43 protein-coding genes, 3 tRNA genes and 2 pseudogenes (2 of these 48 cut by a window edge) are annotated in these 57,671 nt (G+C 64.7%); 25 read left to right on the plus strand and 23 right to left on the minus strand.

What is annotated here, in order from left to right:
- Positions 1-904, plus strand: the 3' portion of a protein-coding gene (locus ACFOOR_RS13890) for a hypothetical protein (protein WP_343163182.1). Its footprint begins 245 nt before the window's first position; the window shows 904 of its 1,149 coding nt (coding positions 246-1,149); its start codon lies beyond the left edge, outside the window; its stop codon occupies positions 902-904.
- Positions 905-911: 7 nt separating this feature from the next.
- Here the strand turns inward: ACFOOR_RS13890 and ACFOOR_RS13895 are convergent, their stop codons facing one another.
- Entirely contained in the window at positions 912-2,036 is a 1,125-nt protein-coding gene (locus tag ACFOOR_RS13895) for an alpha/beta hydrolase (RefSeq protein WP_343163183.1), read from the minus strand.
- 11 nt (positions 2,037-2,047) lie between these two features.
- Positions 2,048-2,842 (minus strand): FkbM family methyltransferase, encoded by a 795-nt coding sequence (locus ACFOOR_RS13900; RefSeq protein WP_343163184.1) that lies wholly within the window; start codon positions 2,840-2,842, stop codon positions 2,048-2,050.
- Positions 2,843-3,083: 241 nt separating this feature from the next.
- Here ACFOOR_RS13900 and ACFOOR_RS13905 point away from each other — a divergent pair.
- Together ACFOOR_RS13905 and ACFOOR_RS13910 are read left to right on the plus strand one after the other, a co-directional pair.
- Positions 3,084-3,160: transfer RNA gene (locus ACFOOR_RS13905), tRNA-Met, on the plus strand.
- Between the two features lie 270 nt (positions 3,161-3,430).
- Positions 3,431-4,000 carry a TMEM165/GDT1 family protein gene (locus tag ACFOOR_RS13910; protein ID WP_343163185.1) on the plus strand — a complete coding sequence of 190 codons (570 nt, stop codon included), beginning with the start codon at positions 3,431-3,433 and terminating at the stop codon, positions 3,998-4,000.
- Positions 4,001-4,074: 74 nt separating this feature from the next.
- Here the strand turns inward: ACFOOR_RS13910 and ACFOOR_RS13915 are convergent, their stop codons facing one another.
- Together ACFOOR_RS13915 and ACFOOR_RS13920 are read right to left on the minus strand one after the other, a co-directional pair.
- A complete protein-coding gene (locus ACFOOR_RS13915; RefSeq protein ID WP_343163186.1) occupies positions 4,075-5,706 on the minus strand; it encodes a phosphoenolpyruvate carboxykinase in 1,632 nt (543 codons plus the stop codon).
- Positions 5,707-5,877: 171 nt separating this feature from the next.
- Complete coding sequence (locus tag ACFOOR_RS13920) at positions 5,878-6,768, minus strand: pirin family protein (RefSeq protein WP_343163187.1); 891 nt, start codon at positions 6,766-6,768, stop codon at positions 5,878-5,880.
- A 174-nt stretch (positions 6,769-6,942) separates the two neighbouring features.
- On the opposite strand from ACFOOR_RS13920, the gene ACFOOR_RS13925 reads away from it, so the two are divergent.
- From ACFOOR_RS13925 to ACFOOR_RS13940, 4 genes are all read left to right on the plus strand, one after another.
- Positions 6,943-8,454, plus strand: a complete 1,512-nt coding sequence (locus ACFOOR_RS13925) for a M28 family peptidase (protein ID WP_343163189.1) — start codon at positions 6,943-6,945, stop codon at positions 8,452-8,454.
- A 158-nt stretch (positions 8,455-8,612) separates the two neighbouring features.
- Positions 8,613-9,785, plus strand: coding sequence for a non-hydrolyzing UDP-N-acetylglucosamine 2-epimerase (gene wecB / locus ACFOOR_RS13930; protein ID WP_343163191.1), 1,173 nt, complete (start codon positions 8,613-8,615; stop codon positions 9,783-9,785).
- A 9-nt stretch (positions 9,786-9,794) separates the two neighbouring features.
- A complete protein-coding gene (locus tag ACFOOR_RS13935; protein WP_343163192.1) occupies positions 9,795-12,161 on the plus strand; it encodes a glycosyl transferase family protein in 2,367 nt (788 codons plus the stop codon).
- On the plus strand, positions 12,161-13,867 hold the full coding sequence (locus ACFOOR_RS13940) for an NfrA family protein (protein ID WP_343163193.1): 1,707 nt from the start codon (positions 12,161-12,163) through the stop codon (positions 13,865-13,867). Before ACFOOR_RS13935 ends, ACFOOR_RS13940 begins: the two co-directional genes overlap by 1 nt.
- A 12-nt stretch (positions 13,868-13,879) precedes the next feature.
- Here the strand turns inward: ACFOOR_RS13940 and ACFOOR_RS13945 are convergent, their stop codons facing one another.
- The 3 genes from ACFOOR_RS13945 to ACFOOR_RS13955 all read right to left on the minus strand — a co-directional run bounded on the left by ACFOOR_RS13945 (position 13,880) and on the right by ACFOOR_RS13955 (position 16,252).
- The gene (locus ACFOOR_RS13945) at positions 13,880-14,368 is read right to left on the minus strand and encodes a hypothetical protein (protein ID WP_343163194.1); all 489 of its coding nucleotides are present in this window, start codon (positions 14,366-14,368) and stop codon (positions 13,880-13,882) included.
- Positions 14,369-14,458: 90 nt separating this feature from the next.
- Complete coding sequence (locus ACFOOR_RS13950; protein ID WP_343163195.1) at positions 14,459-15,271, minus strand: hypothetical protein; 813 nt, start codon at positions 15,269-15,271, stop codon at positions 14,459-14,461.
- Between the two features lie 51 nt (positions 15,272-15,322).
- Positions 15,323-16,252: a hypothetical protein gene (locus ACFOOR_RS13955; protein ID WP_343163196.1), complete on the minus strand. Its 930-nt coding sequence runs from the start codon at positions 16,250-16,252 to the stop codon at positions 15,323-15,325.
- Positions 16,253-16,456: 204 nt separating this feature from the next.
- Between ACFOOR_RS13955 and ACFOOR_RS13960 the strand changes: the two genes are divergently transcribed.
- The 5 genes from ACFOOR_RS13960 to ACFOOR_RS13980 all read left to right on the plus strand — a co-directional run bounded on the left by ACFOOR_RS13960 (position 16,457) and on the right by ACFOOR_RS13980 (position 23,277).
- Positions 16,457-18,232 (plus strand): amidase, encoded by a 1,776-nt coding sequence (locus tag ACFOOR_RS13960; protein WP_343163197.1) that lies wholly within the window; start codon positions 16,457-16,459, stop codon positions 18,230-18,232.
- Positions 18,229-18,873 (plus strand): glutathione S-transferase family protein, encoded by a 645-nt coding sequence (locus ACFOOR_RS13965; protein ID WP_343163198.1) that lies wholly within the window; start codon positions 18,229-18,231, stop codon positions 18,871-18,873. The genes ACFOOR_RS13960 and ACFOOR_RS13965 overlap by 4 nt, the downstream gene beginning before the upstream one ends.
- 199 nt (positions 18,874-19,072) lie before the next feature.
- Positions 19,073-21,610: a TonB-dependent receptor gene (locus ACFOOR_RS13970; RefSeq protein ID WP_343163199.1), complete on the plus strand. Its 2,538-nt coding sequence runs from the start codon at positions 19,073-19,075 to the stop codon at positions 21,608-21,610.
- Between the two features lie 124 nt (positions 21,611-21,734).
- A complete protein-coding gene (locus ACFOOR_RS13975) occupies positions 21,735-22,802 on the plus strand; it encodes a hypothetical protein (protein WP_343163200.1) in 1,068 nt (355 codons plus the stop codon).
- A 1-nt stretch (position 22,803) separates the two neighbouring features.
- Positions 22,804-23,277, plus strand: a complete 474-nt coding sequence (locus tag ACFOOR_RS13980; protein ID WP_343163202.1) for a hypothetical protein — start codon at positions 22,804-22,806, stop codon at positions 23,275-23,277.
- A gap of 3 nt (positions 23,278-23,280) precedes the next feature.
- Here the strand turns inward: ACFOOR_RS13980 and ACFOOR_RS13985 are convergent, their stop codons facing one another.
- From ACFOOR_RS13985 to ACFOOR_RS14000, 4 genes are all read right to left on the minus strand, one after another.
- Complete coding sequence (locus ACFOOR_RS13985; protein ID WP_343163204.1) at positions 23,281-23,766, minus strand: CC0125/CC1285 family lipoprotein; 486 nt, start codon at positions 23,764-23,766, stop codon at positions 23,281-23,283.
- A 68-nt stretch (positions 23,767-23,834) separates the two neighbouring features.
- The gene (locus ACFOOR_RS13990) at positions 23,835-24,152 is read right to left on the minus strand and encodes a heavy metal-binding domain-containing protein (protein ID WP_343163205.1); all 318 of its coding nucleotides are present in this window, start codon (positions 24,150-24,152) and stop codon (positions 23,835-23,837) included.
- Between the two features lie 69 nt (positions 24,153-24,221).
- Entirely contained in the window at positions 24,222-26,351 is a 2,130-nt protein-coding gene (gene scpA / locus ACFOOR_RS13995; RefSeq protein ID WP_343163207.1) for a methylmalonyl-CoA mutase, read from the minus strand.
- On the minus strand, positions 26,348-28,096 hold the full coding sequence (locus ACFOOR_RS14000; RefSeq protein WP_343163208.1) for a methylmalonyl-CoA mutase family protein: 1,749 nt from the start codon (positions 28,094-28,096) through the stop codon (positions 26,348-26,350). Before ACFOOR_RS14000 ends, scpA begins: the two co-directional genes overlap by 4 nt.
- Before the next feature lie 151 nt (positions 28,097-28,247).
- On the opposite strand from ACFOOR_RS14000, the gene ACFOOR_RS14005 reads away from it, so the two are divergent.
- Entirely contained in the window at positions 28,248-29,894 is a 1,647-nt protein-coding gene (locus ACFOOR_RS14005; protein WP_343163209.1) for a DUF2793 domain-containing protein, read from the plus strand.
- 3 nt (positions 29,895-29,897) lie between these two features.
- Entirely contained in the window at positions 29,898-30,407 is a 510-nt protein-coding gene (locus ACFOOR_RS14010; protein ID WP_343163210.1) for a hypothetical protein, read from the plus strand.
- 250 nt (positions 30,408-30,657) lie between these two features.
- On the opposite strand, the gene ACFOOR_RS14015 is transcribed toward ACFOOR_RS14010, so the two are convergent.
- Together ACFOOR_RS14015 and ACFOOR_RS14020 are read right to left on the minus strand one after the other, a co-directional pair.
- Positions 30,658-31,671: an alpha/beta fold hydrolase gene (locus ACFOOR_RS14015; protein ID WP_343163212.1), complete on the minus strand. Its 1,014-nt coding sequence runs from the start codon at positions 31,669-31,671 to the stop codon at positions 30,658-30,660.
- Between the two features lie 323 nt (positions 31,672-31,994).
- Positions 31,995-32,069 (minus strand) — tRNA-Thr (locus ACFOOR_RS14020).
- 282 nt (positions 32,070-32,351) lie between these two features.
- Here ACFOOR_RS14020 and murA point away from each other — a divergent pair.
- The 8 genes from murA to ACFOOR_RS14060 all read left to right on the plus strand — a co-directional run bounded on the left by murA (position 32,352) and on the right by ACFOOR_RS14060 (position 36,944).
- Complete coding sequence (gene murA / locus ACFOOR_RS14025) at positions 32,352-33,614, plus strand: UDP-N-acetylglucosamine 1-carboxyvinyltransferase (protein WP_343163213.1); 1,263 nt, start codon at positions 32,352-32,354, stop codon at positions 33,612-33,614.
- Between the two features lie 11 nt (positions 33,615-33,625).
- Complete coding sequence (locus ACFOOR_RS14030; RefSeq protein WP_343163214.1) at positions 33,626-34,063, plus strand: DUF2948 family protein; 438 nt, start codon at positions 33,626-33,628, stop codon at positions 34,061-34,063.
- A complete protein-coding gene (locus ACFOOR_RS14035) occupies positions 34,060-34,536 on the plus strand; it encodes a UPF0262 family protein (protein WP_343163215.1) in 477 nt (158 codons plus the stop codon). Before ACFOOR_RS14030 ends, ACFOOR_RS14035 begins: the two co-directional genes overlap by 4 nt.
- Positions 34,537-34,657: 121 nt before the next feature.
- Complete coding sequence (gene infA / locus ACFOOR_RS14040; RefSeq protein ID WP_019961978.1) at positions 34,658-34,876, plus strand: translation initiation factor IF-1; 219 nt, start codon at positions 34,658-34,660, stop codon at positions 34,874-34,876.
- Between the two features lie 30 nt (positions 34,877-34,906).
- On the plus strand, positions 34,907-35,494 hold the full coding sequence (locus ACFOOR_RS14045; RefSeq protein ID WP_343163216.1) for a Maf family protein: 588 nt from the start codon (positions 34,907-34,909) through the stop codon (positions 35,492-35,494).
- Positions 35,491-36,567 carry a ribonuclease E/G gene (locus ACFOOR_RS14050; RefSeq protein WP_343163217.1) on the plus strand — a complete coding sequence of 359 codons (1,077 nt, stop codon included), beginning with the start codon at positions 35,491-35,493 and terminating at the stop codon, positions 36,565-36,567. The genes ACFOOR_RS14045 and ACFOOR_RS14050 overlap by 4 nt, the downstream gene beginning before the upstream one ends.
- Positions 36,567-36,776: a DNA gyrase inhibitor YacG gene (locus tag ACFOOR_RS14055; protein ID WP_343163218.1), complete on the plus strand. Its 210-nt coding sequence runs from the start codon at positions 36,567-36,569 to the stop codon at positions 36,774-36,776. The genes ACFOOR_RS14050 and ACFOOR_RS14055 overlap by 1 nt, the downstream gene beginning before the upstream one ends.
- 92 nt (positions 36,777-36,868) lie before the next feature.
- Positions 36,869-36,944: transfer RNA gene (locus ACFOOR_RS14060), tRNA-Phe, on the plus strand.
- A 563-nt stretch (positions 36,945-37,507) separates the two neighbouring features.
- On the opposite strand, the gene ACFOOR_RS14065 is transcribed toward ACFOOR_RS14060, so the two are convergent.
- Positions 37,508-45,145, minus strand: coding sequence for an Ig-like domain-containing protein (locus ACFOOR_RS14065; protein WP_380214832.1), 7,638 nt, complete (start codon positions 45,143-45,145; stop codon positions 37,508-37,510).
- A 271-nt stretch (positions 45,146-45,416) separates the two neighbouring features.
- Here ACFOOR_RS14065 and ACFOOR_RS14070 point away from each other — a divergent pair, with 271 nt between their 5' ends.
- Positions 45,417-46,664 carry a hypothetical protein gene (locus tag ACFOOR_RS14070; protein ID WP_343163220.1) on the plus strand — a complete coding sequence of 416 codons (1,248 nt, stop codon included), beginning with the start codon at positions 45,417-45,419 and terminating at the stop codon, positions 46,662-46,664.
- Between the two features lie 378 nt (positions 46,665-47,042).
- Positions 47,043-48,503 (plus strand): sensor histidine kinase, encoded by a 1,461-nt coding sequence (locus tag ACFOOR_RS14075; RefSeq protein WP_343163221.1) that lies wholly within the window; start codon positions 47,043-47,045, stop codon positions 48,501-48,503.
- Here the strand turns inward: ACFOOR_RS14075 and ACFOOR_RS14080 are convergent.
- From ACFOOR_RS14080 to ACFOOR_RS14120, 9 genes and pseudogenes are all read right to left on the minus strand, one after another.
- Entirely contained in the window at positions 48,478-49,161 is a 684-nt protein-coding gene (locus tag ACFOOR_RS14080; protein ID WP_343163222.1) for a response regulator transcription factor, read from the minus strand. The two genes, ACFOOR_RS14075 and ACFOOR_RS14080, sit on opposite strands and share 26 nt — an antisense overlap.
- The gene (locus ACFOOR_RS14085; protein WP_343163223.1) at positions 49,158-50,303 is read right to left on the minus strand and encodes a hypothetical protein; all 1,146 of its coding nucleotides are present in this window, start codon (positions 50,301-50,303) and stop codon (positions 49,158-49,160) included. The genes ACFOOR_RS14080 and ACFOOR_RS14085 overlap by 4 nt, the downstream gene beginning before the upstream one ends.
- Positions 50,304-50,370: 67 nt before the next feature.
- Entirely contained in the window at positions 50,371-51,144 is a 774-nt protein-coding gene (locus ACFOOR_RS14090; protein ID WP_343163224.1) for a calcium-binding protein, read from the minus strand.
- A gap of 26 nt (positions 51,145-51,170) precedes the next feature.
- The gene (locus ACFOOR_RS14095; RefSeq protein ID WP_343163225.1) at positions 51,171-51,584 is read right to left on the minus strand and encodes a hypothetical protein; all 414 of its coding nucleotides are present in this window, start codon (positions 51,582-51,584) and stop codon (positions 51,171-51,173) included.
- Positions 51,585-51,741: 157 nt separating this feature from the next.
- The gene (locus ACFOOR_RS14100) at positions 51,742-51,906 is read right to left on the minus strand and encodes a hypothetical protein (protein WP_380214836.1); all 165 of its coding nucleotides are present in this window, start codon (positions 51,904-51,906) and stop codon (positions 51,742-51,744) included.
- 315 nt (positions 51,907-52,221) lie between these two features.
- A pseudogene (locus ACFOOR_RS14105) lies at positions 52,222-53,156 on the minus strand (IS3 family transposase); the annotation flags it as partial.
- Between the two features lie 114 nt (positions 53,157-53,270).
- The gene (locus ACFOOR_RS14110) at positions 53,271-53,888 is read right to left on the minus strand and encodes a TetR/AcrR family transcriptional regulator (protein ID WP_343163227.1); all 618 of its coding nucleotides are present in this window, start codon (positions 53,886-53,888) and stop codon (positions 53,271-53,273) included.
- A gap of 483 nt (positions 53,889-54,371) precedes the next feature.
- A pseudogene (locus ACFOOR_RS14115) lies at positions 54,372-54,703 on the minus strand (integrase core domain-containing protein); the annotation flags it as partial.
- A gap of 5 nt (positions 54,704-54,708) precedes the next feature.
- Positions 54,709-56,289, minus strand: coding sequence for a long-chain-fatty-acid--CoA ligase (locus ACFOOR_RS14120; RefSeq protein ID WP_343163228.1), 1,581 nt, complete (start codon positions 56,287-56,289; stop codon positions 54,709-54,711).
- Between the two features lie 289 nt (positions 56,290-56,578).
- Between ACFOOR_RS14120 and ACFOOR_RS14125 the strand changes: the two genes are divergently transcribed.
- Positions 56,579-57,671, plus strand: partial view of a 3-hydroxyacyl-CoA dehydrogenase NAD-binding domain-containing protein gene (locus ACFOOR_RS14125; protein WP_343163229.1) — the 5' portion only. 995 nt of this gene lie beyond the right edge of the window; only the first 1,093 of its 2,088 coding nucleotides appear in the window; its start codon is at positions 56,579-56,581; the stop codon falls past the right edge of the window.

Genomic DNA, 57,671 nt, shown 5'->3' on the forward strand with positions numbered 1-57,671 from the left:
CAAGGCGATCATCGAGCTGGCCCAGCCGATGGAGCAGCCGTCCGGCGAGGCACGAGGCCGGGGCTTTTCGATCCGCTATTATGACGAGGCCCGCGAACGATGGGTGATGGCCCAGCACTGGCCGAACCCGCAATTCGACGGCGTCGCCTTCCTCGATCAGTTGACAGGCCACGCCGATCACGGGCGGATCATGGTCTATTCCTCGGCGCTTCAGCAGACATCCGATGCCGGACGACCGACGATCCGCCGCTATCAGTTTTCCGACATTACCGGGGACCGCTTCCGGTGGGACGGGGCCAACACGACCGACAATGGTGACAGCTGGACGACCTGGATGGTCGTCGATTTCGACCGCGCCGGCCCGCAACCGGATCTGCCCGCGACGTCGGCGGCCTTTCCGGGTCAGGACGAGGATCTGCTCTGCACCGAGCCGCCGCACGGCGCGCTGGACCGGCTGGAAGGCGTGTGGTCCGGCACAGCCCTGTCTCCTGACGGAACGTCCGAGCCCGCACGCCTGACCGGCACGCGAATGCTTGATGGCTGCGCGGTGCTCGTGGTGTTCGAACGCCCCGAGAGTGGCTATCGCAGCTTCACCTTCTGGAGCTACGCCCCGATCTTTCAGCGCTGGTACGCGCTCTATCTCAACAACCAGCCGGGCGAGGGGCATCGCTACTATGCCGGCGGTGTGGCTGAGGAGGGCGCATGGTTCGGCGCCCTGCCGGGCGCGGCCATCGCCGACGAAACCACGCCCTTCATTCGCAATGCGGCCGGCGACCTGCCCAATGCACCGGCGCGCATCGGCTGGACCACGCTGGACGACGACCACGTCGTCTTCCGGGTCGAGGTGCGAGGCGCGGACGGGGAATATGCCATGCGCCGCGTGTACGACCTGTCGCGCGACTAGCCGCGCTTCACTTCCGTACGAGCGCCCGCACGGGAAGCGACACGATGCTGGCGGCCAGAGAGAAGATCGTATCGGCCGGCCCCCCGTTTTCGCGTGTCGAACGCCCCATCAGGGCGGCTTCCAGCGCGCCGCTGGTGACCATGTTCATCAAAGTCGGGGAACTGGCGAAGGTGGTGTGGTTGAACCCACCGCCGTCGCCGAAACGTGTCAGGTCGATGATCGTCACGCCCAATGCGGTCAATTCCTCAGCGTGATTGCCAAGGCCCACGCGCGGGGCGCGCTCGCCGCGCAGCAGGCTTGAAAGCGCCAGCAGGCGATCACGATGTGAAACGATGACGACCAGGTGCTCGGGCATCGCGGCCAGCGAGCCGACTTGGTCCCGGAACACATCGCTGTCGATGTCGGGCGAGGCGAGAATGACCGCGTCGAGACGTTCGATCACTCCGGTCTCGCCGTGAAGACTCAGTTCGCGCAGCGCTTCCATGGCCAGGAGCGCGCCCATGGAGTGAGCGATCAGGGTGATCGAGTCAGCTTCGCTGCGGGCGAGCAACTCCACGGTCCGGGCCAGCCCGCTTCGGCTGAATTGCGCGCTGTCCCGGTCGTAGAGATAGGACGAGACCTGCCCCGCGGACGGCCAGGCGAAGTGAACGCCAACGGCATCCGACTGGAAGTCGGTCAGGATCTGCGCGTTGAGATACAACCCGTTCGAAAACGGGGTGTTGAAGCCGTGTACGAACAGCACGGCATGCCGGTCGCCTTGCGGCAAGCTCTCAAGCTGTGTGTTCAAGCGATCGAGGAAGGCATCGACGTTTTCAATCGGAGCATAGCCTGTCAGGGCGAACTCCCGTGCCGGGTCGAGTCGCTGGCCCGGATAGTCGATCTCGCCGGGATCGCGCTGGTTCGGAACCCAGACCCCCGTTTCGGCGAAATTCAGCTTCGGAGAGCGGGCATCGGTGAATCGCCGGCCGGGTTCCTCGCTCGGCATGCGCACGCTGGCGACGAGCAGGGTCCGGACCTCGCCCTGTCCGGCTTCGGGCGTGATGACCGGCATGCGGGCAATTGGCGTGGCACACGCCGTCAGAAGGCATGCCAAGAGACAGCCGGTCATGGCTGCACGGAGGGTCGCGAACATGCGCCGCGCGGTCACACTTCCAGCGCCGTGTTGCGCCCGGTGTCCATCACGACGCGGTAGCCGGCGGCTTCCGCCATCGCGACCGGATCGCGGCCGGACAGATGCGGCAGGCGTTCAAGGACGAGGCGTTTCGGCCAGCGCGTCTTGGGTGCCGTAGCGAAGAAGGCTTCCAGAATTTCCGGCTCGGCGCCTTCGACGTCGATCTTGATCGCATCGGCTTGGCCGATACCGGCCGAGTCGAGCAGGTGCACGAGGGTGACGGCCTCGACGCTCAGCCCGCCTTCGCCGATCAGGCCGCTTTCGCCGCGATTGTGCGTGTTTTCGGTGAAGGACAGCATGCCGGCCTGTCCCGCCACTGCGACGGGTCGTACCTCGATCCGGTCGTCAAAACCCGATGCTGAAATGTTGAAGCGCAGCCGCTTCAGCATTTCCGGCTGCGGCTCGATCGCCAGGATGCGGCCGGGCCCGTCGGGCGCAGCCGCCAGCGTCAACGAATAGAGACCGAAATTCGCCCCGATATCGATGAAGCTGCTCTCGGGGCGCAGCGTCTCGATCAGATAGTCGAGTTCGCGCCGTTCCAGCTTGTCCGGCCGCGCAAGTGCGCGTTTCTCGGAGAGATTGTCCCGCGGGTGCAGGCGGGCGCGAAACCCGTTCACCTCGATATCGACCGGACCGGGATTGAGCCAGGCCACAGGCCGCACCGCCAGGCCAAGACCGCCGCGCGACGCCTCGATCAGCGATTTCCGGAAGCCTGTCGGGGCATGCTCGCCCCACACGGAAGGGGTGGTTTCAGCGCTCTGTGTCATGGGGTGGAGACTTAGCCCGGCCTGCCACTGCACGCCAAGCTGTTCCGCACACGGACCCGCCCTTGCATCCTCTGCGCCCATGCTCTAGATACGCCGCTCCCCCGGATCAACGGGGGCGCGCGGCAAGGCCGCATCTGACGCGGGGTGGAGCAGCCCCGTCCGCCCGCAGCGGGTTTCCCGCGAGGACGGACAAATGAGACGGAACCGGGCTGCGGCTCTTTTCCGGATCTGCTCACACTGACGCGGGGTGGAGCAGCCCGGTAGCTCGTCAGGCTCATAACCTGAAGGTCACAGGTTCAAATCCTGTCCCCGCACCCAAAATGAAGGCCCTGCCGCAAGGCGGGGCCTTTTCCTTTTTGCCGCCGCGTCCGGTTTGACACGAGGGTGCGATATGGTACCCACGCCGCGTCACTTGGGGAGTAGCCACCGCCTGCGGGCGGACCCTCGCGTCAACACACTCGGCCGGCAGGCCGTGGCGCGTCGGGAATGGATTTTCCGTTCAGGCAAGACCGAGGACATCGCGTCACCGCATGCCGGGCGGGGGACGGGATGTCTTTGGTTCATTGTCTGCCCGGCTGGAATGCTTCCATGGACGCGCTTTTCACATCCACTCTCGTCGTGGCCCTTGCCGAGATCGGCGACAAGACGATGCTGCTCGCCATCATCCTGGCGGCGCGCTTCAACCGGCCGGTTGCCATCATTCTGGGCATTCTCGCCGCTACGCTGGCCAATCACTTCCTCGCGGCGCTCGTCGGATCGCAGGCGGCGTACTGGCTTGACGGTTTCTGGTTCCGGCTCGCCGTCGCCCTCTCCTTCATCGCGATGGGGCTCTGGACCCTCATTCCCGACAGGTTCGAAGACGACGACAAGCCGGCGGCATCGCGCTTCGGGGCCTTCACCGCGACGCTGGTCGCCTTCTTCCTGGTCGAGATGGGTGACAAGACCCAGGTGACGACGATCGCGCTCGGTGCCCGGTTCGAGAACGCCGTGCTGGTCACGATCGGCACCACGGCCGGCATGATGCTGGCGAATGTTCCCGCAGTTCTGCTCGGCGACCGGATACTTCGCCGAGTGCCGTTGAACGTCGTGCGGTATCTCGCCGCCGGCCTGTTCGTTGTGATCGGGCTGTGGATGCTGCTCGCGTTGCTTGGCGGTTGACACCTTCGCATGCGCTGGCCGCGAAAAAAAGGCGCCCCGCAGGGCGCCTTTTCCAATTTGCGATGAGGGCAGGCCTATTCCGCGGCGAAGCGAGACAGGGCGGCCTGGTTCACCCGCGGCGCGGCCGCGATGACATAAGGCGCGACATGGTCCTCGTACTTGGCGAAATTCTCGATGAACATCGCTGCAAGGCGGGCGGCCTGGACGTCATAGGCGTCGCCATCAGCCCAGGTCGAACGCGGGTTCAGGATCTGGTCGTCGACGCCGGGAACCGAGGTCGGTACCATGAAGCCGAAATTCGGATCTTCGCGGTAGGTCGCATTCTTCAACGAACCGTCGAGGGCCGCGTTCAGAAGCGTGCGCGTCGCCTTGATCGGCATGCGGTGACCGGTGCCATAGGCGCCTGATGTCCAGCCTGTATTGACCAGCCAGCAATCGACATCGTGCTCGGCGATCAGTTCGCGCAGCAACGCGCCGTATTCCGCCGGATGGCGCGGCATGAAGGGGCCGCCGAAACAGGCCGAGAAGGTCGCCGTCGGTTCCTTCACGCCCTTTTCCGTGCCGGCCACCTTGGCGGTATAGCCCGACAGGAAGTGATACATCGCCTGCGCCGGCGTCAGTTTGGCGATCGGCGGCATCACGCCATAGGCGTCGCAGGTCAGCATGACGAGATTGCGCGGCTGACCGCAGCGCCCGGTGGCGCTGGCGTTCGGGATGGCGTGGATCGGATAGGCCCCGCGGCTGTTTTCCGCCAGCGTCGCGTCATCGAGATCGAGCTTGCGCGTGACCGGGTCCATCACGACGTTTTCCAGCACCGTGCCCCACTGTTTCGTGGTGGCGAAGATTTCCGGCTCGGCTTCGGCCGACAGGCGGATCATCTTGGCGTAGCAGCCGCCTTCGAAATTGAAGAGGCCGTTTTCCGACCAGCCATGCTCGTCGTCGCCGACCAGGGTGCGGCTGGCATCGGCCGACAGCGTCGTCTTGCCGGTGCCCGACAGGCCGAAGAAGATCGCAGCATTGTCGTTCTCGGTCGTGTTGACCGAGCAATGCATCGGCATCACGCCCTTCGCGGGCAGGAGGTAATTCAGGATGGTGAAGACCGACTTCTTGGTCTCGCCAGCATAGGACGTGCCGCCGATCAGCACCATGCGGCGGTTGAAGTCGACCGCGATGATCGTCTCGCTGCGGCAGCCATGGCGGGCCGGATCGGCCTTGAAGCTCGGCAGGTTCACGATCGTGAACTGGGCTTCGAAATCATTGAGTTCGTGTGCTTCCGGGCGGCGCAGCAAATGGCGGATGAAGAGATTGTGCCAGGCCAGTTCGTTGACGATGGTCACCGGCAGGCGATGGTCGAGATCGGCGCCGCCGAACAGGTCCTGCACGAAGAGCTCCTTGCCCTTCATGTGGGTCTTGAAGTCTTCCCAGAGCGCCGCGAACTGGCCGGGCGTCATGGAGGCGTTCTTTTCCCACCACACCGTGTCTTCGGTGGTCTCGTCGCGAACCGTGAACTTGTCGTTGGCGGAGCGGCCGGTATGCAGGCCGGTCTTCACGACCAGCGGGCCGCCTTCGGCGATCTCGCCTTCACCGCGCTTGACGGCTTCCTCGTAGAGCGCGGCCTCGTTGAGATTGCGGTAAACTGCGGCGGCACCTTCGATACCCAGATGCTCCAGACCCGTCGCTTGGCCGTTCGTTGCCACTGAAGACATGTCGTCCCCCGTCTCAGCAGGTCGCGCGCCTGTTGCCGGCCCGCCTTACCCGATCCACTTCACCTTACCCCGAGCGAACGCCGGAATCACCCCCGTCTGGGTCGTTCCGGGACGCCGCGTGCGGGCCGCTATAAAGGAAGAGCAAGCCGCCTGCCAGTCTGTCCGTTGTGGCTAGCTGTCATCAGGTAACGGAATATGTTCGGATTCTCCCGGAGGCAGTCTGAACACGCTGTCCCTGAAACCGGCTTCCGCCGAGGCTGCCCAGTCGCGTTTGGCTTGTTCTATGCGCTCCGGGCGGCTGGAAACGAGATTCCAGAAAATGCTGCGCTTCCCGGCCAGCGGTGCGCCGCCGCACACAAAGACATGCCCCTCGGTGAGGGCGCGGATCTCCGGTTCATGCCCCGGCTCGAGCACGGCCATCCTTCCCACCGGCAAGACTTCGCCATCAATCGTGATGTCGCCGGTCGCGGCATAGACCGCCCGGTCCTCGTGTTCGGCAGGCACGCTGAAGGCGCTGCCTTCCGGCATCCGCGCATGGATGTAGAGGGTGGGCGAGAACACTTCGACCGGCGAAACCCGGCCGTGCGACGTGCCCAGGATCAGGCGCAGCGTCGCCCCGCCTTCATCCCATTCGGGCAGGCTCGCCGCCGGATGATGGTGGAAGGAGGGTTCGATTTCCTCCAGGTCTCCGGGCAGGGCGATCCAGGTCTGGATCCCGCTCATCGTGAAGCCGCGCTCTCGCGCTTCCGCCCCAGTCCGCTCGGAATGGACGATGCCGCGTCCGGCCGTCATCCAGTTCACGTCGCCGGGGCGGATCGTCTGGAAACACCCCAGGCTGTCATTGTGATCCATCTCGCCTTCGATCAGATAGGTGACGGTCGCCAGGCCGATATGCGGGTGAGGGCGCACATCAATCCCCTTGCCGGGCGCGAAGGTCGCCGGTCCGATCTGGTCGAAGAAGATGAAGGGGCCGACGGTGCGGCGGCCGGCGGCCGGCAGGACGCGGCGAACGGAAAACCCGCCGATATCGCGTTCGCGGCCCTCGATCATGCGCTCGATCATGATGCATCTCCTGCTGGTTCACTGCGCAATCTAACCTCGCACGGTCCGACTTGAACCCGCCGCTCCGCGCAAACGTCATTCCGGTTTGGAACAGATACGCGCAGTCCCCGGCGTTGAGCCGCCGCACGGCCTCGGCTAGCGTCGCTGCGGATTTCAATTCGGGGAGTGGGTAGCATGCGATTGAACATGCCGATGACTGCCATCGTGGCGGCCGCCTTGCTGGCGGCACCGTCCTTTGCACAGGACGGATACGAGATTCCGTCCGATCTTGCCGAAACGGCGACCGGTCTGGCCGAGGCCGGGCTGGAAAGCGATCTCGCCTGGCAGGTCCTCGAAAGCCTGACGACCGAGATCGGTCCGCGCCTGGGCGGCAGCGAGGCCGAGGCCCGCGCCCGCGACTGGGGTGTGCGGACGCTTACCGAGCTGGGTTTCGAGAATGTCCGCATCGAGGAATTCGAGATGCCCTACTGGGAGCGCGGCGAGATCGAGACGACGCTGGTCAGCCCCTTCCCGCAGGCCGTCTTTGCGACCGAACTGGGCGGGTCTGCTGCCTCGCCGGAGGGCGGGGTAACGGCGGAGATCGTCTTCTTTGAATCCTTCGAGGAGCTTCAGGCTGCGCCGGCCGGGTCGCTCGAAGGCCGCATCGCCTACGTCAATGATCGTATGGTTCGCGCCATGAACGGGTCGGGCTATGGGCCGGCGAACCGCAAGCGCAGCCTTGGCTGGATCGAGGCGCAGGCGCGCGGTGCGGTCGCACTCGTGATCCGTTCAGTCGGCACGGACAGCCACCGTTTCCCGCATACCGGCATGATGTCGCGCCCGAACCAGCGCACCATCGATCAGGGCGGGCTGTCCCAGGTGGCTGCGGACTACCTTGTTGCAACCTATCCCGACATTGCCGAACAGGCCGCGCGGGCGCAGATCCCGGCGGTGGCGGTCTCGGGGCCGGATGCCGACCAGATCGAGCGCACCCACCGCATGGGCGAGACGATAGAGATGCATGTCGCCACCTCCGGCGGCTGGCAGGAGATGACCACGTCCGGCAATGTGATCGGCGAGATCGTCGGTCGCGAGAATCCGGACGAGATCGTCGTGATTGGCGGCCACCTCGACAGCTGGGACGAAGGCACGGGCGCGATCGATGACGGTGCCGGCATCGCGATCACGGTTGCAGCGGCCCGCCTGATCGCCGAACTGCCGGAAAATCCGCGCCGCACGATCCGCGTCGTGATGTTCGGGGCAGAGGAAGTCGGCCTGCTCGGCGGCTTCGCCTATGCCCAGCTTTATGCCGACAGCCTCGGCGATCACGTGGTCGCGTCGGAGTCCGACTTCGGCGCCGGCCGGGTCTGGCGCTTCTCGTCGAATGTCAGCGAGGCGGGCACCGGGGCGATGGATGCGGTCGGGCGGATCCTCGAGCCCTATGGCGTCATCCGCGGTGAACGCAACGGCGGCGGCGGCGGTCCCGACATCACCCCGATGGTGATGGCCGGCGGCGTGCCGACCTTCCGCCTCGAACAGGACGGCACCGACTATTTCGATCTGCACCACACGCCGGACGACACGCTCGACAAGGTCGACCCCGACGCCCTGGCCCAGAATGTTGCCGTATGGGCCGCCACGACCTTCCTCGCCGCGGAGCTCGATGTCGAATTCCGAACGGCAGATGAACAGGATGGCCCCAACTAGGCCGGATTCGAGCGGCTTTGAGGCAGGCCCGCCCCGATTGGGGCGGGCTTGTCCATATTAATCTTTCATTTGCCATGCCGCGGCGTCATTGCCTCCACATCGGCTGACGACAACTGACCCCGTCAACGGTCCCGAGGGACCAACTGCTGGGGGCAGTTATGAAGATCGTTCTCGTCGCGGGCACCCGCCCGGAAGTTATCAAGCTCGCGCCGGTTCGCGCCGCCGCGCTCTCCCATCCCAATGTCTGCGTCGAGTGGATCGCCACCGGTCAGCACACCACGCTGGCCGACCAGGCGATGGAGATGTTCACGCTGCGGCCCGACCGGCGCCTGGCGCTCGACTGGGACGGGTCCAGCCTGACCAGCCTGACCGGCGCACTGGTCAGTGAACTGGGGGCCGCGCTCGCCGACGCGAAACCCGACATGGTTGTAGTGCAGGGCGATACCGCGTCGGCCTTCTCCGGCGCCGCGGCTGCGCACCTGAACCGCATTCCCGTGGCCCATGTCGAGGCCGGTCTCAGAAGCGGAGACTTCGCCAATCCCTTCCCCGAGGAAGGCTTCCGCCGCCTGATCACGCCGATCGCGGATCTCAACTTCGCGCCGACGCGCGACGCGGCGAAGAATCTGCGCAATGAGGGCATTGCCCGCGGCAAGGTTTTCGTTACCGGCAATACGGTGATCGACGCCGTACTGGAGATCGCCAAGCAGGACCGGGTTCCCGAGGTTCTGAGCCGCGCGAAGCCCGGAGAACGCCTGGTCCTGGTGACGACGCACCGCCGCGAGAACTGGGGCGAGGGCGTGTCGAACATCTGCTCGGCGATCCGCGCCCTGCGCAGCGCCTATAACGATATCCGCTTCATCCTGCCGGCCCATCTCAATCCGCGCGTGCGTGACACCGTGGCCGCCGAGCTGGCGGGCGAGGACCGGATCGAGGTGATCGAACCGCTCGCCTATCCCGATTTCATCGCGGTTCTGAAGAACTGCACCCTGGTCCTGTCGGACTCGGGCGGCGTTCAGGAAGAAGCGCCCAGCTTTCGGATTCCCGTCCTCGTTCTTCGTGAAAGGACCGAACGTATGGAAGCCGTGAAGGCCGGAACCGCGAAACTCGTCGGCACCGACCGCGAGACCATTGTCCGGGAAGCCTCGCGCCTGCTGGGTGACGAGACGCGCCGCCGCGCCATGATGCGGTCCGGCAACCCGTTCGGTGACGGGAAATCGTCCGAGCGCATCGTCCGCGAAATCGCGAAATTCTGCCGTGTGACGCTGGCCGAGCCGGCAAACGCAGCGGGTGCGATCAACCCCGTTGGCGCTGCGGCGTCGGCGCGTGCATGAGGCCGCGCCATGACCGCCCAGCTCATATCCGCGGCGGCCCCCGTCCTCGCTGAACTCGGTCAGCTTGGCGACTGGCTTGGCTCCGACGATTTCCGCAACGATGCGGGGGCGGCCGTGCGCCTGTACTGGGCCATCCTGTCGGGCCTGACGGCCTATTCCGCTATCGCGATCTTCCTGTCCTCGATCGATGACGCCTTCATCGACCTCTACTACTGGATCTACCGTGCCCAGCGCCTGATCACGCGCCCCTTCCGCAAGGTGCCCAGCCTGAAGAAGCTGCACGCCCTGCCGCAGAAGCGTTTCGCCGTGATGGTGCCCGCCTGGCAGGAAAGCGACGTCATCGCGCGCATGCTCGTCCACACGCTAAAGACGATGGACTATGCGCAATACGACATCTTCGTCGGCACCTATCCCAATGATCCGGACACGATCGCGGAGGTCGACCGCGTCGCGCGTCAATATCCCCAGGTGATCCGCGCCAGCGTCGGTCATGCCGGCCCGACGTCGAAGGCGGACTGCCTCAACTGGGTGATCGCCAACATCACCAAGGTCGAGGAAGAGCGCGGCCAGAAATACGACGCCATCCTGATGCAGGACAGCGAGGACGTGATCCATCCGCTCTCCTTCAAACTGGTCAACGCCTATCTCGACCGCGCCGACATGCTGCAGCTGCCGGTCCTGTCCATGCCGCGCAAATGGACCGCGCTGGTGGCCTGCCACTACATGGACGAGTTCGCCGAATGGCACACCAAGGACCTGCCCGTGCGCGCCAGCATGACCGGCCAGGTGCCGTCCGCGGGCGTGGCGAGCGCCTTCTCGCGCCGTGCGATCCAGCTTCTGTGCGACGAGCGCGACAACCAGCCCTTCAACACGGACTCGCTGACCGAGGACTATGACATCGGCCAGCGCCTCTACGAGGCCGGCTTCAAGTCCGAATTCGTGCGCTACCGCGCCAGGACGGCGGTCGCCGAGCGCAAGGCGCGCCTTCGCCCCGGCATGGTCACGACCTACAAGCGCCAGCTTGTCTGTACGCGGGAATTCTTCCCCGACAAGGCCAAGTTCTCGATCCGCCAGAAGTCGCGCTGGATGCTCGGCATCTCCTTCATGGGCTGGAAGCAACTCGGCTGGGTTGGTCCCGCCGCCCACCGCTATTTCCTCTACCGCGACCGCAAGGCGATCTGGACCGCGCCGACCGGCATGCTGGCCTATGCCATCGTTTTCCAGTGGGTGATGTATGCCGCGCTGGTCTCGCTGGTGCCGTCCACGGGCGGACTGCCGCCGCTGATCGACCCGAATTCCTGGCTGTGGACCATCGTCCAGATCAACTTCATCTTCCTGGTGAACCGCGTCCTGCACCGGGTCATCTTCACCGGCGCGGCGCACGGCGTGAAATACGCCATCCTCGCGCCCGTCCGGATGGTGATCGCCAACTATATCGGCTTCATGGCGTGCTGGCGGGCCGGCCGCCGCTGGGCCTGGCACCTGATGTCCGGCACGCGCCTGACCTGGGACAAGACCGCCCACGCCTATCCCTCGATGGAGGAGCTTCAGGCCGCCGGCGCGGCGAATGCTGCCAAGGCCCGCCGCCTGGGCGACATCCTCCTCTCCTGGGGCATGGTCGGTGATGCGGAACTGGAAGCCGTCGTGGCCGAGCAGCGCCGCCAGTATCGCCCGCTGGGCCTCGCCCTGCTCGACAATGCCCTCGTCACCGAGGACGAGTTGGCGACCGCCTTCTCCGACCTGACCGGCCTGCCGCGCATCGATCTCGACCCGCTGAAGACCGAGCCGGCGCTCCTCAAGCGCATCCCGCAGGCGCTCGCCGCGCGGCTGACGGCCTATCCCTATGGCCGCGAGAATGGCTCCATTCATGTCGCCATCGCCGAGCCGATCACCGAGGACCAGCGCGCCATGCTGGAAAAGGCCGCCGGCAAGCCGGTGAAGCTGGCCTTCGCGCCGCTGAGCGACGTCGCCTTCGGCATCCGCTTCGGCTGGAACCGCGCCGAGCTCGACACCGATCTGCGTGCCGACCGCGTGCTGACGCAGATGACCATGCTGGCGGGCGAGGAAAGCGCCAATGTGTGGAAGCACATCCGCCGCCAGTGGACGCGCGCGGGCGATCTCCTCGTCCGGCGCGGCGCGCTCAGCCACGACCAGCTGATGGCGGCACTCGACCGAATCTACACGACCGGCGAACGCCTCGGCGACCATCTGCGGGCAAACCGCATCGTCCGCCCGGTCGATATCGCCGCGCTCGACGCCGCCCAACCGAAAACACCCTTCGGCTTTGTTCATGTCGCCACACGTCTCGGCTATCTTAAGGATGCCGATCTCGCCGAAGTGGCGGCGAAGCAGCCGGAAATCCTGGAGAACGCGTGATGTCCAAGACGCCGAAAACCCGCCGTCATCGCCGCCTGCTTCTGGCCACCTCCGCGCTGATCTTCGGCCTCGCCGCCTGGCCAGCCGGGGCGGAGCTTGACCCGGCGGAGCTGGAAGCCCTGCGCATCCGCGCCGTGGAACTGGCCAATTCGAACCAGTGCGCCGAAGCGCTACCGCTGATCGAGGCGGTGGCCGCGTCGAGCCATCAGGCGATTGACTGGATGGTCGCGGCGGAATGCGCCGTGCGAGATGGCCAGCCCGAACGCGCCGCCGATGCCTACTGGCAGGCGGTGACCTACCGCGACCAGTTGCCCGAGGCGCAGGCGCTCAATGCGCTGCGCGGGCTCGGCTACCAGGCTGAAGCCGCCGGGCAGGCGACCCGGTCCCTCATTGGCTGGGAAGCGGCCTCGCGCCTCTCCAGCCTCGCCTCCGACCGGTTGATGGCCGCCCGCGCCGCGCGAATGGATAACCGTCCGGGGCAGGCGATGGCCCGCCTCAACGCGATCGACCCGGGTGAACTTCACGGCCCTTCGCTCGCCCTGTTCTACGAGGAAAAGGCCCGCTCCATGGCCGATGCCCAGCCCGACGCGGCGGCGGCCTATTACGAGCGTGCCGTCGCGGTCGAGGATGCGCCCTACCGCCAGTATGAGCTGGGCCTGCTCTATGACCGGCTGGACCGCCCGGTCGAGGCGCGCCGCGCCTTCGATGCCGCGCTGGCCGGCGATCCGGACAATGTCACCATCGTGCTCTCCGCCGCCTATGCCGCGCGCCGGGGCGGGCAGGATGCCCGCGCCGCGGAGCTCTTCCGCCGCGCCCTGCGGCTCGACCCGAGCCGCAACGAGGTGCGCGAGGATCTCGGCTATGCGCTGATCGCCGCGGGCGATCGCCAGGGCGCTGCAGGGGCCTTCCGCGCGGCGCTCGACAATGGCGTGGCGGGCGAGGGCGAGGAGGCCGAACTTCACCGCTACCGCCTGCGCCGCGAGATCGAGCAACTCGAGCGCTCGACCTATGGCTATGCCTTTGCCGGCTACCGCTCCGAAGCCGCCATCCCGAACCCGCTGCAGCAGGGCGCGTCGGAAACGCAGGTCGGCGCGGAGGCCGGCTGGCGGCCGGACGCGCTGCGCGATGTCGGCGGCGGCGTCACGATTTACGGGCGGGGTTATGTCTCGACCCAGCCCGGCGACTTCGATCTCAACGAGGACACGCTGCAATTCGGCGCCGGCGCGCGCTGGCGGCCCTTCCGCGATCACGACTTCAATCTCAGCGCCGAACGCCTGATCGCTGGCGGCGATCTCGCCCGCGATGCCTGGCTCTTGCGCGCCTCATACGGCTGGACGGACGGCTATGACTGGAACCCGGTGCGGGACAACTGGAACTACACCGCGCTCTACGCCGATGTCAGCTACATCCCCGACGACCCGCAATTCCTCTCCGCCTATGCCTCGGTGCGCCAGGGCCGCCGCTTCCGCGTCGCCGACCGCTGGGCGGTCACGCCCTATGTCGTCGCGGTGGCGCAGACGACCGATGACAGCTTCACCACGCGCGAGCGGTTCGAGGCCGGGCCGGGCGTGTCCCTCAGCTACTGGTTCGACGAGGACCGCTACACCGCCCCGCGCCAGCGTGTCGATTTCGAGCTGGAATACCGCGAGAGTCTCGCCGGCGACGGCGACGACGCGGTCATCGGCCGCGTGGTGTGGAGTTTTTAGGGTGGCTTCAGCCTAAAGCGAAATATAGTCCTTTAAGGCGTTGACCGACGCTAGACCGAGCCAAGCGAAAATCACCGTGCCCACGAGCAGAGCGACCGGTTGATCGCTGGCACCCACGGTCAGCCAGCCGCCACCCATGGTCAGCCAGAACGCAAGCGGAGGGACGAGACCGAAGATCCAAGAAAATAATCGAGGCACGACGATGACAAGAATTGCAACGGCAATAAGGAATCCCAAGAGCATACCCAAGGAAACTGGGTGCGCCTCGGCGAAAAATTGCTGCCACATCCCAAAAATGATCTCAGGGGGCCCGGCGGACACATACAGGATTTCACTGTCGGGGAGCAGATCGGCAAAAACTGTATCGAGTCCGATGCTTCGAGAGCCGAGGCCCAGCGTCATGATCCCGGTCGTTCCCCACAAAAATGCTGCCAAGATCAAACCAAACAGAACGCTGATCGGACTCGAGCTGCCACCAAAGGACACGATATAATAACGCATATTCCTGCTCCCCTATTCCCTGCTCGAAAATAGGGTTCAGGACTGCCCTGATATCAAGTCGAATCTCTCGGTGGGTGTCGATAGAAATGACTAACCCACCGCCCCACTCCCCCCCGGCAGCTCGCTCCAGTAGGCCCGGACGCCGAGCTGGCGGAAGACAAGGTCCCAGTAGTCGCGAAGCGGGCCGGCCTGGTCTTCCTCCCACCCCGCGCGGGGGATGAGGCGGATTTCGAGCGTCACGCCCATCAGCCCGTCACCATGCTGCGCCTCGAGCGCGCGGGCGACCTCGACCGGGTCGGGCAGGCGGTCCTCGATCGAACCGCGGCCGCGGCCATAGACGGTGAAGATCTCCGAGTTCTGCAGCATGTCCGAGACGAGGACGATGTGACGCCCCGGCACGGAGCGGTCGAAGCTGTCCTCGTGCGTCAGACCCGCGAGCGCTTCGAGGATCGGGCTTTGCGGCGCGTCCTTCGGCGTGACGAGGTCGGCCAGCGCGGTCTGCAGCGGCCCGGCGAACAGCGCCTCGTAGCGCGCCTGGATGCGTTCCGGATTGCGGTAGAGCGGGTTCACCTGTTCGCCGCTACCCGGATTGCACAGCGAAAAATTATTGGTGTCGGAGAGATTGCCGTTCTCGTTCAGCTCGAACAGGGACAGGCGTTCACTCACGCCGAGCCGGTCGCGCTCATTGAGGATCACGCCGGCAATCGCCTCGGCCTGTTCCATGGAATAGAGGTCGGTCTTGTCGATGATCACCACACGGTGGGGCGGGGTGACGCCCACGACGCACAGCGTGTCGCGGTCGTATTCTTCCGGCTGCAGCGTGATGGCGAGATAGCTGATCCCGGCGAGCACGCCCGCGACGACGATCAGGTTGAAGATACCGAGTGCGTCACGCCCCGACATGGCAGTCCCCCCTGTGAAGCGGCATCAGCCTAGACGGTCGGAGGGGCCGCGTCAGCGGCCGATCCGTTCCCGCTCGCTGAGGTCGCTGGCCATCTCCATCAGGAGGTGTTCGGCCTCGGCGACCTGTTCCGGCGCCGCCAGGCGGCCCGACGCGGCCTTCTTCAGCGTGCGGTTCAGCTCGCGCGCCGACTTCTCGGCATTGCGCTGGACCACGCCGTAGCCCGGCAGGGCGTCGTCGAAGGTGCGGCCCTTGAAGGCGGCGATCGCCGCGAAGGTCAGGCCGAGCGTGAGCAGGAGATAGGCTTCCAGCGTCTGCAGGCCGAACGGGTTTTCGAACATGTGCGGCAGCGGGGCCAGGATCGCGCCCGTCACGTCCGCGCCGCCCATCGCCAGCGATGCGGCATTCAGTTCGAGCAGGTCGCGGTAGTGCGCCGCGGCAAGGTTCAGCACCACGATGAAGGCAATGGCAATCGGCAGGCCGATCGCGGCCGGCACGAAGAACCACAGCTTCTTCGGGTTCATCAGGTGGCGAAGGCACAGGAAGCCGATCAGGAAGAAGCTGGCGATGACATTGGTGAAGGACACCGTGATCGCCTGCAGCCAGCCACCAAGCAGGCCGAGATCGGAACCCGTCGAGAAGAAGTAGGCATTCGCCAGACCTTCGAACAGGACCAGGCCCGCGAGGATGGAGAAGTGCAGCATGTGGCTTTCGGGATAGATCGCCGCGCGCTCGATGCCCTTCGGCGATTTCGCCGGGTCGGCGCTCGCCGCCGGGGCGTCATAAGCCCAGCCGTGCGTGGTACGGAAAAGCTTCAGATTGGCGAAGGCGCGGTTGGCGCGTGCGATCGCGAACTGCAGATCATAGTCGCGCTGTTGGGCGCTGGTGCCGCGGGAAATGGAAAAACGCGAACGCTGTTCCTGCTGCGGCTCTCCTTCACGGAGATATTGCCGGCTCCCGAAATCTTCGATGTTTGCAGCCATTTCGCCCCTCGCTTTTCAAAAGGTCAGTCAGCCCCGCCGCTTTCGCGACCTGTCATGGTTAAGAAGCAAATGTGGCGAATTGGGGCGGTCCGTGAGTCCATTTCTGGATCATCCCGGACCATTTCGGGATGAAGATTGACAGGAAGCATTCATGTTTCATCTCCTGCAGCACGCCTGAACGGCACCAGAACGGGGAGGGGAGACATGTCCGATCGCCACACGACGCGGCGCCGAATGCTGCAGGGGCTGGCTGTGGGGGCGGCGGGGCTCGCCGCCGGTCGCGCCGGCGCGCAGGAACAGAATGCGCCGCAATCCGTCCCCGGAGCGCTCGGCGCCGAATCGCCGGCCGCCGAGGCCGCCGCGATCACGCCGGATACGATCGCCCACGCCGAACGCGTCTTCGGTGTCACCTACACCGATGCGGAACGGGAAATGCTGGTCGAGGAGATCGACCAGTGGATCGACCGCATGGTCCGCCTGCGCCAGGTCGACAAGCCGAACACGCTGGCGCCCGCCACGATTTTCGATCCGCGCCTGCCCGGTCTCGCCTACCGCGAACAGGGCGGCACGGTGACCGGCTCGGGCCGCGCAGCGGGATCGCTGCCGCGTAATGACACCGACATCGCCTTCGCCCCGGTCTGGAAACAGGCCGAGTGGATCCGCTCCCGCCAGATCACCTCCCGCCGCCTGACCGACATCTACCTCGCGCGCATCGCGCAGCACGGTCCGCGCCTGGAATGCTTCGTCACCGTCACCGCCGATATCGCACGGCGCGAGGCCGATACCGCCGACGCCGAGATCGCCGCCGGGCGCTATCGCGGCCCGCTGCACGGCATTCCCTATGGCATGAAGGACATTATCGACGTCGCCGGCGTGCGCGGCACCTGGGGCGCGACGCCCTGGCGCGACCGCATCGCCGAACACGACGCCGTCGTGACGACGCGCCTGCGCGAGGCGGGGGCGGTCCTGCTCGGCAAGACCACCAACGGCGCGATTGCCTATGGCGACCGCTGGTTCGGCGGCATCACCCGCAACCCGTTCAACACCGATGAGGGCTCTTCGGGCTCCAGCGCAGGGTCCGCCTCGGCCACGGCCGCCGCGCTCGTCGGCTTCGGAATCGGGACCGAGACGCTGGGCTCCATCGTCTCGCCCTCGCACCGCTGCGGCACGACCGGCCTCAGGCCCACTTTCGGCCGCGTCCCGCGCGAAGGGGCGATGGCGCTGTGCTGGTCGCTCGACAAGGTCGGCCCGCTCTGCCGCTCGGCCGAGGACACGGCCTTCGTCCTCGCCGCGATCAATGGACACAATCCCACAGAGTCCGGCTCGCTGGGCCATGGCTTCGACTGCGATGCCGGGCGCGACGTGCGCGGCATGCGCGTTGGCTACAACCCGCAATGGTTCGAGAACGCCGCCGACCCGGACCGCGCCGCTTTGCAGGCCGCACGCGATGCCGGCGTCGAACTGGTCGAGGTCTCGATGCCGGACCTGCCCTATGACGCGCTGTTCGCCGTCGTCGAGGCGGAATCCGCCGCCGCCTTCGAACAGCTGACGCTGAGCAATCAGGATGACAGCCTCGTCTGGCAGGACGCCGCGGCCTGGCCGAACACCTGGCGCCGGGCGCGCTTCATCTCGGCGGTCGACATGGTCAATGTCGACCGGCTGCGCCGCCAGGTCATGACCGCCGCCCACGACATGTTCTCCGGCGTCGATGCGGTGATCGGCCCGAACTTCGCCGGGGCGATGCTGGTCATCACCAACTTCACCGGCCATCCCTGTCTCGCCTTCCGCTCCGGCTTCGTGAACCAGCGCACGCGGACCATCTTCGGCGGCACCGCCAACGAGGACGAGACCGAATACCGTGTGCCCTATGCCTCGACGCTCTGGGCACCCCTGTTCGAGGAAGGCAATCTCGTCGCCCTCGGCCGTGCCATCGAGGAGCGGCTTGGCGTCGCCGACGAGCGCCCGGAGGCTTTCGCATGAGGCTCGACGATCACGTCTTCTACGACTGCGCCACCGCGCCGAGTCCGCGCCGGTCGCGGATGTTCATCGCAGAGAAAGGGATCGAGCTCGAAACCGTCCAGGTCGATCTCCGGACCGGCGAGCACCTTCAGCCGCCATACCGGAAACTCAATCCGCGCTGCACCGTCCCGGCGCTCAAACTGCCGGACGGCACGGTGCTGGGCGATACCGCCTCGATCGCGCGATATCTTGAAGAGGTCTGCGCCGAACCGCCGCTGATGGGGCGCACGCCGGTGGAAAAGGCGCTTGTGGCGGAATGGAATGCGCGCGCCGAGATGGAAGGGCTCATGGCCGCCGCCGACGCCCTCAGGAATTCCAGCCCGGCGCTCAAGGGCCGCGCCCTGCCGGGTCCGGAAGGCTATGAGCAGATCCCGGCACTCGCTGAACGCGGCCGGAAGCGGATGGCCGTCTTCATGTCCGTACTCGATACTCGATTGCAGGACGTGCCCTGGCTCGCTGGTGACGCCTTCTCCAATGCCGACATTACCGCCTTCATCTTCGTCGAGTTCGCCGCCTGGGTGAAAATCCGTCCGGAAGCGGACATGTCCGCGCTGCGCGAGTGGCAGGAGGCAATCCGGGCCCGGCCGAGCGCGTCGGCGTAAGGCCTCGCAAAAGTGTGTCGTTCTCGCAACAAATTTCGGAAAACCATGTGACAGGCCCCGAAACAGGCGCTTGGGGCGGGGTTTGAGCCGGGGATACCCCTTCTTTGAATCGCCGCTTTGCGGCATGTTTGACGACAAGGTCCGGCAAAGGGCCGCTTTAGAACTCGGCCACGGGCCGGGAACCGGGAGGACAGTTAAGATGAACATCCGCGTTACGCGCGCAGCGCTGCTGGCTGCCGCCTCGTCTGCCGTTCTGATGGCTCCGAGCGCTTTCGCTCAGGAAGAGGAACAGACGGCCGGCCGCACCATCGACACCATCGTCGTGACCGCCCAGAAGCGCGAGCAGGGCATCCAGGACGTTCCGATTGCCGTGACGGCCTTCACCGCCGAACTGCTGCAGAATTCCGGCGTCCGCGACATCAAGGACCTGACGGTTCTCGCGCCGGGCCTGAACGTCACCTCGACCTCCAATGAGTATTCGACCACGGCGCGTATCCGCGGCGTTGGTACGGTCGGTGACAACCCGGGTCTCGAGAGCTCGGTCGGCATCGTGATCGACGGCGTGCCGCGCGCCCGCAACGGCGTCAGCTTCGGCGACCTCGGCGAGATCGAGCGCATCGAAGTCCTGCGCGGCCCGCAGGGCACGCTGTTCGGTGCGAACACGTCCGCGGGTCTCATCAACATCGTCACGGCCGATCCGGAATTCGAATACGGCTATAATCTGGAAGCCGGCTACCTGACCGGCGGCGCGGACGGCTACCGTCTCGCCGGCAGCGTCACGGGCCCGATCGTCGACGACTTCCTCGCTGTCCGCCTCTATGCGGCCCGCGGCAATCGCGACGGCTTCCTTGACGTCCAGACCTTCGGCGGCCCGCGCACCAACGCAGAAGACAACGACCAGGACTTCGTGACCATTCGCGGCCAGGCGCTGTTCAACCTCGGCACGCGCGGCGAGTTCCAGCTGACGGCCGATGTCACCAACCGTGACGAGAATTGCTGCGGTGCGCCCAGCATCGTCTCCGGCCCGACCTCGCTTGCCCTCAACGCGCTGGTCCCGGGTTCGCGCCCGACGCCGGGCAATGAGGCGCCGTTCTCGCGCGTCGTCCAGGCCAACCGCGACACCACGCAGGACGTGACCGACGGCGGATTCCAGGCGGAGTTCACCTACGATTTCGACAATTTCGAACTCGTGGCGGTCGGCTCGGTCCGGGATTACTCCCTGATCACCGGTCAGGACACCGACTTCACGGGCGCCGATGTCGTCTACCGCGACCCGACCCGCAACTCCTTCGACTTCGGAAACGCCACCGCCGAGCTGCGCCTGCAGGGCACGGCCGGCAATTTCGACTGGATGGTCGGCGGTTTCTACAGCCAGGAAGACCTGACCCGTCGCGATGCGATCCAGTATGGCGTTCACTTCGAGCCCTATCTCGGCCTGCTGGGCGGTTCGCCAACCCTCGTGACGACGCTGGCCAACGGCCTCGGTCTCACATTCATCCCGGGCTACACGCCTCTGGCGGTCGGCCAGGGCGCTCCGGCCGGCGGCGGCAACAATCTGGGTGACACCTACGAACAGGAAGCCAGCACCTTCGCCCTGTTCACGCACAACACCTGGGCGGTTGGCGAAAATACCGACCTGACCTTCGGTGTCCGCTGGACCGACACGACGAAGGACGCCCGCGCGGACTTCTCGCCGTCCAACGTGCCGGCCTGTGATGTCTGGGAGACCGTCTTCGGCGAAGCGCTCGACTTCACCACGGCTCAGAACCAGGCCATCCTCGCCGGCTTCTCGCAAGCCACCCAGATTCCGGTCGCCAGCTTGCTGCAGTTCGGTACCTTCACCTGTCTGCCGGGCGCGCGGGATGTCTACTCGAACATCAATTTCGACCAGTCGCGTTCGGAAAGCGAACTGACCGGGATCCTCTCCCTGTCGCACCGCTTCAACGACGACTTCCTGATGTACGGTACGTACTCGCGCGGCTACAAGGCGGGCGGTTTCAACCTCGACCGCTTCGAACAGGCGGGCGCCCAGCGCGTCGACTTCCAGTCCATCCTGAACGGCAACGCGGTCTATCCCGCGCAGTTCGAACCGGAACTGGTCGACAGCTTCGAGCTTGGCTTCAAGACCGAAGCGTTCAACGACACGCTGCTGGCTAACCTCTACCTGTTCTACTCCGACTTCGAGACCTTCCAGCTCAATACCTTCAACGGCATCGCCTTCTTCGTGACCTCGCTCAACGAAGGCGCGACGACCCGCGGTGCGGAACTGGAACTGCTGTGGCTGCCGACCGACAACCTGACCCTTCAGGGCGGCATGACCTACGCCGACGCGCAGTACAATGACTTCGCGGCGACCGGCACGCCGGACGTGGACCGCCTGTCGGGTGCCACGATGTCGCTGGCTCCGGAATGGTACACCTCGGGTGCCATCACCTACCGGGCGCCGATGGGCGGCAACATGGAGTGGCTGGCGCACCTCGATGGCCGCTACGTTTCCGAACAGAATACCGGTTCAGACCTCGACCCGGAGAAGATCCAGGAAGGCTATACGCTCCTGAACGCCCGCCTCGGCATCGGCGCGCAGGACGAAAGCTGGGCTCTGGAACTCTGGGCACGGAACCTCACCGACGAGGATTACATCCAGGTCGGCTTCGACGGTCCGTTCCAGCCGGGTTCGTTCAACGCCTTCCTCGGTGCGCCGCGCACCTGGGGCGTGACGCTTCGGGCACGCCGCTAGGCGGGGGGACGCCAAACGGCATTGAGGGGCCGGGGCGGCAACGCCCCGGCCTTTTCTTTTCCACAATCACTGGATACCCACGGCGAAACTTCCTATTTCGGGGCCTGAACCGGCGGGGCGGTCTATGGCGAAGCAATTGCCCATCTTCAGCGAACGCGTCTGGCGCATCCTTGGCGCCGGGCTGGTTGCGTTCGTTTTCGTGGGCGTGATCGGCATCCATGTTTCCGGCGTGTCGGCCGGTCAGCTTGAACGCCAGCTTCTCGACAATGCCGACGACGCGCTGGCCGGGCGCGAACATGCCTGGGCTCATGTCCGCATGGACGGGCAAAGGGCGATTCTCGAAGGCCGCGCGCCAAGCGAGGCCGCACGCCTCGATGCGGTGTCCGCTGCCTTGCGCTCCACCTGGTCGGGCGGCGAGATTGCCGGCGGCGTGACGCGTGTGATCGATTTGACGACGCGCACGGATTTCGAAACCGTCTTCGCATTCCGCGCGACGGCGTCCAACGGGCGGATCACGATCCTCGGCGATGCCGTCGGCGACCGTGCGGTCCGTTCAATCACCGATTACGCCTCACAGCTCTTTCCCTCCGGTCACGAAGTCGCTCTCGAAGTCGTCGAGGACGGTTCGTCTCCGACCGAAGACTGGGAAACCGCGGCCAAGCGGATCATCGCCGAACTGGCGCGCCTCGAGCGCGGCACGGGTGTGCTCTCCGGCCAGGAGATCGGGATGTACGGGCAGGCGGGAAGCGATCAGACCGCTCGGTCGGTATTGAATATCTCGGCCGATCTGCCCGACGGTTTTACTGCCTCGGCCTATCTGGTCGACCGCAATGACCGTACCCATGCCGACATTGCCAGCGTTGCAGGATGCGATGCCGTGGTTCGCGCCGCCCGTGCTGACGAGTCGATCCGCTTCACGCCGGGGCAGGCAGGCCTGACGCCGGCTTCGCGAGACGCCGTCCGCCGCATCGGCGAGATTCTGACCGCGTGCCCGCCCGCACGCGTTACCGTTTCGGTCCGCGTGACCGGCGATCCGGGCGAGGCATCGATCGCCCTCACCGAAGCGCGCGCGCAGGAAGCGATGGATGTTCTGGCCGATGTCGGGCTTTCCCCCGAACGGCTGTCGTGGAATGCGTCTGAATCCCAGGCGGAAATCATCCGGTTCGAAATCGTACCGGCGGAAGGAGAATAGAATGCTCTGGCTGATCTGGCAGATGTGGTTCCTTTTGGCGCTCGCGCTCGGGATCGGCGTCGTCATCGGCTGGCGCATCTGGGGCGCCTCGCCGGATTCAGACGGCCGTTCTCTGGCTGCCGCACGTGACGAGGTCGAGCGACTGCGCCGCGAGAATGACGATCTGCACCGCTCGCTTGCCCTGGCGCGCCGTGATCGGGAGACGACCGGGCAGCCAATCGCCGCCGCCGGCACACCGGCCCCGCCGGCGATTGCCGAACCGGTGCTGGGTGAAGACGAAGACGACCTGCAGGCGATCAAGGGACTCGGCCCCAAGGCGGCCCAGGCGCTCAAGGCGGGCGGGGTGGTGCGCTATTCGCAGATTGCCGCATGGACGGCGGACGACATTGCCCAGTGGGACACCGATCTCGGCGCCCGCGGCCGCATTGTCCGCGACGACTGGGTGGGGCAGGCGAAAACGCTGTCGGTCCGCTAGGCCCTAGAGCGGCGGTACATTGTCCAGAACGTCCTGCGAATCGTAGACATTCGGTTGAAGCGGACGAGGCCCGGCCCCGCCGAGCACTTCCAGAGTCACCGTCTCGCGCCGTTCGCTGCCGGGTGAAAAGCTCAGCCCCACCCCGACACCCGAGGCCCGGAAACCGCCTGATCCGAAGCTCTGGCCGACGCTGACACCGCCGCGCACAGGACTGTCTCCGGAACCGCTCTGGTCGCGGCTGTCATTCACGACCCGGAACCACGTATAGCCATTGTCGAGGGTGAGTTCCGCCGCCCGGCGAAGCGCCAGGTCGGCAACCCGCGGCGACGGCAGATCGGACCCGCCGGTGAAGCTGACACGCCAGCGATTGTTCTCGATCCGCGTCTCCCGGTAGCCGGGATCGCGGGCACTGTCCGCCGGCGCATAGACGCTCGGACTGGCGCAGGCGGCGAGCAATGCGGTTGATACGAGTATGGCGAAACGGCGCATGGTCAGGCTCCCGGCATTGAGTCCCTCAACCCAGTATACGCCATTTCGCGAATTTGCGTTCCGGCTCGCTAGATCGTGACCGCCGTGCCGCTGGCCGAGACCATCAGCATCGAGCCCTGTTCGCCGATCACCTCATAGTCGAGATCGACGCCGACGACGGCGTTCGCGCCGCGCTTCTGGGCCTCTTCCTGCAATTCCTGCAGGGCGATTTCCCGCGCTTCACGCAGGGATTTCTCATAGGAACCGGACCGCCCGCCGACGATGTCGCGAATGCCGGCGAACAGGTCGCGGAAGATGTGAGCGCCGAGAATGGCTTCGCCGGTGACGACGCCCTTGTACTCGCGGATGATCTTGCCTTCGATGCTCGGCGTGGTGGTGACGATCATGGGGAGGTCTCCTTTTCTGTCTGAAAAGGATGCGCCTTCTGATAGCACACCGGTAGGGGGAAAGCCGGTTTAGCTTTCCACCCCGAGACGCCCCAGCAGGGCGAGCGCGCTCTGTGCGATGACCGAGCCGGGGCCGAACACCTCGACCGCGCCCATCTGTTTCAGCACCATCACGTCTTCGGGCGGTACGACGCCGCCGACGACGATCCGGATATCGCTGGCCTCCAGCTTCTGCAGGGCTTCACGCAGCGCCGGAACGAGCGTCAGGTGACCGGCGGCGAGCGAGGAGGCGGCCACGAAGTCGACCTTCGTCTCGACGGCCTGCTGCGCGGCTTCTTCCGGGGTCTGGAACAGCGGGCCGACTTCGACGTCCCAACCGAGATCGGCGAAGGCGGTCGCGACGACCTTCTGGCCGCGATCATGCCCGTCCTGGCCCATCTTCGCGATCATGATGCGCGGCCGGCGGCCGGTCGCCTTTTCGAACGCAGCTGCGGCGGCCCGCGCCCGGTCCACCGTCTTGTCGGCCCCCACCGCCGTCAGATAGACGCCCTTCAGTGTGCGGATCTCGGCCTTGTGCCGGCCCCAGACCTTCTCCAGCGCAAAGCTGATCTCGCCGACCGTGGCGCGGGCGCGCGCGGCATCGACGGCGAGCGCGAGGAGATTGCCGTTGCCGCTCTCGGCGGCCTTCGTCAGCGCGCCGAGCGCCGCCTCGGTCGCCGCCTCGTCGCGGCCGCGTTTCAGCTCTTCCAGCTTCGCGAGCTGTTCGGTGCGGACCCTGTAATTGTCGACCTTGAGAACCGGCACGTCCTCTTCCTCGTCGAGGCGGAACTTGTTCACGCCGACGATGGTCTGCTGCGCGCTGTCGATGCGCGCCTGCGTCTTCGCGGCAGCCTCCTCGATGCGCAGCTTCGGCGTGCCTTCGGCGATCGCCTTGGTCATGCCGCCGAGCGCATCGACTTCCTCAATATGTTTCATCGCCTTGGCAGCGAGGTCGTGGGTCAGGCGCTCGATATGGAAACTGCCGCCCCAGGGATCGATCGCATCGGTCAGGTGCGCTTCGCTGGCCAGCAGCAGCTGGGTGTTGCGCGCGATCCGGGCCGAGAAATCCGTCGGCAGCGCCAGCGCCTCATCGAGCGAGTTCGTGTGCAGCGACTGGGTATGCCCGTCGACCGCCGCGATGGCCTCCAGCGCCGTACGCCCGACATTGTTGAACACGTCCTGCGCCGTCAGCGACCAGCCGGATGTCTGGCAATGCGTGCGCAGCGACAGCGACTTGTCGGACTTCGGATCGAACCGGTCCTTCACCAGCCTTGCCCAGAGCAGGCGGGCGGCACGAAGCTTCGCCACCTCCATGAAGACATTCATGCCGATGCCGAAGAAGAAGGAGAGGCGCGGCGCGAAACGGTCGACATCGAGCCCGGCCTCGATCCCGGCGCGGATGTAATCCAGCCCGTCCGCGATCGTATAGGCGAGTTCGAGATCGGCCGGCGCTCCGGCCTCCTGCATGTGATAGCCGGAGATCGAGATCGAGTTGAATCGCGGCATCTTCTCCGCCGTGAAGGCGAAGATGTCGGAGACGATCCGCATCGAGCCTTCGGGCGGATAGATATAGGTGTTCCGCACCATGAATTCCTTGAGGATGTCGTTCTGGATCGTCCCGGAAAGCTGTTCCGGGGCAACGCCCTGCTCCTCCGCGGCGACGATGTAGAGCGCCATGATCGGCAGCACCGCGCCATTCATCGTCATCGACACGCTCATCTGGTCGAGCGGGATGCCGTCGAACAATTCGCGCATGTCGAGGATGGAATCGATGGCCACGCCGGCCATGCCGACATCACCGGTGACGCGCGGGTGATCGCTGTCATAGCCCCGGTGCGTCGCCAGATCGAAGGCGACCGAAAGACCCTTCTGTCCCGCCGCCAGGTTGCGGCGGTAGAAGGCGTTGGAATCCTTCGCCGTCGAGAAGCCGGCATATTGCCTGATCGTCCACGGGCGCTGGACATACATGGTCGGGTAGGGACCGCGCACGAAGGGTGCCGCGCCCGGCGCGCTGGCGGTGAAATCCAGTCCGGCTACGTCGTCCGCGCCATAGGACGGGGATACCGGAATTTCCTCGGCCGGAATCCATGCTTCACCGCCTTGGGGCGCAGCGCCGGTGATGTCGCCGAGGTCGAGCGTTGTGAAATCGGGATGGCTCATGCCTTCACTCCCAGAATCGCGTGGGCGTCCTGAAGGTCGTCGAGACGGTCGCTGCGCAGATGGATGAAGCGGTCAATGCCGCTGACGCCATCGAGCGGACGCCCGGCCAGCCAGACCGATTTTGCGCCGGCCTTTTTAAGTCCTGCGGCCAGCTCACTCGCCTGCGTCTCATAGGCCGCATCCGTACCGCAGATCACGGCCAACGCGCTGCCGCTGTCCTTGAAGGCCGCGACGCATTTGTCTGCGTTCGCGTATTCGGTTGCGCCGGCAATTTCGACCCCGCCGACCGCCAGGTGGTTCTGCGCGAAGGTCGCCCGCGCATTGAATTCCGCAAGCGCGCCGAGCGTGGCGAGGAAGGCTGTCGGGCGATGCCCGGCCTTCTTCTCGTGCTTCTCCGCCGAATCGCGGAAGGTCTCGAACGGCGCGGCGAAGCGGATCGGCTCGAACGGGGCATCATGGCCGATATCGTGGCCGGGCACGGCCTCGACCGGGCGCGAGTGCAGTTCCGGGAAGGTGTTGATTCCGATCAGCGATTCCTTGCCCGACCGGTAGGCTTTTTCGTGTCCGGCGCGCGCCTCGGCGATCCGCTTGCGGAAGGCGTCGCCGTCGACCGCGCGCTCGTAGCCGCCTTCGCTTTCCAGCGTCTGGAACAGCGACCAGGCATGCTGCGCCAGCTCACGGGACAGTGTTTCGTGCAGGAAGGATCCCGCCGCCGGGTCGGCGACGCGCCCGAGATGCGATTCTTCCTGCAGCATGATCTGCAGATTGCGCGCGACCCGCTGCGCAAACGGCGTCGGCCGGCCAAGCGCCGCCGTGACCGGGCGGATCGTGATCGCGTCGGCCCCGCCCGTCGCGGCGGCGAAACCGGCCGCCGTCACGCGGATCAGATTGGTCCACGGATCGCGCCGCGACATCATCCGGTATGCGGTGACGGCATGGATCGGGGTGGCGATCCCGGTCACGCCGAAGGCGTCCAGAATCCGGGCCGCCACGATCCGCGCGGCGCGCAGCTTGGCAATCGTCAGGTGAATGTCGGCATCGGCGGCCAGCCGGACCTCGACGCCGCGTACGGCACGCTCGCTGGAAACGCCGTGATCGATCAGGCCGCGCATCGCTTCGGCCAGGCCGCACGCCATGAAGGCGATTTCCTGCACCTCGCTGCCGCCCGCATCGAACACCGACCGGGCATCGACGGCGATGAGGCGCATGTTCGGGAATCGCTGTGCGAATTCAGCCGCGTACGGGGTGGCAGGCGGCAGACCGAACCCGCCCCTGGTGTCCGGCGAATGCTTCAGGACTTCCGCGAGAAGGCGCGCAGCATCAAGCCCGCCCGCCTCGATGTGCACCGGTGCGATCGACAGATCGACACCCTCCAGCGCCCGGCGAATCTCGTCCGCTGAAGCCGCCGCGATCCCGTTTGTGCCGTCCTCGTCGAGGCGCAGCGAAATCTCCGACACGCCGCCGGCAAGGTCGGCGAGAATGTTGGCGTTGGCCTTGGCCGGATCGGCTTCGCCATGGCTCTGGCGGATCGCCCAGGGCAGATACGCATCGCGAGGCGCATAGAGCGGGGCGCTGCCCGCCGGGCGATCGAAGAAGACCGGGCCGCGCGCGATTCCGTCCGCCGTCGTGCGCACCAGCGTCCGGTCGAAGTCCGCGCCCTTCAGCGCGCCAATCGCCAGCTCGCGCCAGTCCCCGGGCGACTGGGCCGGAAATCCCCGTGCCAGTTCGCGGATATCCTCGCTCATCCGTGATCTTTCCCTGAAGCCATGTTGCGGCGCGAGAAAAGGCGCGGGGGGGCTTTGCGTCAACCCTCAAGCGCGGGGAGAAGCGCTGCGCCTGTCCGCCAGCCCCGAAGCGGCCTCTACGCTTTTGGCCGATTGCGAAAAGGACGGCGGAATGAGCCAGGAAAACTCCCCGCGCCTCGGGCTCGACTATCTGATGCCCGCCCAGGCGCAGAAACATGTGACGGTGAACGAAAGCTTCCGGAGGCTCGACGCGCTGGTGCAGATGAGCGCAGCCAGCCGCACGGTCAGCGACCAACCTGCCGATCCCGATGACGGAACGATCTGGATCATGCCGGCCGCGGCGTCGGGGGCGATCTGGTCGACTTTCGGAGAGACCGAGATCGCCGTGTTTCGCGATACGTCCTGGGTGTCCATCCCGCCGCGGGCCGGGTGGCGGTGCTGGATCGAGGACGAAAACGTGCTGGTCATCTTCGACGGCACGGATTGGGTCGAAGTCGGCGAGACCCTCTCCCGTCTCGCCAACCTGGAGCGCCTCGGCGTGGGAACGGCGGCAGACGCGGCCAATCCGTTTTCCGCCAAGCTGAACGCCGCGCTCTGGGCGGCCCGCACCGCCGGAGAGGGCGGTACGGGCGACCTGCGCTACACGCTGAACAAGGAAGCCCCGGCGAACGTCCTGTCCCTGCTTTTCCAGTCCAACTGGTCGGGCCGCGCGGAATTCGGTCTGGTTGGTGACGACGACCTCGTCGCCAAGGTCAGCCCGGATGGATCGGCCTGGATCGAGGCGATGCGGCTCGACAATGCGACCGGTGATCTTGCCTTGGCGGGGAATGTGACCGTGACCTCGTTCAATGACGGGCCGCTCGGCGGTCTCCGCAACCTCCTCATCAATGGGGGGCTTGAGATTGCGCAACGCGGAACGGACTTCACCGGTTTGACCGACGGCGATTTTGCCCTCGACCGGTGGTGCATCGGCATTTCCGGCGGTGGAGCGAGCGGGGTCGATGCGGAACGCCTTTCCCTCTCGCCCGCAGAATTGCCTTCCGGCTTGCGCCACGCCCTCAGGGTTCAGCCCTCCGGCGGGGGTGGAAGCGGCAGCTGTCAGCTGATCCAGAAAGGCGAATGGCTTCACGAAACATCCGGGCGCGTGTTGACGCTTTCCGCATGGGTGAAGGCAGATGCTGCGTTCTCGCTGACAGCATCGCTGACGCAGAATTTCGGGACGGGCGGCAGCGCGGCTGTGACCGTCAGCGCCGCCGCGCAGAGCGTGACGACCGGTTGGACCCGGCTCAGCTGGCAATTCGGCCTTGCCAGCATCGCCGGGAAGACAGTGGGGCCGGGCGCTCATCTGGCCGTCGCTTTCGATCTGCCGGTCAGCGGAACGCCGGTCGTCGACTTTGCCGGTCTTCAGCTTGAGACCGGCACCCGGGCCACTGCCTTCGAAACCTGCACAGGCCGGGGCGGGGAGGGCGCGGAACTGCGCCAATGCCAGCGCTATTTCCGCCGCTACCGGCCGGGGGCCTACAACGCGTTCGACGGCGTTGCGATCCGGCTCGGCAGCAATGTGGCCCGCCTCGTGATGCCGTTCGACCCACCCTTTCGTGCCTCGCCCAGCCTGTCCTGGGGCGGGAGCCTGCAACTGACCCCCGGTGACGCGGCGGTCGACAGTCTCACCGTCTTCACCCTCAATTCCGGGCTGGCCGTGCTTCAGACCGCGACGACCGACACCATCACGGCGGACGCCATGATGCTGCGCGCGCTCGACTCGGCCGCTCACATTTCCATCAGCGCGGAGCTTTGACCCATGAGCGAACTGATCGATTTCGGAGCGTCTGCCGTCACCGGCGGAGCGCTTGGCGTGCTCGGGACCGCGATCGGGCGGGTCGCCGGCTTTTTCGAGCGGCGGCAGGACCACGCGCAGGAGCGGGAACGTTGGACGCATGAGCGTGAAATGGCGCAGGCCGAGGCTGCAAGAGCCGATCAGGCGGCCGCGCGCGCCGCAGAAGCGGACCGGCGGCAGGCGTCATACGCCGGCCTGCAAGCCAGCCTGGAAGCCGAAACCGCGATCCGCGCCAGCTACCCCTGGGTCGAGGCGGTCCGGGCCCTGGTCCGGCCGATCCTGACGCCGCTCCTCTGGCTGCTCTACCTCATCGTCTTCTTCGCAGTGATGGAGGGGCAGGCCGAACGCTATCTGACGCCCGAAGCGCAGGGCGACTTCATCGGTTATTTCATCGCCAACATCGCCTTCGCCGCGACGGCGGCGACGCTGTGGTGGTTCGGCGACCGCGCGACGCCGCCGAACTGGCGGCGGTAGGGTCTCGCACGCAAAACTCCTATTTGCCCTCCCCTTGAAGGGGAGCGGGGTGGGGTGAGCTTTCCCCTTTCTCCGGGGTTCCCGCGAATGCGGGAATCCGAAACCGGGTACATGCTTCAGGTCCCCATTTTCATGGGGACCCCATCAACATCTCAATTGACGTTTCCCGGACGCCCGTCAGGACGATCCGGGATCCATTCCGGGCCCCGGTCTTCGCTTCGCGAAACCGGGGAACGTCATTCTGAAAGTACTACCGCTCAGCCATCCCCCGGATCGCCGCGATCACCGTCGGCCGCACCGCATCGGTCATGGCGTGGCCGTTGACCGGGATCATCGTAAAGTCCGCATGTGGACAGGCTGCAGCGAGCGCCAGAGCCGTCCCGGCCGGGCAGACCATGTCATACCGGCTCTGGACGATGTGCATCGGCACGTCCTTCACCCGCCCGGCATCGCGCAGGATCTGGTCGGGCTCCAGAAAGCAGTCATGCGTGAAATAGTGCGCCTCGATCAGCGAATGCGTGGCGACATAGCCGCGCCCGCGCGCCGCCATCGAGTCCCGCGCCGCCTCGGGTGATTTTTCGAGATAGGACAGCCGCTCCTCGTATTCGGTCCAGCGATAGAGCGGCGAGGCGCGCAAATCCGCAATTGACGCCGACGGATCGCCCAGCCGGTCGAGCACCGGCGCGCCCCCGGACCACTCTTCCGCCATCGCATCCATGTACCAGGCCATCAGATCGCCGGACGCGGCGTCGTGAAACCGTTCCGGCACATGCGTCAGCAGGTCGGCGCGCACGTCCGGGAAAATCCGCGCGACACCATGGGGCGACAGCCACCAGTCGAGCTCGCCCGGAGTGCCGGTGAAGATGCCTTCCACCACGACGCCCCGGACCGAATCGGGATGGGTCTCGGCGTAGAGCAGGGCCAGCGTCGAGCCCCAGGACGGGCCGAACACGACGAAGCGGTCGATCCCGAGATGCGTCCTCAGCGCCTCGATGTCAGCGACGAGATCCTGCGCCGTGTTGTGCGCAAGGCCGGCCAGCGGCGTTGAGCGCCCGGACCCGCGCTGGTCGAGCAGCAGCGTGTCGAAAATCTCCGGATCGAACAGCCGGCGATGATCGGCGGTACAGCCCGACCCCGGCCCGCCATGCAGCATCAGGGCGGGCACACCGCCCTTCTTGCCGCTGCGCTCGTAATGGAGCTGATGCCCGCCGGACACGGCGAGGCGGCCGGTCTCATAGGGCTCGATCGTGGGAAAGAAGGTCATGCGCGCATGCTAACGGGACGCGCGGAAACGTCACCTGCCGGGTGCTGAAAATTCAGCGCCGGTTTCGAGCGGCGAAGCTGGGTGAGGGGGCTGCCGGCGCGCCCGACCGAGCGGAGCGAGGGAGGACAGCGACAAACTCGCCGGTTTCGGGCGGATCGGCTTGGTGAGGGGGCTGCCGGCGCGCCCGAAAGCCCGGATGGGATTGGGGACTGGCTCAGGAATTCTCGGCGTTGCATCTCAGCGCCGGTTTCGAGCGGTGAAGTTCGGTGAGGGGGCTGCCGGCGCGCCCGACCGAGCGGAGCGAGGGAGGACAGCAAAAGAACTGGTGCCGCAAGAGAGAATTGAACTCTCGACCTCGTCATTACCAATGACGCGCTCTACCACTGAGCTACTGCGGCATACCCGTTCGGGAGACGGGCGTATAACGCAACCCCCGCCGCTCGCCAAGAGCGGCTTGACTGCAACTGCACACGCCCCCATCACGCTGGCATGAAGACTGGCAAGACCCCGCCGAAGGGCAGGAAGGGCGAACCGAGCCGCGAGGACCGGTTGGCTGAAGCATTACGCGCAAACCTCCGCCGCCGCAAAGCTGCCGCGAAACCCGAAAAACCGTCGAACTGACGCCGCTTTCCCGCGTTTGAGTGTCCGCCGGGCAAGGGCGGCAGCGAACAGGATATTTCATGGACCGGATACATATCGAAGGCGGCGCACGGCTGAACGGGCGGATCCCGATCTCCGGGGCCAAGAATTCGGCGCTGAAACTGATGGCGGCGGCACTGCTGACCGATCAGAAGCTGAATCTGTCGCGCATGCCCGACCTGGCCGACACCCGCTTCCTGACTGTGCTGCTGACCCATCTCGGCGCGTCGGTCGAGACCGGGAACGGCACGATGACCCTGCACGCCGAAACGTTGGCGCGGACCGAGGCCCCCTACGACCTCGTCCGGAAGATGCGCGCGAGTTTCAACGTGCTTGGCCCGATTCTCGCCCGCGAGGGCCGCGCGCGCGTCTCGCTGCCGGGCGGCTGCGCCATCGGTGCCAGGCCCGTCGACCTGCACCTGCAGGCCCTGACCGAGCTCGGTGCGTCGATCGAGCTGGAAGAGGGCTATGTCGTCGCCGCGGCGAAATCCGGCCTCAAGGGTGCGCGGATCGCCTTCCCCTTCGTCTCTGTCGGCGCCACCGAGCACGCCATGCTCGCCGCGGTGCTCGCCAAGGGCGAAACCGTGCTGGAGAACGCCGCCCGCGAGCCCGAGATCGCCGATCTGGCGCATTGCCTGAACGCGATGGGCGCGAAGGTGGAAAATGCCGGCCAGTCGACCATCCACATCACCGGTGTCGAGCGGCTGTCCGGCGCCGATCACGCCGTCGTTCCCGACCGGATCGAGACCGGCACCTATGCCCTGGCCACCGCGGCGGCGGGCGGCACGGTCGTGCTGCAGGACGCCGTGCCCGAACACAATGAAGCGCTGTGGAAGCTGATGCGCGCGGCAGGAATCAGGGTGACCCCGGTGGAAGGCGGTATCGAGATCGACCGCAACGGCCATCCGGTGGCCGCCGTCGATGCCGAAACCCGGCCCTATCCGGGTTTCCCGACGGATCTGCAGGCGCAATTCATGGCGCTGATGACAAGGGCGGACGGCACCTCGATCATCCGCGAGACGATTTTCGAGAACCGCTTCATGCATGCCCCGGAACTGGCCCGCATGGGCGCGAACATCACGGTGCGCGGAAACGAGGCCGTGGTGCGCGGGGTCAAGGCGCTGCGCGGCGCGCCGGTGATGGCGACGGACCTCCGCGCCTCGGTCAGCCTCGTCATCGCCGGGCTGATGGCCGAGGGTGAAACCATTATCGGGCGCGTCTACCATCTTGATCGCGGCTTCGAACGGCTGGAAGACAAGCTGAAGGCCTGCGGTGCGCAGATCGAGCGGAAGCCGGAAGAGTAAGAGGGAATAGGGTGCGCAAACCCCTGAGACTGATTGCCGGCGAGCCGGACGAGGTGGAGATCATCTCGGCTGCCTTGCAGGATGCCGTGGCGCAGCTGGGCGACATCAAATGGGACCGCCGGGCGCGGCGCTTCACCCTGGTTGTGAACCGCTACCGCTGGGAAGACGGCAAGCGCGGCCCGGGCTGGCGCGTGCGCTCCGCCCTCGACATCGGCAGCGTGACCTCGGTCAAGGCGTCGCGCGTGAAACAGGACGCGCCGGGTGCGGTGGTCTCCGTCCTCGCCCTGGTCTTCGAGACCGGCGAGGCGCCCGGCGGCGCGCTGCGCGTCGATCTGTCCGGTGGCGGCCGGATCCGGATCGAGGTCGAATGCGTCGATCTGCTGCTGGCGGACGTGTCGGAGCCCTGGCGCGCGGTGGCCCGCCCCGATCACGAAGGACGCGGCGCATGAGCGAGACCTTCTGCATCGCGTCGATCGAACTGGCCGGCTTCAATGCCGCCGGGGAAGGACAGGCCGACCACGAGCGGCGCGTGGCGGTCAGCGACCTGCTGGACAGCAATTACTTCGCGCCCGACGGTGCGCCGGAAGGCCCCTATGGTGTGCGTCTGGCGATCGAGGACGGGCGCCTGATCATCGACGTGCGCAATCTCGACGGCGAGAGCCTGAAGGCGCATGTCTTCTCGATGGGACCGTTCCGCGGTGTCTTCAAGGACTACTTCATGATCTGCGACAGCTATCACGAGGCGGTCCGCGACGCCTCGCTGGCACAGATCGAGGCGATCGACATGGGCCGCCGCGGTGTCCACAACGAAGGCTCGGAACTGCTGCGCGAACGTCTGAAGGGCAAGATCGACGTCGATTTCGAGACCGCCCGGCGGCTCTTCACCCTGATCGGGGCGCTGCACCGCCGCGCTGTCGCCTGACCCGTTGCGCCCGGAACCGGTCAAGCGCACTCGACGTTTTCCCCTTTAGTCCCTATATAGCCGCCACCGCGGACGCGACCGAGCGATTCCGCGTCGTTTGCGTTGTCTAAAGAGGAGCCGCATGGCGAAGGAAGAACTTCTGGAGTTTCCCGGTGAGGTGACCGAGCTGTTGCCGAACGCCACCTTCCGGGTGAAGCTCGAAAACGATCACGAAATCATCGCGCACACTGCGGGCAAGATGCGCAAGAACCGCATCCGCGTCCTCGCCGGTGACAAGGTGCTCGTGGAAATGACGCCCTACGATCTGACGAAGGGCCGTATCACCTATCGCTTCAAGTAACGCACGGCCGGATTGGGGCGCGAGCGCGTCATGACGAAGCCGCGCCTGATACTGGCCAGCGCCTCGCCGCGCCGCCTGCAGCTTCTGGACCGCATCGGCATCGTGCCGGACGCGGTTCTCCCAAGCGACATCGACGAATCCGAAATTCCCGGAGAAACCCCGCGGGACATTGCCCTGCGCCTGGCGCACGGCAAGGCTGACGCCTGTCCGGACCGCGACGCCTTCGTGCTGGCCGCTGACACCGTCGTCGCCCAGGGCCGCCGGACCCTGCCCAAGGCCGAGACCGTCGAACAGGCCGAAGACTGCCTGCGCCGCCTGTCGGGCGGCAATCACCGGGTCTGGACCGGGGTGGCGGTACGCGCACCGTCCGGCCAGATCACCGCGCGGGTCAGCGAATCCCGGGTCAGGTTCAAGCGTCTCTCGGAGACCGAAATCCGTGCCTATCTCGCCAGCGGCGAGTGGCGGGGCAAGGCGGGCGGTTATGCGCTCCAGGGCATGGCTGAAGCCTTCATCGTCCAGATCGTCGGCTCGCCCTCCGGCATTATCGGACTGCCGCTGCACGAGACGGTGAACCTCCTGCAGGGCGCCGGCTTCCCGGTCCACGGAGCCAGCATATGAGCCGCATCGTCGCCGTCGAGGACGCCATCGGGGAAACCCGGGTCGCGCTGGCCGACAATGGCCGCATCGTCGAACTGCACATCGAGCGCTGGAGCGAGGCCGGGCTGCGCGCCCGCGCCGGCGCGCTCTATCTCGGGCGTATCCGCACCATCGATGCACGCCTCAATGCCGCCTTCGTCGATCTCGGTGTCGGCGAGGCAGGCTTCCTGCCCTTCGGCAGGGCAGGCCGCCCCGCCGGCCTGCACGAAGGCGCGGCGCTTCCCGTCCGCGTCACGCGCGAAGCCCATGCCGGCAAGGGACCGACCCTGGCGCGTGAGGAAGGCGAATACTCCGGCTCAGCGCCGCGCCTCATCGAGGACGCCGCCCCGCTCGCCGAACGGGTTTCGGCACGCTTTCAGGATGCCGAAGCCCGCTGGGCCGACGAGGTCCGCATCGACATCGCCGAGGCGATCGACGAAGCGCTTTCGCGCGAAGTTGCCATTCCCGGCGGCGGGCGCCTGATCATCGAACCGACTGCGGCCCTGACCGCAATCGATGTCGACCTGGCCGGGCGCACCGGGCAGGGCGGGGCCGAACGCATCGCCGCCGACCTCAACCGCTCCGCCGCCAGGGAAGCCGCCCGCCAGATCCGCCTGCGGGGCCTGGGCGGCGTCATCGCCATCGACTTCGTCCACATGCAGGGCCGCAAGGACCGGCTTGGTGTCGAGCAGGTGCTGAAAGCCGCCGTGAAGCACGATCCGGCGCGGATCGATATCGCGCCGATCTCGCCTTTCGGCATCGTCGAACTGGCGCGCCAGCGCACCGGGCGTTCGCTCGCAGAACTGCTCAACGGCGCGGACGGTCAGCCGAGCGACGAAACGCTGGCCCTGAACGCGATCCGCCGCCTCGAATCCGAGGGCCGGTCGGATCGCCGCCGCCAGCTGACGCTGAAGGTCGCGCCGGCGATTGCCGCCTGGCTGGAGGCCGAGCCTATCGCCTGGCGCGAGGCGCTGACCGAACGCATCGGTCCGCGCTTTGCCGTTCAGACGGTTGACACCTGGTCGCGTGACCGGTTCGACGTATCCTCGAAATGATGAGTGACAAGACCATCCCCGCCGCCCGCTGTCCGATCTGCCGGAAGCCCACCGTCTCGGATTACCGGCCCTTCTGTTCGAAGCGCTGCGCCGATATCGATCTCGGCCACTGGTTCCGGGGTGACTACGCCATCCCCGGTGATCCGGTCGATCCCGCCGACCTGCCGCCCGGCGCGGACGGCTCCGGCGAGGACGGTGAAAACAAGTGATTTTGGCCCGTGGACAGGCGCGCCGCGCCTCTCTATAAACCGCGCTCCAACTGGCGGCGGGGTGCTTCGTGTCCTGCCTGCACGCACCGGATGCCCAGGTAGCTCAGTTGGTAGAGCAGCGGATTGAAAATCCGCGTGTCGCTGGTTCGATTCCGGCCCTGGGCACCATCCAACTCAAAAATCCCAATAATATCAAACGACTACGGGATCGAAATTGACCCATTCGGCGTGGCGCACGGAAACCAAGAGCGTATCAGGCGCGGCCCTGGATGCGGCCATCGAGGGCTGGTGTTTCCTCGGGAAGAATCTCGAACCGCAAGAGCTGCTCCGGCCCGCAATGCCGGCAGGTAGGCCGAGGTCGACTGAAAGCGGTGCGAACGTTGGCGCAGCCCGTCCGGAATGTGGAATAGCCACATTCCCTGCACACCACCCGTACCGCATACGACCGTTCGCGCGCTTTCATGCGTCTACGACACGTCATCTGGCGTCTGCAAACAACCGGAATCGCTCGGCAGGCGAGTCTGCAGCGCGCCAGAATCCCTCGAAGATACGGGGAGGCCACCCGGCGCATCGACTTGTCACGCCGGGAAACGCCCGGTCCCGGCGTTCCGGCGTCAGGCAACAGTGCATCCGTACGACAGGCTCGCATTTCAAATGCGCGAGCAATCAGGTTTCACCAGTTGGCGGCTAACCGGCTCATTGGGGGTTTCCACTGTCAAGGTCCGAATTGTTTATCGCGTTCCGTTTAGGACCCAACCGGTTTCGCCATTGGCGACAACTAGGCGCGGGCGGTCACGGTCATTGGCCGGCAAGTCGGCCACGGCCCGGTAGCTGCCCGAATTGACGCAGCCCATCAGACTGACCCGCGCTTCGAGCAGGCCCGGCGCCGCCGGCTCCGGTGACCGCCCCGTTCCGCTGACGATACACCCCGCGAGCGTCCCCGAGATCGAACCGTCTTGCCCGATCCGCAGGCTGCCGTAATCCCCTGCAATATCGGCCCAGCGAGCCGGACGGTCGCTGCGCGCGTCGCGGACGCCCCAGAAGGCCCCCGGCTGATCGTCGAGCGCATCACCAGCGCGGATCGCGTGATCGTCGGCGATGCCCTCGAAACCCGTGAAGGCGAAGCGCGAGAAGCCCGGCAAGGCTTCGATGCGCTCGACGCTGTGCAATATGATGGTCTCGCCGTCATCGAGCAGCGCGGTTCCATCCTCGAACACGTAGAGGGACGCCCGCCTGAGGCTGGGCCAATCGCCCGTATCCTGACGGAGGAGTACGCTCCAGCGGCCCGCTGTTGGGGCAGCAACGGGTTGATCTGAAGGGAGCGGCGCAGAGATGGCTGCGCTGGTTGCCGACCGCGTCACGCCGTTTGCATCAACGAAGCGCAGGAAGACCCGGGCATTGGCGGGGTCGAAAGCAATGTTCGCGCCTTCGCCCGCCCGAACGAAAACGGCAAAGAATTTTGCGATGTTCGCGTCAAATACGGTTGAGACCGTGTCTGTCCCGCGCGGGGTGATGCATCCTCCCGTCGATGGGGTTTCGCAGACTTCGAGCGTGACGGGCAACACGGCGGCCCCGGTGTCGACGCTGACCGTAACGGTCGCCTGACCGGCCCCGGCAGAGCCATCGCCCGCGCCGATATTCACCGCCGCGGCCGACATGAAACTGATGCGGTTCCCGGTGGCCGGAATGCGCACTACGCCGTCGCCGGACGGCGTCACGCCGATCGACAGCAGATCCGGAGTGTCGGCATAGTCGAATGTAAGGAAGACCGAATTCACGCCCTCGATGGGGGCAAGTTCCGCGTTGTCGCAAATCACGCGCGGATGAAAGATCAAGCCGTCTTCATCCGTAGGCTGAAGGCCGGTCAGGATCAGGATGAAACTGGCGATCCCGCCATTCGGCAGATCGAAAACAGGATTGATTTCGCCGACGGGCTGATTGGCGCCGTCCACCTGTACATAGGAGAGCGTGATGGCGCTGTCGCCCGCGTCGATCGCACACGCTTGTGCCGGCGTCGACTGACGGCTGACCACGCTCATGAACACGGTGACCGGCGTTCCGCCGATCACACCCGACCGGGCGCCCGGCAGAGTCGCGGCGACGATGCGGCCGTCCGCGATTTCCTCTGCTGCGAACCTTGCCCCCACGCTGCGCGCTTCCGTCATGGCGACGCGGCAGGTATCGCCTTCAATGCCTCGGCAATCCTGCGTCCAGCCATCAAAGCGCGAGCCCGTTTCGGGTGTCGCTGTCAGCATCACCATCGTTCCGGCCGAGAACGTGCCGGAACATTCGGAACCCAAGGCGCCGCAGGAAATTCCCGCCGGAAAGGCGGTCACGGTTCCGGATCCGAGACCTTCGGCCGAAACGGTCAGCTCATGATCCGTGACATCGATCGCGCGGACCGTGACGGTGACGGTTGCGCTGGCCGTGACGCCATGAGGGTCGGTCAGCGTGTAGGCGAAGCTGTCCGTGCTTTCCTGCCCGGGTTGCAGCGCATCGAAGGCCCCGGTCGGATCGTAAGTGACTGTAGCGTCGTTGAAAGTGACACTGCCCATCGTTCCGGTCATGTCGACCGAAACGATTTCGAGGAGATCGGTCTGGTCGGGGTCGGTGTCGTTGAGAAGGAGAAGAGCGGTCACGTCGACGGCCGCCGCGGTTGCCGCAATCGAGAGCGCGTCATCATTTGCCGCCGGGGCGTCATTCTGACCGAACACATAGACCGTTGCGCTGCCGGGGGCGCTCGATCCGGACGGATCCTCCAGCGAGAAGCCGAACACATCCTCGAAAACCTCGCCATCACCGAGATGATCGAGCCGTCCGGCTGGATCATAGCTGACCGTCGATCCGGCTGCGCTCGCGGGGGTCGGGCCGCGTCCGCCTGCGGCGGACGCGCTTGCAGTCAATGTCACAAGGCCGGTCGTTCCTGCGGTATCGATCGCCGAAACTGTCAGTGTATCGCCGTCCGGATCGGTGCCCGCGCCTGTGAGCCAGGGCGTGAGATCCATTTCACCGGAGTCTTCACTGGTAAACACGAACGCCGCGGACGCCGTCGGATCGTCATTGACTCCGGTAATCCAGATACGCGCATCGGCCGAGGCGAACCCGCCCCTGCCGTCGGTAATCGTATACGTGAAGTTGTCGTCATCCACATCGCCGTCACCCAGCGCGATCGCATAGGCGGCAGGACGCGGATCGTAGCGCAACTGTCCGCTCTCAAGCGTCAGGATCGCTCCGGAAGGCAGAACGAACGGCGTGCCGGTCTGAATGGCGAGCCCGTTGATGCGGACGAAACTGAGCGTGTCTCCGTCGGCATCGGTGTCGTTCGACAACAGGTCGAGAAGGTGCGTCTGATTGGCCAGCTGGACCGGAATGTCCACCGGCGCGCCTTCCGCGACCAAAAGTTCGGGCGGCGTGCAAGTGCCGGTCAGAACCCGGACATGGACATTCGTGTCCCCCGGGAAAGGCGCACCCGGCACGGATTCAGTCCAGGTCACGACGAACCGGTCGCCGTCAAGCGCGGCGACATCTGCGATCTGGGCGTGGACCTGGGGGTCGGTCATCACGATGAAATCGCTGCCGACCGGTTGGTTATCCGCGTTCACATAGCGGCCCCGGACAGTCGTCGTCCCGTCCTGATAGACGACGACATAACCACCGTCGGGCATCACCGCGACACGCGGATGGGTCTGATTTCCGAAAAGCGTGGTGTTGGCTCTCACTTCGCTGGTGCGCGGCGAACCATCGGAATTGAACTGCCGGATGCGGACCTGGTCTCCCGACGCGTCGCCGCCCAGCCGACTGAAGTCGGCCCAGGCCGAAACGAAGCCGGGACCGTAGGCCTCCCCGCCGGGGAAACCCTGCGCCGACACCGTGGTGGTATTGAGGACGGTCTCCCCGCCCAGCGCAACGCCGGCCGCATTGTAGACGCGGCTGCGGACCGAGCGGTCGTCCGTATCGGCGCCGGTGGTGTGGCGCCCGACCCAGTTGATCGCGAAACCGCCCCCGGACAGACCGATCACGTTCGGCCGTAGCTCGGTCAGCGTGTTTTCGCCGGCGTCGGTTTCGTTGACGCGGAATTCCCCGCCGACATGCGCGCCTGCGGCATTGAAGCGCTGCGCCAGCACCAGATCGTTCGGGTCACCGCCGGGATGCGAGGCATCGCCCCAGGCGACGACGAATCCGCCATCCTCGAGCGCGCCAATGCTGGCCAGGACTTGGCGCCCGTCAGTGGAGGTGTTTGCCTGCAAGTCGCCGGTCGCCGGCGTGCCGTCAGCCAAGAATATCCGAGCCCGGATCGAGCCGTCGGACTCGTCCTCCCATGAAACCGCGAAACGGTTGTCTGCGAGCCGTGCGACGTCCGGATTGAACTGGGCTCCGGCCGTGTTCACAGTCGCGACGAATTCGCCCGTCAACGGTGATCCGTCTGATTGATAGATTCGCGCTCGGACAATCTCGCGCGGTTCAATCGCCCCGTCCGTGCTGACAAGATCCTCCCAGACCACAACGAAGCCGGCGTCGAGCGCGGCGAGTCGCGAGAAGCGTTGCTGATAGGTCGTATATTCATTTACGCGCTCGTCGGGATCGCCAGACACGGAATAGACCGCGTTCGCTGGACACCCGGATTCGGGCCGGAAGACCCGCATCCGGACCGACGCCTGGTCGAGATCGGGCGCGCTGCCTTCGAAATCGGTCCAGGCGACGGCATATCCTCCGTGATGCAGTGCAGTCGAAGCGGGATAGGCCTGCTGCCCGGTCACAGTCGTGTTGACGATCTCCATACTCGTGGCGGGACTGCCTGACGTGTCGAATATCTGGCTCGCAATGTCGTCGCCATTCCCTGCCCAGACGATCAGAACCTCGTTGCCGGCCAGTTCGGTGATGAAAGACATGCTATGCGACGCGGTCGCCGGGGTCGTGAAGTATTCCGTCCCCGCATAGACGCCCGCCGATGTGTATAGCGCTGCGCGAGTCGTTGCAGACGTTGAACTGACGGCAGGCGTCAGCAGGAAGCCGCCGGATGAATGCGGCGCCAGATGCGGGACGCCTGGCGAGGGATCGCTCGGCTGATCGAAGGGCAGTTCCGCCGTTCGCGGCGTGTCGTCGGCCTCGAACAACCGGTAGTGCGTCCGAACGGCATTGCCGTCGTCGCTTGTCCACGCGATCACATAACCTCCGGCCATCAGCCCGGCGATCGAACTGGCGCTTTGTTGACCTGCCTCATGCGTGTTGACCTGGAATTCATTCGCTCCGACAGGCGTCCCGTCCGCCGTGAACCGCCGCGACGTGATCGCTGCGGATTCGCTGTCCGGGCTCTCAATGCTGATATCGCTCCAGGAGACCGCAAAACCGCCGTCTGACAGTGCGGCGACATCGGGTTCGAACTGGTCGTTGGTGATCCAGCTGTTCACGGGGATGATACCGCTCACCGCGGTGCCGTGAGTGTCGAACACGCGCGCGAGTATCCCCCAGCCCCAATTGTCGTGCGGCGTTCCACCCGCCTGCTGCCAAACGATCACGAAGCCGCCACCGGCGAGCGCGGCGATGCGCGCCCGGTCAACATTCCCGGCATCGGGATGGGCGTCGAGCTCACCGGTCAACGGCGCGCCGTCGGGATTATAGATCCGATAGCGGGCGAAGCCGTCGTTGAACACGGCGTCCGAATTGAAATAGTCGATCCAGGTGACGACGAAATTGCCGTTCGAAAGTGTTGCGAGATCCGGGAAGAGCTGGTCCTTCGCGGACGTCTCGTTGACCTGGAAATCGGCGAGAGCCGTGAAGGGGTTTGACCCCACGCCCAACGTGTCGGGATTTGCGGTCGGTGGCGTATTGGTCCCGTGGACTGTGACGGTCACCGTCGCGGTGTCGCTGCCGCCCTGACCATCGCTGATCGTATAGGTGAAACTGTCGGTCGCGGTCTGACCAGCGGTCAGCGTGTCGAACGCGCCATTGGGATCATAGGTGACCGTGCCGTTCGAGAAGGCGGCAAGTCCGACGGTTCCGGTCGTGTCGATCGCCGAGATGGTGACGACATCATTCGTGTCCGGATCGTCGTCGGTCTGCAGCAACAGCTGTGTCAGGTCGGTCGCCGCGTCGTCGCGGTTCACGTCGACCGCGTCATCGCTTGCTGACGGGGAATCATTGACCCCGTCGATCCAGACCGAGGCGAGGGCGGTTGCCTGGCCGCCCGCGGTGTCGGCGATCTCGTAGCTGAACTGAATCAGCTCGCTTTCCCCGGCGGCGAGAAAGTTGAAGAACCCGCCGGGTTCGATGCTGATAACGCCATTGGCGAGGTTGAGCGGCGGGAAAACGCCGGTCGGCGCAGACCCGTTGAAATTCGTGAGACCGGTGAGTGTCAGGCCGGTTCCGATGTCATTGGACAGGAGCGAAGCCGACAGGTCGGTCAGTCCGTCGTCCTCACCAAGAGTGATTTGGTCGGGCACGGCTGAAGGCGGGCAGGCAAAGCGGAAAGCGCCGCCACGGGTTGCTGTTACCACGCCTCCAGACAGGTTGGTTCCCTGAATGCTGAACCGGTAGAGCCGCGAGCAATCGAAAGACTGCGGCAGCACGATCACGGGACGCGGAAAGGTCTCGGTGCCGTCATTGGTCGACTGCTTCCAGGGAGATGAAATCTGCCAGTTGTTGGGATTGACCGAACTTGGAAAATGAACTGCCCGGATCAGAACGTTTGCCAGCGGATCGCCGCCTGTCCACTCCACCGTCACCGGATCGGTCGGATTCAGCACGGGCGTTCCGGAAGGCGCCGTGATCGAGATGGTCGGGAAGAACCGCGCACCAATTATGCGATCCTGATCGAGCGTTACGGCACAAGTCGGGGCCGACCCGCTACAGTCGCCCATCCATCCCGTGAAAAAGCTGTTCCCCGAGGAGGTGGTTCGCGTCAACGAAAGCGCCGCCCCGACCGGCAGCTGGATGACGCAATCCGTGGAACAATCGATCCCGTTCGCAAGGTCATGAACACGCCCCGGACGGGTTCCGGGGAAAAAGATGGTCAGCGTATGCGTCGCCGTCGAGGTGAATATGCGGCCGGAAATGTCTCCACTGGCCGTCGTCCACACGACAAGAAAGCCGTTTCCAAGCCGCGTCGCGAAGCGCGAGATCTGATCGCCGCTGCGAACCGGATTGGCCGCGAACACCGCGCTGACCGGCGTGTTCGCCGGGTCGATGACCCGCCCGCCGACGTCGGCCGGTGAATAGGACAAGCTTGGAATTGAATGATCGGCGCGCCAGACAAGAGCGAAATTGCCGTCCGCCAGACCGGCCGCTTCCGGCAGGCTGGCATTTGAGCTCGGAGCCTGATTGACGATGGCGCCCGCCGTCGTCACCGATCCGCCTGACGCGTCAAACTGGTGGGTCATCACGCCGATGTTGGCCGACCAGGTGACGACGAATCCGCCAGACGTCAGCGGGTCGATCGTGGGCGGCAGGCCGCTTCGGCTGCGGAGTGATGAAGTCGGATTCACGGTCTGATCGGGCGCCAGTGGGCTCCCGTCCTCCCAGAAAACGCGCGCACGAATTGTGTCGTTATCGTTCCACGCGACCGCGAATCCACCCCCCGTCAAGGCAGCGACATCCGGCAGGATCTGGTATCCTCCCGTGATGCTGTTGGCCGTGAAACTCGCTCCACGTGCCGTCCCGTCCGGAGCGAAAATCCGGGCGCGAATCCCACTGAAACTTCCATCACCGGGAGACCGCGCCGACCACACGGCGGTGAAATCCCCGTTCGTAAGCCCGGCGATGCGTGGAATGTCATACGTGTCATTCGTGTCGGAGATCCGGAACGTGTTGGACGTGGCAGCACCGGCCGCATCGAAGGTCCGTCCCAGAATCTGGTTTCGCGCGATGGACCGCCAGGCGATCACGAACCCGCCGTCGGCGAGCGCGGCGACATCGGGGCCGACCTGGTCGCCGCCGACATCCGGAATTGGCCCGGTAGCAGAGTTGACGATGAAATCGGCACCCGCGGGCGTTCCGTCAGCGGTGAAAATCCGGGCGCGTATTCCCCAGCCTGACGGATCGGGCTGTGCGAGGCTTCGATCCATCCAGACGACGGCAAAGCCACCTCCCTCAAGCTCAGCCGCACGTGCGTCGTCCTGAGGTCCGGAGAGCGTCGAATTCATCCTGATTTCCGGTCCGCCGAGATAGTCTTGCGGGTTGTAGACATCCGGCAAGGGTTCCGATTGCGTCTCGTCTTCGGCAACCGGAATGAAATCGGCGTCCAGCACCTCTCCGCCGCGTTGTGCGAAATATTCCGGCGCATTGCCCGGTCCCTCGGGTTGCGCGTCGCTCTGCCCCCACACCATTCCCGCCGGGACAAGCCAGAGAAAAGCTGCAAGCAGGGACGCAGACAACAGCCCGTTCCCAAACCGCCGGTCTGGGTCGACCACTCCATTCGCAATCAGCCGTCCCGCCATGATCGACACCCGTGAATTGAGGTAAGCGAGGATTGGGGTGCGAAGCGCTCCGCTCCGCACACCCAAAACCCGCTATGAGCGGGAAATCGTGCCGGGAGCGCGCCGATCTGGCGACCGCATATTTATGCGGTTGTGGAGCTCAGCATGCCGGGAGCAGGCTGATCCGAAACGCTGCCAGGATGACCGGCGGCGGGACGGGGAGTTCGATATGAACGAATCCATCAGGACACTACGGCTCATTGCGTTCGGCATTATGGCTGCATCGACCTTGGCACCGGTCGCGGCCGCGCAGGTCAATCAGCTGCAAAATCCGGGTTTCGAAACGCCGGTCGCGCCGAATTCCGGCAACAACATCAACCATTCGATCGCGCCCTGGACGCTGGGCACCGGTGACGCCCCCAATGTCGTGCGCGTCGATGGTCCGGGCGGCTACAACTATGCCATGAGCGCGAGCCCCAATCCGGGTCCGCAATCCGATGCGAGCGGTTCAGGCGCGGGTGTCTGGCGGCAATATCTGGACATTGCCCGCGGCAGTAACCGCTTCTACCAGTCATTCACCCCGCGCTGCACCGGAGCCGTTCGCTATGGCGGTTTCTTTTCGACCCGTGACAACAGTCCAGGTCGAGGATCTCTGGAAATACGCGAGGGCACGGGGCTGAGCGGAGCAATTGTCGCACAGCATGCTGTCAACCTACCCGGCGGCAATTCCAGCAATGACCCGTGGACGCCCAATGATCACACGGCGAATCTGACCGCGAACACGACCTATTCCTTCGTCGTGGACATGGACAACAATCTCAATTTCGACGAGGCGTTTGTGCACTTCGAAACAGGTCCGTGCAGCCAGCCGCCGCGGCCGATCGGCGACCCGACCTATACGCCGCGGCCGCAGATCGATCCGAATATTCGCCCGCAGCCGGTCGCATCTCTCGACACCTGCTGCCCGCCACTGACGCGTGAGACGGCGCTGACCATGATTCACGTGACGCCGCAGGGCGGGCTCAACGCCCCCTACGATGTCAGCCTGACGCTCGACACGGCATGGCGCAATCAGTGGCAGGCCTATCTGAACTACCTCACCGCGCTTGACCCTTCGGTTCGCCATCTGCGACTGGACGTCGAGGTTGTCGCCGCGGGGCAGGGCAATCTTCCTGCGCAATCCGGATCGCAGCATGGCATGGCGACGATTGCCTGGAATACCGGCGTGACGACGCACCCGGTTCCGGGCGGCAATATCCCGCAAATGCAGGTGGGCGAGTGGTATACTTTCCGCTTCACCTGGAGTGCGCTCGACAGCAGCGGAATGCCGCGTGCGGGCGGTGAATGCGAGTACACGGACGTGTCCTATCGCCATCAGGTCGTTGCACGGCGCGGAAATCCCGAGCGGCGTATCGCCCAGACCGTAGGAGACGCCGGCCGCGTCGAAACCGTCGGGCGCGCTGGGGCGGCGGACTAGAACCAATTCGGAATGCTTCGAAGGGGCGAGGCCCGGCGATATCACGCCGGGCCTCACTCATTCCGGAAGCAGCCTGGCTGATATCCTGTGGTGCCGGGAGGGAGAAGTCGCGCCTTATCCTGGCGGTCTCCCGAGCGCACTTTTTGCTAACCCCCGCACGAATGCCATGCGAAGCTATCCCGTCCGTGTAGGGAAGAGCGAATGGCGCTGGCGCTTGCACATCCGGACCTGCGCTCTCACCGCATGATGGCGCTGGTCTTCGGGCTGGGCGTTTTCCTGCTGTTGCAGCCCGCCATCTGGTTTCCGCTCCTGACCGGGGCGGCGGTCCGGTTTGAGGATGTCCGGGCAGCCAGCGATCTGCGGCCAGGTCCAACGGCCGTGCTCGACCAGACCGGCTTGGTCGCGCAGGCGCCCGGCTGGATTCAGTCGACCGCGTCCCAGGACCTTTCGGGCACAACACGAACATTGGTAACCGGCGGCTTGCCCCCGGAAGCGCGCATCTTCGTCAATGGCATTTTGCTGGACGCTGGCGCGGCTTCCCACGGCGGCTTTCGGACGCACCCGCTTCCGCCCGGATATCTCTCTTACGGTTCCGATCGCCTGGTCGTAATTCAACCCGACCGGCCGGCATTGACACCGCCGCTTGTGGCTTTCGCAGAATCCGGTACCGCCGCAGCTCGGGTCCGCCTTTTCGGACCTATGACGGACGCGGCACGCCTGTTCGTCGCGATCCTGTCGCTGGCCTTGACATCGCTACTCCTGGGCGCGTTTGCGCATACCGCCAACCCAAGACACATTGTCGTGGCCAGCCTGTGCCTGGCGGCGGGCGTGGCAGGCGCTCCACAGGCCTTTGCATCTGTTTCGGCCTTGTCCGATCTCGAGTGGAGCGCGGTGCGCTGGCTGGCACTCGTCCCGGCAATCGCGTTACTGACAACGATCAAGGACAGGGTGAGGCGGTTCGAACCGATCCGGCTGGCCGCCTTGTTCTGTTTCGCGTTCGCTTTTGGTGCCGTGTTGACCACCGCGCTCCTGCCTTCGCTCTCGCCTTGGCCTGCCCTTTTCGATTCAGGTGCCTTGGCGATGGCGATGACAGGCCTGGTTCTGGTCCTGCTCGGCGCGCTTCCCGGGGCTGCGCGCCTCATTGTGGATCTGATCCGGCATTTTCGGCAACGCGGCGAGATCATCTCCTACCAGCAGGGAGTCATCGCGCGGCAGGCCAAAACCCTGGAAGCGGAAATCCGCAAGCGGGCAGTGCTCGAGGAGCGCGCCCGGTTTGCCCGCGACATGCATGATGGACTCGGCGGTAGTCTTCTTTCCCTGCTCGCGGAAGTCCGCTCCGGAAAGGTTTCCTTTGATCGCGTCGAGACCGCTCTCGAGGACAATCTCGACGACATGCGATTGATGATCGATTCGCTTGATCATGCGGACCAGTCGCTCGCCGCCGCGCTGAGCACGCTGCAAACAAGGATCCGGCCGATGTTCGAAGTGTCCGGCATCACCCTGAACTGGTCCCAACCCCCACGAGACCGTTTGCCGACCCTGGGCGCGGAAGCGGTCCTGAACCTGCTTCGCATCCTGCAGGAAGCGGCCAGCAATATCGTGCGCCATTCCGATGCCGACCGCGCGGACTTCGTGTTTGAGGCTCCGGCAATTGGCGCCATGCTGACCTTTTCCGTCTCCGACAATGGCTCGCAAGCCGTGTGTCGGACTGTCGGTTCAGACCGGCCCGCCTACGGGCTGCGCAACATGGCGAACCGTGTGGCAGCATTGAATGGACAGTTTGCCGCTGGCTACGAAGCCGGTACCGGTTGGGTCATTCGGGTTTCGGTTCCGGTCTGACCCCGGCGCGCGCCCCGATCAGTCCCAGCGACTGGGCTTCGAACACAGCCTCATTGCGCGAATGAACACTCAGCTTGCTATAGATTTTCCGGACATGATCGCTGACCGTGTTGACGGAGATTGCGAGAAGTTCGGCGGTCTCGCGATAGGACATGCCGCGGGAGAACAACTCCAGCACCGCGACTTCCCGCTCGGACAATTCCGGTTGACCGCTCGATTGTGAGCTCGGGGACGGCCGCACGAGGTCCACGAGATAGGCTGCGACCTGTGGGCTCACGGGAGCCATTCCGGACAAGGTTTCACGGATTTCCTTCAGGATGATGTCCGGACGTCCGCTTTTCAGAAGGTATCCATCCGCACCCGCGGCGAGGGCCTGCATGACCGTCACGCGGTCGCCGAGTACGCTAAGGACCAGCGCCCGGGTCTGGCCGCCCGCCTTCGCCGCGCGGATTACGTCGACGCCGCTTCCGTCAGGCAGTCCAAGGTCGACGAGGCACAAGTCGACGCCGCCTTCCCGCAGGCCTTCGCAGGCTTCCGCCCTGGTGCCACAGACGAAGGCCAGCGCGAACTCGCTGCTGTTTTCGATGATGCCCGCCAGAAACAGCCGCAGCGCGTCGTCATCCTCGACAATGGCAATCCTTGGCTGCGCACCGATCACTCGCCCCTCCAGCAGGTCGCATAAGGCTGATCGCGAATGTCAATCCAGACCCGGCCTTCATAATCGGCAGGTCCCGTCGCAAAGAAATCAAATCCGCGCCCGTTGAGGTGCCAGTCCGCCACCCGCCACTCTTCGCCAAACTCTGCGCGGCAGTAAGCATCCGCATCGCCGCGGTTCGCGAAGCGGTTGGCGGGGACCGGCGTGGTCAGGGCAAAATCCCCGCCCGTCCAATCGCGCACAGAATGACGCGGCAGGCCGATCGCCTCGAAATCCGGGGATCGAGCGTTCGTTGGACGAAAGCAAGCGATCGGGAGTTCGGTGCCGCAAGGTGTATTGCCCACAAAGGGATTGCAGAACGCCGCTACGTCTTCGCCGGGATAACAGGTCGCGCGTACCACCGGCCCGCTCGACGGGTCGTGTCCCTGCGGTTCATACCAGAATGACAGGCCCGACTGCGTCACGGGCGGCGAACAAATCGCCAACGCCATGAAGTCGACCGCCGTATCATCCGCGATGACGACATCGACAATGCCTGACATGTCCGCGTCTCGGATGTGGTCGAGCAGGCTGGTCCCGTTCTGAAGACGCAGATCGGCAATGTCGATACTGTAGACATCGCCCGAATTCGACCATCGCGGGTCTGAACGAAGGGACCATACGTTCGTCTGGAAGACATGTTGTTGGTCCGGTGCCCGGGACGAGCGGAGCGTGACGTGGTCACCGATGACGATACCGTCATTCACGCTGCTGCCATTTTCGAACATCCGTATTACGAACAGGCCCGAAACGGCATCGCGTGGCGGCTCGAAATAGTCGAAGAAATCCTGGTCCAGGTCAGCATCATCATAGTCGCGCAATCCGACGCCCGCGACCCGCTGTGAACCGGCTCGATCGGGACGGGCAGGTTCGAAATTGCCGGGCGCATAGCCGTCCTCGACGCCGCGCCGGATGACCGTTCGCGTCTCGCCGCGCCGGCAGGCAAAATTCTCGATCAGCAGGCTGGCCGAGACCGGTGCCGGCAAAATTTCTGCGTCAAGCCAGCCGGCTCGCGGCGCGGCGATCCAAACGGCCAGCCCAAGCGATCCCGCGGCCGCCACGGCGGCCAGGATACGCCCCACCAAGAGTAAAGGCCGGTCGATCATGGAGTTTCCCTACCGGGTCACAAAGCCCATGCCACGCGGACTTGGCAAGACATTCCGCTCGGCAGCGTCAGGGTATGAGGTCGTTCATTGTGATCGTGCTGGCCGACGTCTCGATGCGAATCCAGATGGCCGGCTGGCCATTGCCGTCATGCCAGATCAGGTGAACCTCGCCGCCATTGACCAGATAGCCGAGCTGCGTCGGACCGCTCGGAAACCCGGGCACGAGGGCGGAAAATGCGTCGTCACTTCCGCCCGGGATGGGATCAATGGCCGAAAGATCGATCCGGTCGCCCTGGTTGGGACGGAAGCCCATGATCAGATCGGCATGCGCTACGTCAGGCCCCGAATGCGCCGGCTCTTCCAGAACGAAGCGATCCGCGCCGCCGCCACCCATCATGAAGTCACGGCCAGGCCCCATATGGATGGTGTCATCGTCGGGGCCTCCGGCCATTTCGTCGGAGGCCTCGCCGCCGCGCAGAATGTCATTGCCCTTGCCGCCCGCGAGAACGTCCTCGCCGCCGCCGCCGATCAGGCGGTCATCGCCATCTCCGCCCGCGAGGCGGTCAGCTGACCCGCCGCCGAGCAGGACGTCACGGCCCCGCCCGCCGCGCAACCAGTCAATTCCGGGACCGCCTTCCAGGCGATCATTCCCGGCGTTGCCGCGAATATCATCGTCCCCGCCCAGGCCCTCGATCGTGTCATGGCCAGCCAGTCCCAGGATCGTGTCGGGTCCGGGCGTGCCGACGAAGATGTCGTTTCCCGTGGTCAGCGTCTGACCCACCGCCGCGGACGTGACCAGCGATGCCAGAGCAAGGGCGGCGAGTAAGGAGAGGGGCGTCATGTCTAAGGTCCGATCTTTCCGCGGTGTCAGCGGCATTTGGCGGCCCGCGAAAGCTGAATGAGCGCCTGCCGGTCAAGCGTCCGTTGGAAGACTTCGATCTCGTCAATGTTGGCGGTCGGCGTTCCGTGTTTGGGCTCCCGGTTTTCCGATGTTGCGCCTGAAACGGTCCCTGAAACCGTCGCGTTCGTGTCTGTGATCTTGAACGCATTCGCCAAATCCTCATTCGCGGGCAGCGCGAATGTTGCCGACGAGATCGCGGCGGCAAGCAGGGTGGCTGCAAGCGCGTGGCACAGCCCGTCAGTCTTGAAGGTGTGCACGGCGGAGCCTTTCGCGAGACATGATCTGCGTGAAAGGAGCACGCATAGAGTCTTCCGCCGCAACCGCATGGATATGCGGTTGCATCCGGCTACGACGAACCATGTTGAAAGCTGAACCGGCAAGCGGCTTCAGTCCCGCACCAAACCAGGACCGAAAGTGCCAGGCCGTTTTGCCGGCCGAATGGCAAATTCGTTTTCAGTCAACTTGGCGGGCGGCCGCCAGAACGGACCTGCGATAGGGCCGTCACTCGCTTATTCCGAGAACTGTTCCGCCGCACCGTCACGGCTCGCTCGCTGAGCCTCGGGCAGTGCAAGGTCCGCAATCAACAACACTGATGAGATCGGAGACCTCCGAACCGGTCTTGAAGTCTCCCGCCTGGGCGCCGAGGGCCTCACGGTATTCGTCGAGGAGGGCGGTCAGTTCGGATTCATCAAGGTCGCCCACGAGAACCTCCCGATAAAGAGGGATCATCCGGATGCGTCTCTGCAGCGCGGCCTTCAGATCGTGAAGGGGATCGCACAGATGGAGGGAAGAGATGAACCGGGCTCCTACCGTTGAGCGCATGGGATTGTGTCCGCGCGCGTCGACCCGAACCGGTTCTGTGAATTCCGTCGTGATCGAACGGGGCGGTTTATCCCCGTGCGGGTCAATGATGCACTGCACAAAAGTGGGTCAATAACCCCCTGAAAACACCCCCTTTTTGAAAAGCCGCATTTTGACCCATTTGGCATAAGTCACCGAAACAAAAGGGTTTAGACGGCGCCCGGCCCTGGAGAAGTCCAGCGTGACGTCATTGGCATAGGCCCAGAGGTCGAGATCGCGCGAGATGAACTCGCTGCCGTTGTCGACCCGGATCGTCCCGGGATACCCGGTCTGGCCACACACCCGGTCTAGCGTCTGAACGACATCCTCGCCGCGATAGGTGAAGCGCGGGTCCACCACCGGGCAGTAGCGCAAGCGCGTGTCTACCACCGGCAGGATCCGCAGCTTCGATCCAATGGCGAGCTGGTCGTGGACGAAGTCCACCGGCCACACTTCGTTCGGGCTAGCCGCATCCCGGCGGTCCTCGCGAAGCTTGGCCTTAACCCGTCGCTTGGGATGCTTGTTGCGCAGCTGCAGGCCTAACTCGCTGTAGATCCTGCGGGTCTTCTTGACGTTGATCACCCAGCCCTCGCGGCGAAGGAGGACGTGAACCCTGCGATAGCCATAGCGCACACGGGTCTCACAGATCTCCCTTATCCTCTGTTCGAGGCCGGCCTGGCCGGGTCGGCGGGACTTGTAGTGGTAGGTCGAGGTGCCGAGGGGAAGAACCCGGCAGGCCCTTCGGATCGACACGCCTCAGTCCATCAGCATCCCGTCGACCAGCTCGCGCTTGCGGACAGGCCTTAGAGCTTTCGGCGGATGACGTCGTGCAGCATCTCCCGGTCCAGCGTCAGGTCCGCGACGATCTTATTCAGGCGCGTATTCTCGTCCTCGAGTTGCTTCAGCCGGCGCAACTCGTCCGGCAAAAGCCCGCCATACTTGTTCGTCGGGTGTTCGATCCACTGGATCGATCACTTTTCCTCCTCACGCCAGTTGAAATACGTCGCCTTGCTGATGCCCGCCTTGCGGCAGATCTCCGCGACCGGCGTTCCGGACTCACCCTGCTTCAGGATGAATACCTTCTGCGCCTCGGTGAACTTCGATGCCTTCATGAGCTCCCGCTCCTCTCCCAGCCCAGGGAAACCTAGCGGAAAACTCCAACTTCAAACGATCCAGTTTCCAGGGGCAGAGCGGTCACGACCGCGCCGCGGGTTTGAAAGGATTGACTATTCCAGCCTGATAGGCGCGCGAATAAAGCCGGCCACCGTGGCCACGACTTCAGTCGTGGCTTCTTCTAAAGGCGCGGCGTTGCCTTGCTTGATTTGCTTTGCATAATCGGCGACGAGGACCAGCGTGATGGACAGAGCCCGACGCGCTCGGGTTGTAAGCGCCGCCTGTGGAATGTGGCTGAGGTGTGGGCGAATCAAGTCTCTTATCGTGTTCAGGCTGTCCATACCCATCTCGCGCGCGATCTCGCCAAGGTCGAACCTTGGGTCCGTGGCAAGCTGAGCGCAGAAACTGGCATAAAGGCGCCCACCTTCCTGCAGGCACACCGCCATGTAAGGCGCTATGGCCGCATACAGCGCCTGGTCAATCTCATCGCCGGCGACCTTCCAGTCGCGTTTGGCGAGAAGCTCAACGCGCTTGTCTTCGATCTCTTGAAAACGGCTGGCAAACACCTCTTTGAGCAACTTATCGACGCTGCCGAAATGGTAGTGGAGGGCGCTCTCATTCTTCGAACCGGAGGCGCGTGTGATTTGCTTGACCGAAATTCCTCCCAGACCTCTCTCGGCGATCAGGCGTTCCGCGGCCCGCAGGAGTGCGATTTTCGTGTTCTGGCTCATCGTGTACTGCACCTGGATAGAAAATAATGGTAAGCATTAAATTCCAAATTTGTCAAGTCTACGATGACGCAATGTTGGGTGAATTGGAACGGTATTTAAGCAGTTTAGCAGGGTTTATGGCGCAGTCGCGCTTGGCGTCAGCGCCGTTTTCATCTCGCCGGTGACCGCCGCGGCCCAGTCGCAAGGCCCGTTCGAGATTCTCTCTAGCGCTGATGTCAACAATGACGGCGATAGGACCTGGTCCGAGATTGTCGACATGCGATCGCTCAATTTTGAGCAAATGGACCGCAACGAAGATGGCAGTATTGATAAGGATGACCGGTCTATGACGTGACCCCCATCTTTCATCCAGCCGAAGCGAAAGTCCGGAGTTGATTTGTGCTGCTCCCCAAGGCCGGACCGCCGGAAGCTGGATCTTTCCGGCTGTGATCACGGCGGCGGACTGGCTGCGCAGTCGTGATTATGCGGGCCGGCCGGGACGTTTTACCTGATCGCACTGTGCCGTCTGACCTCATTGTAGTCTCTAAGCCATCGCTCGCATTTTCCACGGGCGTCGGCAAGATTCATGAGCCAGTGGGCATTCAGGCATTCTGCCTGAAGCTTGCTGTTGAAGGCGTCGATGAACGCGTTGACCATTGGCTACCGGGCCGGGAGAAGTCCAGCTTAACCCCGTTGGCATAGGCCCAGAGGTCCAGGTCGCGTGAGATGAACTCGCTGCTATTGCCGACCCGGATCGTCCCGGGCTGCCCGACCTGACCAAACACGCGCTCAAGCGTTTGAACGATGTACTCACCGCGACCGGTGAAGCGCGGATCGGGCTTTAAGCGATCGAGGCTTCCTGATCTTTCCAGTAAGGGGCCCGCAACTCGGTCTTAAGCACCTTCATGACGGCTGACAGGGGAAGAGGGGAGCGCCTGAATTCAACAGACTTTGGCACTTTGTATCCGGCAATCTGCTCGCGGGCATGGGCGATGATTGCGTCCGACGTCACGTTGGCACCCTCTCGCAGGACCACGACGGCATGAACCGCCTCGCCCCAAGTCCTGTCCGGAATGCCGATAACGGCAACCTGACTTACATCTGGATGGTTTGAGATCGCGTTTTCAACCTCAATCGAATAAACATTCTCGCCGCCGGAAATGATCATGTCCTTCACGCGGTCCACCAGGTACAAATAGCCCTCTTTATCGACATAGCCCGCGTCTCCGGAATGGTACCACCCGTCCTTGAACGCTTCCTTTGTCGCTTCAGGCTTGTTCCAGTATTGACTCATGAAATTCCCGCCTCTGGCGCAGACTTCGCCGATTTCTCCGGTCTCGAGTTCATTGCCTTCACTGTCGCGAATGGAAAGCTCGACACCGGGAACCGGTTGGCCGACCGAGCGTAGATACTTGCCGCCCCTGCGGTGATCGTCCGGCTTCAAAAGGGTCAGCACTGCGTTGCACTCGGTCATACCATAGCCCTGATAGAGCTCGAGTTGGGGGGCTACCTTGTCCAGCTTCTCGAGCAGTGCCATCGGCATGGGAGAAGCCCCGTACGACAGGTATTTCAGCGATCTTATTCGATCCGGAGAAAAGCCGGGGTGAGACAGCATCATCCCGATCATGGTCGGAACCATGGTCGTAGCTGTGACCTGGTTCCGTTCGATTTCGCTGAGTACAATTTCAGGCTGGAAGGCCGGAATGAGTACGGTTCTGGCCCCGATCACATACGCGGAGACAACCGTGCTGGTGGAGGCCACGTGAAACATCGGGGCCTGGATCAGAATGGCGGTGCCTTCGCTCTCAATCGGCCTGTGGATGCGCGTGTGATACAGGTTCAGCATCTGGGCGCGCTGGGTCAGGACAACGCCCTTGGGCAGGCCGGTCGTGCCACCGGTATACATCAGAACGGCCGGGTCTTCCTCTTCAGGTTCGGCTGGTATCGACGCATCCGCGGCTGCCAACAGGTTTTCATAGACCAGATCGTGAATTCCCGTCTCATCGCCCTCGCCATCGCCGATCAAGACGATGTGCCGCACCAGGGTTACCTCGCCGATTTTGAGGGCGGCATCGAGCGCTTTTGCAAAATGTTTGTCGACAAAAACGACCTCCGCCCCGGAGTCTCGAATAATGTATTCAAGTTCCTTTGGACTCAGTCGCAAATTCATCGGGTTAATGATGCCGGCGCCAAGCAGCGCGGCGTGATATAACTCAAGATATACATGAGAATTCAGGGCCAGGACGGCAAAACGGTCACCGCGCCCGATGCCGAGTTGATGCTGGAGGGCATGCGCCAGGCGAAACACCCTCTGGGCATGTTCTCTGAAGGTCGCTGTGTAGCGGCCATCAACAACTGCAATCGCATCATTGAAGCGTTTCATGGCAGGCATGAAATTTCGATGATAAATGAGTTCTTTCATAATATTGCTCCCGGCATCCAGCTTGCTGGCAATCGGCACCAGGCCATTGCGCGAACCAGGCTTCGCTGATGTTCCGATGTGCGTCGCAAACGCTGGCTCGTCTGATGATTTCGGATCTGTTTGCCGATCCGTTCTGGCGCCTTGCGCAAGTTAATGTACAGCATTAAAACCGTCAATTGACGATTTCTTCCGGTGCTCCTGGGCATGCGGCAAGTAGCTTGTATCTTGTTGTTATTCCAAGATGTATCTCTATCAAAATAGGTGTTTAAGTGGAGGTGGGGCCGCTGGAATGAGTAACCGAGTGAGCTATGAGCAGCATGATGGCATTGCCATTGTGACGGTCGATAACGGCCCGGTGAATGCGCTCTCACATGCGGTGCGGTTGGGGCTGCAGTCCGCGTTCCAGCGCTTTGAGACGGACGATACGGCCAGGATCGCTTTGATCGTCGGGGCGGGACGCTTTTTTATTGGCGGCGCCGACATTTCGGAATTTGGCAAGCCCCGCTCTGAACCTGCATTGCCGGGCATTATCAATAGTATTGAATTTGGTGAGAAGCCTGTGGTTGCGGCTATTCACGGAGCAGCGCTTGGCGGAGGGCTGGAGGTTGCGCTGGGAGCGCATTATCGCCTGGCTCTCAAGGGGGCTCAGCTCGGTTTGCCCGAGACCAAGCTTGGGCTCATTCCAGGTGCGGGCGGTAGCCAGCGCGTACCGCGTCTGATCGGCATTGCGGCGGCCTTGGAAATGATCCCGACAGGCCGTGTGATGCCCGCTGAAGAAGCGCTGAAGCTCGGGCTGGTTGATCGAGTCGTGGATGCCAGCGATGTCCGTGAGGCGGGGATCGCTTATGCGACCGAGCTGCTGGACAAGGGGGCCCCGCCGAAACCGGTTGGAGCGCTCCCCTCTCCGCAGAATGACCCGAAAGCCTTCGAGGCGGCACGATCAGGGTTGGCCAAGTCCGCGCGTGGAGAAGTCGCCCCTGTGGCGGCGGTTGATGCGATCGAGCTAGCGACCCGGCTCGATATCCATGAGGGCATGGCTGAGGAGCGACGCATCTTCCATAAAATGATGGATACGCCTCAGCGCGCCGCCCTCATCCATGCCTTCTTCAGTGAGCGAAAAGTTACCAAGCTGCCCGCCCTTGAAGCGGTTGCGCCGCGCGAGATTGCTACAGCTGGCGTCATTGGTGGCGGCACGATGGGGGCCGGGATCGCGACTGCGGCTTTGTTGCGCGGTTTGCCCATCACACTCCTTGAGCGCGATGCAGATGCAGCCAACGCTGCGCGCGAAAGGATTGCCGGTAATCTCGATGCGGCGGTAAAGCGCGGCAAACTCGCACATGAAGGGCGTGAGAGAATTTTGCAGGAGCATCTCGCCGTCGTCA

The organism is Hyphobacterium vulgare (genome assembly GCF_042643335.1).
Taxonomy (GTDB): Bacteria; Pseudomonadota; Alphaproteobacteria; order Caulobacterales; family Maricaulaceae; genus Hyphobacterium; species Hyphobacterium vulgare.

What these genes read in the sequence shown, in the direction of transcription:
- ACFOOR_RS13895 (WP_343163183.1), bottom strand. Translation starts at nt 2,036, where the DNA reads ATGTTCGCGACCCTCCGTGCAGCCATGACCGGCTGTCTCTTGGCATGC.
- ACFOOR_RS13900 (WP_343163184.1), bottom strand. Translation starts at nt 2,842, where the DNA reads ATGACACAGAGCGCTGAAACCACCCCTTCCGTGTGGGGCGAGCATGCC.
- ACFOOR_RS13910 (WP_343163185.1), top strand. Translation starts at nt 3,431, where the DNA reads ATGGACGCGCTTTTCACATCCACTCTCGTCGTGGCCCTTGCCGAGATC.
- ACFOOR_RS13915 (WP_343163186.1), bottom strand. Translation starts at nt 5,706, where the DNA reads ATGTCTTCAGTGGCAACGAACGGCCAAGCGACGGGTCTGGAGCATCTG.
- ACFOOR_RS13920 (WP_343163187.1), bottom strand. Translation starts at nt 6,768, where the DNA reads ATGATCGAGCGCATGATCGAGGGCCGCGAACGCGATATCGGCGGGTTT.
- ACFOOR_RS13925 (WP_343163189.1), top strand. Translation starts at nt 6,943, where the DNA reads ATGCGATTGAACATGCCGATGACTGCCATCGTGGCGGCCGCCTTGCTG.
- wecB (WP_343163191.1), top strand. Translation starts at nt 8,613, where the DNA reads ATGAAGATCGTTCTCGTCGCGGGCACCCGCCCGGAAGTTATCAAGCTC.
- ACFOOR_RS13935 (WP_343163192.1), top strand. Translation starts at nt 9,795, where the DNA reads ATGACCGCCCAGCTCATATCCGCGGCGGCCCCCGTCCTCGCTGAACTC.
- ACFOOR_RS13940 (WP_343163193.1), top strand. Translation starts at nt 12,161, where the DNA reads ATGTCCAAGACGCCGAAAACCCGCCGTCATCGCCGCCTGCTTCTGGCC.
- ACFOOR_RS13945 (WP_343163194.1), bottom strand. Translation starts at nt 14,368, where the DNA reads ATGCGTTATTATATCGTGTCCTTTGGTGGCAGCTCGAGTCCGATCAGC.
- ACFOOR_RS13950 (WP_343163195.1), bottom strand. Translation starts at nt 15,271, where the DNA reads ATGTCGGGGCGTGACGCACTCGGTATCTTCAACCTGATCGTCGTCGCG.
- ACFOOR_RS13955 (WP_343163196.1), bottom strand. Translation starts at nt 16,252, where the DNA reads ATGGCTGCAAACATCGAAGATTTCGGGAGCCGGCAATATCTCCGTGAA.
- ACFOOR_RS13960 (WP_343163197.1), top strand. Translation starts at nt 16,457, where the DNA reads ATGTCCGATCGCCACACGACGCGGCGCCGAATGCTGCAGGGGCTGGCT.
- ACFOOR_RS13965 (WP_343163198.1), top strand. Translation starts at nt 18,229, where the DNA reads ATGAGGCTCGACGATCACGTCTTCTACGACTGCGCCACCGCGCCGAGT.
- ACFOOR_RS13970 (WP_343163199.1), top strand. Translation starts at nt 19,073, where the DNA reads ATGAACATCCGCGTTACGCGCGCAGCGCTGCTGGCTGCCGCCTCGTCT.
- ACFOOR_RS13975 (WP_343163200.1), top strand. Translation starts at nt 21,735, where the DNA reads ATGGCGAAGCAATTGCCCATCTTCAGCGAACGCGTCTGGCGCATCCTT.
- ACFOOR_RS13980 (WP_343163202.1), top strand. Translation starts at nt 22,804, where the DNA reads ATGCTCTGGCTGATCTGGCAGATGTGGTTCCTTTTGGCGCTCGCGCTC.
- ACFOOR_RS13985 (WP_343163204.1), bottom strand. Translation starts at nt 23,766, where the DNA reads ATGCGCCGTTTCGCCATACTCGTATCAACCGCATTGCTCGCCGCCTGC.
- ACFOOR_RS13990 (WP_343163205.1), bottom strand. Translation starts at nt 24,152, where the DNA reads ATGATCGTCACCACCACGCCGAGCATCGAAGGCAAGATCATCCGCGAG.
- scpA (WP_343163207.1), bottom strand. Translation starts at nt 26,351, where the DNA reads ATGAGCCATCCCGATTTCACAACGCTCGACCTCGGCGACATCACCGGC.
- ACFOOR_RS14000 (WP_343163208.1), bottom strand. Translation starts at nt 28,096, where the DNA reads ATGAGCGAGGATATCCGCGAACTGGCACGGGGATTTCCGGCCCAGTCG.
- ACFOOR_RS14005 (WP_343163209.1), top strand. Translation starts at nt 28,248, where the DNA reads ATGAGCCAGGAAAACTCCCCGCGCCTCGGGCTCGACTATCTGATGCCC.
- ACFOOR_RS14010 (WP_343163210.1), top strand. Translation starts at nt 29,898, where the DNA reads ATGAGCGAACTGATCGATTTCGGAGCGTCTGCCGTCACCGGCGGAGCG.
- ACFOOR_RS14015 (WP_343163212.1), bottom strand. Translation starts at nt 31,671, where the DNA reads ATGACCTTCTTTCCCACGATCGAGCCCTATGAGACCGGCCGCCTCGCC.
- murA (WP_343163213.1), top strand. Translation starts at nt 32,352, where the DNA reads ATGGACCGGATACATATCGAAGGCGGCGCACGGCTGAACGGGCGGATC.
- ACFOOR_RS14035 (WP_343163215.1), top strand. Translation starts at nt 34,060, where the DNA reads ATGAGCGAGACCTTCTGCATCGCGTCGATCGAACTGGCCGGCTTCAAT.
- infA (WP_019961978.1), top strand. Translation starts at nt 34,658, where the DNA reads ATGGCGAAGGAAGAACTTCTGGAGTTTCCCGGTGAGGTGACCGAGCTG.
- ACFOOR_RS14045 (WP_343163216.1), top strand. Translation starts at nt 34,907, where the DNA reads ATGACGAAGCCGCGCCTGATACTGGCCAGCGCCTCGCCGCGCCGCCTG.
- ACFOOR_RS14050 (WP_343163217.1), top strand. Translation starts at nt 35,491, where the DNA reads ATGAGCCGCATCGTCGCCGTCGAGGACGCCATCGGGGAAACCCGGGTC.
- ACFOOR_RS14055 (WP_343163218.1), top strand. Translation starts at nt 36,567, where the DNA reads ATGAGTGACAAGACCATCCCCGCCGCCCGCTGTCCGATCTGCCGGAAG.
- ACFOOR_RS14070 (WP_343163220.1), top strand. Translation starts at nt 45,417, where the DNA reads ATGAACGAATCCATCAGGACACTACGGCTCATTGCGTTCGGCATTATG.
- ACFOOR_RS14085 (WP_343163223.1), bottom strand. Translation starts at nt 50,303, where the DNA reads ATGATCGACCGGCCTTTACTCTTGGTGGGGCGTATCCTGGCCGCCGTG.
- ACFOOR_RS14090 (WP_343163224.1), bottom strand. Translation starts at nt 51,144, where the DNA reads ATGACGCCCCTCTCCTTACTCGCCGCCCTTGCTCTGGCATCGCTGGTC.
- ACFOOR_RS14110 (WP_343163227.1), bottom strand. Translation starts at nt 53,888, where the DNA reads ATGAGCCAGAACACGAAAATCGCACTCCTGCGGGCCGCGGAACGCCTG.
- ACFOOR_RS14120 (WP_343163228.1), bottom strand. Translation starts at nt 56,289, where the DNA reads ATGAAAGAACTCATTTATCATCGAAATTTCATGCCTGCCATGAAACGC.